The organism is Allobosea eneae (assembly GCF_042657265.1).
Taxonomy (GTDB): Bacteria; Pseudomonadota; Alphaproteobacteria; order Rhizobiales; family Beijerinckiaceae; genus Allobosea; species Allobosea eneae.
Map to the genome: position 1 here is coordinate 116,924 of NZ_JBHSLW010000029.1, position 57,316 is coordinate 174,239.

Annotated in this window: 49 protein-coding genes and 2 pseudogenes (2 of these 51 cut by a window edge); 20 read left to right on the forward strand and 31 right to left on the reverse strand. The window is 67.8% G+C overall.

Features of this window, described 5'->3' with window-relative positions; all coding sequences use genetic code 11:
* Positions 1–109: pseudogene (locus ACFPOB_RS18505) on the reverse strand (alpha/beta hydrolase) (its annotated part extends 242 nt beyond the left edge of the window); the annotation flags it as partial.
* Between the two features lies 1 nt (position 110).
* On the opposite strand from ACFPOB_RS18505, the pseudogene ACFPOB_RS18510 reads away from it, so the two are divergent.
* Positions 111–373, forward strand: a pseudogene (locus ACFPOB_RS18510) (IS21 family transposase); the annotation flags it as partial.
* A 170-nt stretch (positions 374–543) separates the two neighbouring features.
* On the opposite strand, the gene ACFPOB_RS18515 reads toward ACFPOB_RS18510, so the two are convergent.
* Positions 544–891, reverse strand: coding sequence for an STAS domain-containing protein (locus tag ACFPOB_RS18515; RefSeq protein WP_377799838.1), 348 nt, complete (start codon positions 889–891; stop codon positions 544–546).
* Positions 892–937: 46 nt separating this feature from the next.
* Entirely contained in the window at positions 938–1,390 is a 453-nt protein-coding gene (locus tag ACFPOB_RS18520; RefSeq protein ID WP_377799839.1) for an ATP-binding protein, read from the reverse strand.
* A 132-nt stretch (positions 1,391–1,522) separates the two neighbouring features.
* Between ACFPOB_RS18520 and ACFPOB_RS18525 the strand changes: the two genes are divergently transcribed.
* Together ACFPOB_RS18525 and ACFPOB_RS18530 are read left to right on the forward strand one after the other, a co-directional pair.
* Complete coding sequence (locus ACFPOB_RS18525; RefSeq protein WP_377799840.1) at positions 1,523–1,975, forward strand: hypothetical protein; 453 nt, start codon at positions 1,523–1,525, stop codon at positions 1,973–1,975.
* Positions 1,972–2,748: a MinD/ParA family ATP-binding protein gene (locus ACFPOB_RS18530; RefSeq protein WP_377799841.1), complete on the forward strand. Its 777-nt coding sequence runs from the start codon at positions 1,972–1,974 to the stop codon at positions 2,746–2,748. The genes ACFPOB_RS18525 and ACFPOB_RS18530 overlap by 4 nt, the downstream gene beginning before the upstream one ends.
* 108 nt (positions 2,749–2,856) lie before the next feature.
* Here the strand turns inward: ACFPOB_RS18530 and ACFPOB_RS18535 are convergent, their stop codons facing one another.
* From ACFPOB_RS18535 to ACFPOB_RS18655, 25 genes are all read right to left on the reverse strand, one after another.
* Positions 2,857–4,203 (reverse strand): serine/threonine-protein kinase, encoded by a 1,347-nt coding sequence (locus ACFPOB_RS18535; RefSeq protein WP_377799842.1) that lies wholly within the window; start codon positions 4,201–4,203, stop codon positions 2,857–2,859.
* Between the two features lie 27 nt (positions 4,204–4,230).
* Complete coding sequence (locus tag ACFPOB_RS18540; protein ID WP_377799843.1) at positions 4,231–5,847, reverse strand: sigma 54-interacting transcriptional regulator; 1,617 nt, start codon at positions 5,845–5,847, stop codon at positions 4,231–4,233.
* 22 nt (positions 5,848–5,869) lie between these two features.
* Positions 5,870–8,728 (reverse strand): type VI secretion system ATPase TssH, encoded by a 2,859-nt coding sequence (tssH, locus tag ACFPOB_RS18545; RefSeq protein WP_377799844.1) that lies wholly within the window; start codon positions 8,726–8,728, stop codon positions 5,870–5,872.
* 63 nt (positions 8,729–8,791) lie between these two features.
* Positions 8,792–9,310 (reverse strand): Hcp family type VI secretion system effector, encoded by a 519-nt coding sequence (locus ACFPOB_RS18550; protein ID WP_092160192.1) that lies wholly within the window; start codon positions 9,308–9,310, stop codon positions 8,792–8,794.
* Positions 9,311–9,619: 309 nt separating this feature from the next.
* Positions 9,620–9,979, reverse strand: coding sequence for a hypothetical protein (locus tag ACFPOB_RS18555; RefSeq protein WP_377799845.1), 360 nt, complete (start codon positions 9,977–9,979; stop codon positions 9,620–9,622).
* Between the two features lie 20 nt (positions 9,980–9,999).
* Entirely contained in the window at positions 10,000–11,496 is a 1,497-nt protein-coding gene (locus tag ACFPOB_RS18560; protein WP_377799846.1) for a type VI secretion system Vgr family protein, read from the reverse strand.
* Positions 11,497–11,531: 35 nt separating this feature from the next.
* Entirely contained in the window at positions 11,532–12,536 is a 1,005-nt protein-coding gene (locus ACFPOB_RS18565; protein ID WP_377799847.1) for a serine/threonine-protein kinase, read from the reverse strand.
* Positions 12,537–12,571: 35 nt separating this feature from the next.
* Positions 12,572–13,258 (reverse strand): PP2C family protein-serine/threonine phosphatase, encoded by a 687-nt coding sequence (locus ACFPOB_RS18570; RefSeq protein ID WP_377799848.1) that lies wholly within the window; start codon positions 13,256–13,258, stop codon positions 12,572–12,574.
* Positions 13,255–13,947 (reverse strand): type VI secretion system-associated protein TagF, encoded by a 693-nt coding sequence (gene tagF, locus ACFPOB_RS18575; RefSeq protein ID WP_377799849.1) that lies wholly within the window; start codon positions 13,945–13,947, stop codon positions 13,255–13,257. The genes ACFPOB_RS18570 and tagF overlap by 4 nt, the downstream gene beginning before the upstream one ends.
* The gene (gene tssM / locus ACFPOB_RS18580; protein ID WP_377799850.1) at positions 13,944–17,531 is read right to left on the reverse strand and encodes a type VI secretion system membrane subunit TssM; all 3,588 of its coding nucleotides are present in this window, start codon (positions 17,529–17,531) and stop codon (positions 13,944–13,946) included. The genes tagF and tssM overlap by 4 nt, the downstream gene beginning before the upstream one ends.
* Positions 17,528–18,541, reverse strand: coding sequence for a type IVB secretion system protein IcmH/DotU (gene icmH, locus ACFPOB_RS18585; RefSeq protein ID WP_377799851.1), 1,014 nt, complete (start codon positions 18,539–18,541; stop codon positions 17,528–17,530). The genes tssM and icmH overlap by 4 nt, the downstream gene beginning before the upstream one ends.
* Positions 18,538–19,872: a type VI secretion system baseplate subunit TssK gene (gene tssK, locus ACFPOB_RS18590; RefSeq protein ID WP_377799852.1), complete on the reverse strand. Its 1,335-nt coding sequence runs from the start codon at positions 19,870–19,872 to the stop codon at positions 18,538–18,540. The genes icmH and tssK overlap by 4 nt, the downstream gene beginning before the upstream one ends.
* A gap of 9 nt (positions 19,873–19,881) precedes the next feature.
* Positions 19,882–20,412, reverse strand: a complete 531-nt coding sequence (gene tssJ / locus ACFPOB_RS18595) for a type VI secretion system lipoprotein TssJ (protein ID WP_377799853.1) — start codon at positions 20,410–20,412, stop codon at positions 19,882–19,884.
* On the reverse strand, positions 20,409–21,782 hold the full coding sequence (gene tagH / locus ACFPOB_RS18600; RefSeq protein WP_377799854.1) for a type VI secretion system-associated FHA domain protein TagH: 1,374 nt from the start codon (positions 21,780–21,782) through the stop codon (positions 20,409–20,411). The genes tssJ and tagH overlap by 4 nt, the downstream gene beginning before the upstream one ends.
* A 113-nt stretch (positions 21,783–21,895) precedes the next feature.
* Positions 21,896–22,876, reverse strand: a complete 981-nt coding sequence (gene tssG, locus ACFPOB_RS18605) for a type VI secretion system baseplate subunit TssG (protein WP_377799855.1) — start codon at positions 22,874–22,876, stop codon at positions 21,896–21,898.
* Positions 22,840–24,588 (reverse strand): type VI secretion system baseplate subunit TssF, encoded by a 1,749-nt coding sequence (gene tssF, locus ACFPOB_RS18610; RefSeq protein WP_377799856.1) that lies wholly within the window; start codon positions 24,586–24,588, stop codon positions 22,840–22,842. The genes tssG and tssF overlap by 37 nt, the downstream gene beginning before the upstream one ends.
* 5 nt (positions 24,589–24,593) lie before the next feature.
* Entirely contained in the window at positions 24,594–25,001 is a 408-nt protein-coding gene (gene tssE, locus ACFPOB_RS18615; protein WP_377799857.1) for a type VI secretion system baseplate subunit TssE, read from the reverse strand.
* 61 nt (positions 25,002–25,062) lie between these two features.
* On the reverse strand, positions 25,063–26,547 hold the full coding sequence (gene tssC / locus ACFPOB_RS18620; RefSeq protein ID WP_092160227.1) for a type VI secretion system contractile sheath large subunit: 1,485 nt from the start codon (positions 26,545–26,547) through the stop codon (positions 25,063–25,065).
* 28 nt (positions 26,548–26,575) lie between these two features.
* Positions 26,576–27,079 (reverse strand): type VI secretion system contractile sheath small subunit, encoded by a 504-nt coding sequence (tssB, locus tag ACFPOB_RS18625; protein WP_377799858.1) that lies wholly within the window; start codon positions 27,077–27,079, stop codon positions 26,576–26,578.
* 46 nt (positions 27,080–27,125) lie between these two features.
* Positions 27,126–28,763 (reverse strand): type VI secretion system protein TssA, encoded by a 1,638-nt coding sequence (tssA, locus tag ACFPOB_RS18630; protein ID WP_377799859.1) that lies wholly within the window; start codon positions 28,761–28,763, stop codon positions 27,126–27,128.
* Between the two features lie 167 nt (positions 28,764–28,930).
* Complete coding sequence (locus ACFPOB_RS18635; RefSeq protein ID WP_377799860.1) at positions 28,931–30,592, reverse strand: SpoIIE family protein phosphatase; 1,662 nt, start codon at positions 30,590–30,592, stop codon at positions 28,931–28,933.
* Positions 30,593–30,691: 99 nt separating this feature from the next.
* On the reverse strand, positions 30,692–31,015 hold the full coding sequence (locus tag ACFPOB_RS18640) for a cupredoxin domain-containing protein (protein ID WP_377799861.1): 324 nt from the start codon (positions 31,013–31,015) through the stop codon (positions 30,692–30,694).
* A complete protein-coding gene (locus ACFPOB_RS18645) occupies positions 31,012–32,157 on the reverse strand; it encodes a cytochrome-c peroxidase (RefSeq protein ID WP_377799862.1) in 1,146 nt (381 codons plus the stop codon). Before ACFPOB_RS18645 ends, ACFPOB_RS18640 begins: the two co-directional genes overlap by 4 nt.
* 4 nt (positions 32,158–32,161) lie before the next feature.
* Positions 32,162–33,076: a hypothetical protein gene (locus ACFPOB_RS18650; protein WP_377799863.1), complete on the reverse strand. Its 915-nt coding sequence runs from the start codon at positions 33,074–33,076 to the stop codon at positions 32,162–32,164.
* 167 nt (positions 33,077–33,243) lie between these two features.
* Entirely contained in the window at positions 33,244–33,840 is a 597-nt protein-coding gene (locus ACFPOB_RS18655; RefSeq protein WP_377799864.1) for a c-type cytochrome, read from the reverse strand.
* Positions 33,841–34,050: 210 nt separating this feature from the next.
* Here ACFPOB_RS18655 and ACFPOB_RS18660 point away from each other — a divergent pair, with 210 nt between their 5' ends.
* The 8 genes from ACFPOB_RS18660 (at position 34,051) to ACFPOB_RS18695 (ending at position 43,897) form a co-directional block, all read left to right on the forward strand.
* Positions 34,051–34,662, forward strand: a complete 612-nt coding sequence (locus tag ACFPOB_RS18660) for an OmpA family protein (protein WP_377799865.1) — start codon at positions 34,051–34,053, stop codon at positions 34,660–34,662.
* A 63-nt stretch (positions 34,663–34,725) separates the two neighbouring features.
* Positions 34,726–37,668: a DUF2169 family type VI secretion system accessory protein gene (locus ACFPOB_RS18665; protein WP_377799866.1), complete on the forward strand. Its 2,943-nt coding sequence runs from the start codon at positions 34,726–34,728 to the stop codon at positions 37,666–37,668.
* Positions 37,658–38,725: a pentapeptide repeat-containing protein gene (locus ACFPOB_RS18670; RefSeq protein WP_377799867.1), complete on the forward strand. Its 1,068-nt coding sequence runs from the start codon at positions 37,658–37,660 to the stop codon at positions 38,723–38,725. Before ACFPOB_RS18665 ends, ACFPOB_RS18670 begins: the two co-directional genes overlap by 11 nt.
* A gap of 11 nt (positions 38,726–38,736) precedes the next feature.
* Positions 38,737–39,141, forward strand: coding sequence for a DUF4150 domain-containing protein (locus tag ACFPOB_RS18675; RefSeq protein ID WP_092160249.1), 405 nt, complete (start codon positions 38,737–38,739; stop codon positions 39,139–39,141).
* 37 nt (positions 39,142–39,178) lie between these two features.
* Positions 39,179–40,660, forward strand: a complete 1,482-nt coding sequence (locus ACFPOB_RS18680) for a DUF3540 domain-containing protein (protein WP_377799868.1) — start codon at positions 39,179–39,181, stop codon at positions 40,658–40,660.
* Positions 40,657–41,322, forward strand: a complete 666-nt coding sequence (locus ACFPOB_RS18685; RefSeq protein WP_377799869.1) for a DUF3540 domain-containing protein — start codon at positions 40,657–40,659, stop codon at positions 41,320–41,322. The genes ACFPOB_RS18680 and ACFPOB_RS18685 overlap by 4 nt, the downstream gene beginning before the upstream one ends.
* 50 nt (positions 41,323–41,372) lie before the next feature.
* Entirely contained in the window at positions 41,373–43,094 is a 1,722-nt protein-coding gene (locus ACFPOB_RS18690; protein ID WP_377799870.1) for a tetratricopeptide repeat protein, read from the forward strand.
* Positions 43,091–43,897: a transglutaminase-like domain-containing protein gene (locus tag ACFPOB_RS18695; protein ID WP_377799871.1), complete on the forward strand. Its 807-nt coding sequence runs from the start codon at positions 43,091–43,093 to the stop codon at positions 43,895–43,897. The genes ACFPOB_RS18690 and ACFPOB_RS18695 overlap by 4 nt, the downstream gene beginning before the upstream one ends.
* A 145-nt stretch (positions 43,898–44,042) precedes the next feature.
* Here ACFPOB_RS18695 and ACFPOB_RS18700 read toward each other — a convergent pair whose 3' ends face one another.
* The gene (locus ACFPOB_RS18700; protein ID WP_377799872.1) at positions 44,043–45,422 is read right to left on the reverse strand and encodes an L-serine ammonia-lyase; all 1,380 of its coding nucleotides are present in this window, start codon (positions 45,420–45,422) and stop codon (positions 44,043–44,045) included.
* 258 nt (positions 45,423–45,680) lie between these two features.
* Positions 45,681–45,803: a hypothetical protein gene (locus ACFPOB_RS18705; RefSeq protein WP_377799873.1), complete on the reverse strand. Its 123-nt coding sequence runs from the start codon at positions 45,801–45,803 to the stop codon at positions 45,681–45,683.
* A 538-nt stretch (positions 45,804–46,341) separates the two neighbouring features.
* On the opposite strand from ACFPOB_RS18705, the gene ACFPOB_RS18710 reads away from it, so the two are divergent.
* Together ACFPOB_RS18710 and ACFPOB_RS18715 are read left to right on the forward strand one after the other, a co-directional pair.
* The gene (locus tag ACFPOB_RS18710; protein ID WP_377799874.1) at positions 46,342–47,415 is read left to right on the forward strand and encodes a GNAT family N-acetyltransferase; all 1,074 of its coding nucleotides are present in this window, start codon (positions 46,342–46,344) and stop codon (positions 47,413–47,415) included.
* Positions 47,416–47,425: 10 nt separating this feature from the next.
* Entirely contained in the window at positions 47,426–48,424 is a 999-nt protein-coding gene (locus ACFPOB_RS18715) for a glycosyltransferase family 2 protein (protein WP_377799875.1), read from the forward strand.
* Here ACFPOB_RS18715 and ACFPOB_RS18720 read toward each other — a convergent pair.
* On the reverse strand, positions 48,408–49,646 hold the full coding sequence (locus ACFPOB_RS18720; protein ID WP_377799876.1) for a lipopolysaccharide biosynthesis protein: 1,239 nt from the start codon (positions 49,644–49,646) through the stop codon (positions 48,408–48,410). The genes ACFPOB_RS18715 and ACFPOB_RS18720 overlap by 17 nt on opposite strands.
* A gap of 414 nt (positions 49,647–50,060) precedes the next feature.
* Here ACFPOB_RS18720 and ACFPOB_RS18725 point away from each other — a divergent pair, with 414 nt between their 5' ends.
* The 7 genes in view from ACFPOB_RS18725 to ACFPOB_RS18755 are tightly spaced (each overlapping or abutting the next) and all read left to right on the forward strand, a layout consistent with a single transcriptional unit that may run on beyond the window.
* Complete coding sequence (locus ACFPOB_RS18725) at positions 50,061–51,500, forward strand: GumC family protein (protein ID WP_377799877.1); 1,440 nt, start codon at positions 50,061–50,063, stop codon at positions 51,498–51,500.
* Positions 51,497–52,822, forward strand: coding sequence for an O-antigen ligase family protein (locus ACFPOB_RS18730; protein ID WP_377799878.1), 1,326 nt, complete (start codon positions 51,497–51,499; stop codon positions 52,820–52,822). The genes ACFPOB_RS18725 and ACFPOB_RS18730 overlap by 4 nt, the downstream gene beginning before the upstream one ends.
* A complete protein-coding gene (locus tag ACFPOB_RS18735) occupies positions 52,815–53,630 on the forward strand; it encodes a polysaccharide deacetylase family protein (protein ID WP_377799879.1) in 816 nt (271 codons plus the stop codon). Before ACFPOB_RS18730 ends, ACFPOB_RS18735 begins: the two co-directional genes overlap by 8 nt.
* Positions 53,627–54,853 carry a glycosyltransferase gene (locus ACFPOB_RS18740; protein ID WP_377799880.1) on the forward strand — a complete coding sequence of 409 codons (1,227 nt, stop codon included), beginning with the start codon at positions 53,627–53,629 and terminating at the stop codon, positions 54,851–54,853. Before ACFPOB_RS18735 ends, ACFPOB_RS18740 begins: the two co-directional genes overlap by 4 nt.
* On the forward strand, positions 54,853–56,067 hold the full coding sequence (locus ACFPOB_RS18745) for a glycosyltransferase family 4 protein (protein WP_377799881.1): 1,215 nt from the start codon (positions 54,853–54,855) through the stop codon (positions 56,065–56,067). Before ACFPOB_RS18740 ends, ACFPOB_RS18745 begins: the two co-directional genes overlap by 1 nt.
* A complete protein-coding gene (locus tag ACFPOB_RS18750) occupies positions 56,067–56,972 on the forward strand; it encodes a methyltransferase domain-containing protein (RefSeq protein WP_377799882.1) in 906 nt (301 codons plus the stop codon). Before ACFPOB_RS18745 ends, ACFPOB_RS18750 begins: the two co-directional genes overlap by 1 nt.
* On the forward strand, positions 56,969–57,316 hold the 5' end (the start) of the coding sequence (locus tag ACFPOB_RS18755; RefSeq protein ID WP_377799883.1) for a glycoside hydrolase family 5 protein. It continues 897 nt past the right edge of the window; 348 of the gene's 1,245 nt are visible here — the first part of the coding sequence; the start codon lies at positions 56,969–56,971; the stop codon falls past the right edge of the window. The genes ACFPOB_RS18750 and ACFPOB_RS18755 overlap by 4 nt, the downstream gene beginning before the upstream one ends.

The window sequence follows — 57,316 nt, forward strand, 5'->3', positions numbered from 1 at the left end:
TGGGGTTGATCTGGCCGAGTCGGTCGACAGCACCACCGATGAGCCGCGACACATCGAGGGCCTTGTCGTCCTGCGACACGAACAGGGCGAGCTTTGGACGCTGTGGCCCCTGTTCCCGCCACATGCTATTCGTGCGGGCCTATCCGCGCGAGAGCCAGGAGATGGTCTTCGACGCCCATGACCGCGCCTTCGCCGTCTTCAAGGGCGCCTGCACGCGCAGCATCTACGTCAACATGAAGACAGCGGTGGAGACGATTTTCGTCGGAAGGAGCGGGCCTATAACCGCAGCTTCCAGCAGATGTGCAGCCATTGCCTGGTCGATCCCGTCGCCTGTACGCCGGCCTCGGGCTGGGAGAAGGGGCAGGTCGAGAACAATGCCCATGGACGGAATGAGGAACGGGTGGCGCGGCTCTCTGACTACGGTCTTGACGTGCCGTTCTCAGACGATCCATTCGCGCGCAGCAAGCGGCGCGCTTGGCCAGGTTGATCGCTGGCAGGTTTGGCTCCGACAGTTCAGGCCCTGCGCCGCCCTGCGCCCAGGCCCTATCGCGAGGCCTCTTGCTCGCACATTGCAAGCGCATCGTCGCGACTCTCGCAGACCGTGAGGATCTGGAGGAAGCCGCTGATCGCGAAGACCTCCTTCACCGAGGGGGCAAGGCCGGCGAGGACGACCTTGCCGCCAATCTCGCGCATGCGCTTGGCGACGACGAGGAAGACGCGCAGGCCGGCGCTGGAAACGTAAGTCAGCCCCGAACAGTCGAGCACGAGGCGCGTGGCACCGTCCTTGATCTCGGCCACGATCGCGGCCTCGGTCTCGGCCGCGTTGATGCTGTCGAGCCGTCCCGTGAGCGACAGGACGCGCATCTCGCCGATGGTCTGCGACTCCATCATGAGCCGTTGCTCTCCTGTGGCGGCGGATAAGGCCGGAAGCGTTCGTTCAGGTTTGGGCGCCGTTCGCCGTCACCGGCTCCGGCGGCAAGAGAAGCGTCAGCGTGATGACGTTGCGATCGTCGTCGCGGCGATAGTCGACCTCGTCGATCAGCGTGCGGACGAAATGGATGCCGAGGCCGCCGATCTTGCGGTCCTCCAGCGCAGCGGCCGTGTCGGGCTCGGTCACAGAGAGCGGGTCGAAGGCAGCGGCGCTGTCGATCAGCTTCACCACGACGCGGTCGTCATGGCGGCGCATCTCGATGTCGATCACACCGTCCTTCTGCTCGGCATAGCCATAGGCGATGACGTTGGTGATCAGCTCGTCCAGCGCCAGGTTGAGCTTGAAGATCATCGGCTGCGGCAGCTGCAACGAGTCGGCGAGATATTCAATCGCATCGGCGAGACGCCGGATTTCATGCGTGTCGCTGCGAAGGACGACATGGATACCGCGCGCCAGCATTCAACGCCCTTCGATCGGCGGTTGTCATTCGGCTGTGACGCTAGGGCCCGATTGCGAAACTACGTTGACACTGCCGCAAGGCAACCGCGCCTTCCTCTTTCTGTCATCGATGTCCCCTTACTGTGCCTTGCCATGGATGCCCACAGCCTCGCCTCCCCCGACCTCTTCGCCCGGCGCCTGCGCGATCTCTGCGGCGAGCTCGCGCGCGGCGACTACGACAATATCGACAGCCTGTTCGCCATGACCGCCGATGCCGATGCACCAGAGACGGTGCGCGAGCTGGCCGAGGCCTTCGGCAGCATGGCCGTGCAGATCGAGGCGCGCGAATTCCGCCTCGGTGAGATGCTGGCCGAGCTCAAGGAAGCCAATCGCCGGCTCGAGGACGCCAACCGCAACATCGCCAGCGAAAACGCCGACCTGAAGACGCAGGTGCAGCGCCTCGCCATCGAGATCGACCTGACGCGCAAGGAGCGCGAGGTCGAAGCCATCGTCGAGACCGACTATTTCAAGGCGCTGCAGGAGCGGGCCCAGGCGATGCGGCAGCGCCATGGCACCGCCGGCCCGGACCGAGGCGAGCAGGCATGACCATCATCGTCTCGACGCATTCCTACCGGGGCGGTACCGGCAAATCCAACACGACCGCCAACATCGCCGCCCAGCTGGCGTTGCGCGGGCGGCGCGTCGCCATCGTCGACACCGACATCCAGTCGCCCGGCATCCACGTCCTGTTCGGGCTGGAACCGGACCGGCTGCGCTATACGCTGAACGACTATCTCTGGGGCCGCTGCCGCATCGAGGAGGCCGCTCATGATGTCACCGGGCGGATCGCCGAGACGACCGGAGCTACGCCGGGCGGCGCCGTCATGCTGGTCCCGTCGAGCGTGCGGCCCGGCGAAATCGCCCGCGTCATCAAGGAAGGCTACGACGTCAACCTACTGAATGACGGCTTCCAGGAGCTGGCGCGGGCGCTGGCGCTCGATTACCTGCTGATCGATACCCACCCAGGCGTCAACGAGGAGACGCTGCTCTCGATCGCGATCTCCGACACGCTGCTCTTGGTGCTGCGGCCGGACCATCAGGACTATCAGGGCACCGCCGTCACCCTGGACCTCGCCCGCCGGCTCGGCGTGCCGCAGCTGCTGCTGATCGTCAACAAAGTGCTGCCCGCGCTCGACTTCCGCCAGCTCTCCGACCGGATCGCCAGCACCTATCGCGTGCCGGTCGCGGCCGTACTGCCGCTCAGCGAAGACATGGTCCGGCTCGGGAGCAGCGGGTTGTTTTCGCTGCTCGCGCCGACCTCAGCCTATGCCGACGGCATTGTCGCGATCACGGCCCTGGTCGATAGCAGCGAGCGCTAGAGCGTGTCCGCAATTCTTCGAATCGCGAAATTGCTCTAGGTCCTTGCTTTATCGCATTTTCTTCACGCGAACCGGTGTCCATTTCGCTCGAAAATGCTCTAGGACTGCTCAGCCGAAGAGCGCTTTCGCAAAGCCTGCGGCATCGGCTGGACGCTGCTCGCGCTCGAAGGCGAGCGCTGCCGCCACCGCCTGCCAGACCTTGTCCTCGACATCGATCGGTCTTGCCGGCGACAGGCTCCGTTCCCGGGCCTCGACCGCTGCCTTGCCGTCGAAGGGGTGTCTCCCCGCGAGCAATTCATAGGCGATGCAGCCGAGCGCATAGACGTCGTCATCCGTCCGGCGCTCGGCCGTTTCGATCATCTGCGGGCTAGCATAGGCCATGGTCAGCCCGCCAAGCGAGGTCGGATCGAAACCGCCGTCACGGGCTGCGCTGGCGATACCGAAATCGAGCAGCTTCACGCTGCCCGCCGCGAGGAAGACATTAGCCGGCTTTATGTCGGCATGGATGATGCCGCGGGCATGGGCGTGGCCAAGGCCGGCGCAGAGGCCTTCCAGGATCTCCCTGCCCTCCTCCCAGCCGACGGCGGTCTGGCCGGCGCGGGCGATGCGCTGGTCGAGCGGCTCGCCTTCGAGCAGTTCCATGACGATGAAGAGATGGCTGCCATCGCGTTCGAAATCATGGATCGTCACGATGTTCGGGTGGGCGAGTTCCTGCGCCCGGCGTGCCTCGGCCTCGATCGTGCGCAGCGCCTCGGGGTGGTGACGAAAATCGCCGCCGAGCAGCTTCAGCGCGACATAGGGCTGGTGGCGCATCGCTTCGAGCCGGCGCCGGTCGACGGCGCGATAGACCGTCCCCATCCCGCCGCGGCCGATCTCGGCATCGAGGATGAAGCGATCCTTCAGCATGGCGCCGATGCCGATCCGGCGCGTCTCGCGCCGTGGATCGAGCTCGAAGCGGCGGACGCGGCCGGCCTCGGCATTGCTGGCGTCGCGCCGGAAGCGCAGGCTGCGGAAATCGGCGAGGCTGGCGTCCAGCATCGGGTCAGAACGGGCTTCGCCCGTGCGGTTGCGGCCACGCAACCCGGCGAAATCGCCGATCAGCGCATTGACGACGACCTCGTCGACCTTGTCGCGGATCGTGCCGGCCGGCGGCAGGGCGACGGCCGGATCGGGCGCGGCCGGGCGCGGCGGTGCCAGCGGGACTGTCGGTGGATCGAGGCCGGCATCTTCCGGCACAGCGGCCGCCGGATGACCGCCGAGCTCGCCAGCGAGAAGCGATGCGAGATCGGACGGCAGGCGTCCTTCATTGGCCCAGCTTTCCAGCCGCGCCAGGACCGGCAGCGCGGTGCCGTCGCCCAGGACCAGGCTCTTCAGCGCCGCGACGAGCCGCTCGAACGGCATCCTGCCGGAGACGAAGGCGGCAAGGGCGCGATCGGCCTCGTCCACCTTATCCATCGCTGCATCCTCTTCGCCCTGCCCGGTTCATGGCGTCCTGATGGCATAGCGCTGCAGCTTCTCGACCAGGCTGCGGCGTGAGATCTGCAACAGGCGGGCGGCCCGACTCTGGTTCCAGCCGGCTTCGCGCAGCCGGTTCTCGATCACGATCGCCTCGTATTGCCGCACTGCCGAACGCAGGCTGGTGCCGCCCTCGGCTGCCGGCGTCTGCACGATGATATCCGGCGCGGCCTTGGCGAGATGGGCCGGCAGGTGCTTCAGGTCGATACGCTCGTCGCCATCGATCAAAAGCGCGGCGCGCTCGGCCATGTTCTTGAGTTCGCGGACATTGCCGGGATAGCGCCAGCGGCAGAGCGCATCGAGCGCGCGCGGCGTCAGCGAAAAGCCCTCGCGGCCATGCACCTGCGCGATCCGCCTGAGGAAGAAATCGATCAGCAGCGGGATGTCAGATGGGCGCTCGCGCAAGGGCGGGATCGTCACCGGGAAGACGCTGAGCCGGTAATACAAGTCCTCGCGGAAGCTGCCCTGGGCGATCTTCTGGGGCAAATCGAGATTGGTCGCGGCGATGATGCGGACATCGACCTTCTCCAGCCGCGTGTCGCCGAGGCGGCGCACCGAACCTTCCTCGAGCAGGCGCAGAATCTTGGCCTGCAGCGGCAGCGGCATGTCGCCGATCTCGTCGAGGAAGAGCGTGCCGCCATTGGCCTCGTGCACCAGCCCCTTCTTGTCGGCGAGCGCGCCCGAGAATGCGCCCTTGCGATGGCCGAAGAGCTCGCTCTCCAGCAACGTCTCGGGCAGCGCGGCGCAGTTCTGCGCGACGAAGGGCCGATCCCGGCGCTTGCCGAGGCGGTGGACCGCATTGGCGAAGACATCCTTGCCGGTGCCGGTCTCGCCGAGCATCAGCACAGCGACCGATGAGGAGGCGGCGCGGCGCGCCAGATCGAGCGCCGCCCGGAAGGCCGGGCTCTCGCCGACGACCTGCTCCTCCTGCGGGATGGCCATCACCTTGAGCCGCGAATTCTCGCGGGCGAGATCGGCATTGCGCCGGTCGAGCTGGCGGATCAGCTCGCGATTCTCCTCGAACAGACGGGCATTGGCGATCGCGACGGCGGCATGAGCCGCGAAGGAACCGACGACGCGCTCGAAGGCTTTTGGCAGCGCCCCGATCTCGCCGCCGGGGGTCAATTGCACATTGATCAATTGGAGCACACCGAGGGTGACGCCCTCGACGTTCCAGAGCGGCGCGACCACGAACGAGCGCGTGCGATAGCCGGTGCGCTCGTCCTGCTCACGCAGGCGTACGAAATCGAAACCGCTATAGTCATAGACATCGGCCAGGTTGACGATCTTGCCGGTAACTGCAGCGAAGACATTGGCGTCGCGCAGGTTGAAGGCATTGCCCTCGGCATAGACCGGGATCTCGCCGGGAAGCGCCGCGGCATCGGGCGCGACGTCGTTCTGGCCGACGAGGCCGTGCAGGTGCCGGCCGGTGCGGTCGAGCACCAGCACGCGCCCGCCCTCGGCGCGCGTCAGGCGGCGCGCCGAGTTGACGACGGCCCCAAGCAGGGCCTCGAGGCGACGCTCGGTGGCGAGCGTCGTGGTCAGCTCGATCAGCTCCTCGGCGACCGAGAGGGGGTCATGCATCGGGCGGGCTCGCGCGACACCGTCACTCGGCCGCCTGCGCCACCGGCTCGGCGCCGGGCAGCGTGAAGCGGTAGGTAAAGCTGCCCTCCGGCCCGATATCGACCGACAAGCTCTCGGGCGCATGCTCCTCGCCCATGCGGCCGATGATCTCGGTCGCGATCTCCGGCAGCAGCGTGCGGTTGACGATGTGGTCGATATTGCGGGCGCCGGTGTCGACATCGGTGCAGCGGGCGGTGATCGCCTCGACGACGGCATCCGAATAGTGGAACGCTATCTTCTGGCTTTCGCGCAGGCGCTTCCCGACCTTGTTGAGCTTCAGCCTGACGATCTCGCTCAGCACATCCGGCATCAGCGGATAGAACGGCACGATCTGCATGCGCGCCAGCAGCGCCGGCTTGAAATGCCGCGACAGGCTCGGGCGGATCGCCTCGGTCAGCTCGGCCGTCGAGGGCTTCTCGCCTTGCGTGCCCATTGCCGTGATGATGTCGGTGGCGAGATTGGAGGTGAGGATGATCACCGTGTTCTTGAAATCGATGATCCGGCCTTCGCCATCGGCGAGCGTGCCCTTGTCGAAGACCTGGTAGAACAGGTTGAGAACCTCAGGATCGGCCTTCTCGCACTCGTCGAGCAGCACCACTGAATAAGGCCGCTGGCGCACCGCCTCGGTCAGAAGCCCGCCCTCGCCATAGCCGACATAGCCGGCGGGGGCGCCAACGAGCTTGGAGACGGTGTGCTTCTCCTGGAACTCCGACATGTTGATGGTGATCAGGAAACGCTCGCCACCGAAGAGCAAATCGGCGAGCTGCGTCGCGAGCTCGGTCTTGCCGACGCCGGAGGTGCCGACGAAGAGGAATACGCCCATGGGCTGGCCGGGATTGTTGACGCCCGCCTTGGCGGCGCGCATGCCCTCGTCCAGCGCCGAGACGGCATGGTCCTGGCCCTTGATGCGCTGGCGCAGATTGGCGGCCATGCCGAGGATCGCGGCGGCCTCGTCCTTGACCATGCTGCCGACCGGAATGCCGGTCCAGTCCGAGATGACTTGGCCGACGGCGTCTGCGGTGACCTCGTAATGGATCATCGCGGTCTTGCCGCGGGTCCTGTCCAGCTCGGCGACGGCTTGCTGCAGCTCCTGCTCGGCCGCCTCACGAGACGAACCGGCTTCATCAGCCTCGTCCTCGTCGCGATCATCATCATCGTCGCCGTCGTCGTTATCGGCGGCCTTGGTTTCAAGCGCCGCGATGCCGTCAGGCCCGAGGCCCAGCTCGCGGCGCAAGGCGACGATGCGGTCGACCAGCGCCTTCTCGCGCTCCCATTGCGCGGTCGCCTCTACCTTCTGCGCCTCGATCCCGGCGATCTCCTCCTCGATCTCGGCGATGCGCGGATTCTCCTTGCCGAGGGTGGTGCGGTCGCGCTCCAGCGCTGCGAGCTCGCGGCGCAGCGTCGCGATCCGACGCTCCTGGTCGTCGATGCCGGCCGGCTTGCTGGAAAGCGAGAGCTTCACGCGGGCGCAGGCGGTGTCGAGCACGTCGACCGCCTTGTCGGGCAATTGCCGGCCCGAGATGTAGCGGGCCGAGAGCTTGGCAGCGGCGGCGACGGCATCGTCGCGGACATAGACGCCGTGGCTCTTCTCATAGGCGGCGCGCAGGCCGCGCACGATGGTGATCGCCTCCGACGGCGAGGGCTCGTCGAGCTTGACCAGCTGGAAGCGCCGCGCCAGCGCCGGATCCTTCTCGAAATATTTCTTGTACTCCGACCAGGTCGTGGCCGCGACGGTGCGCAGTTCGCCGCGAGCGAGCGCCGGCTTCAGCAGATTGGCGGCGTCACCGCCACCGGCCGACGCGCCGGCGCCGACCAGCATGTGCGCCTCGTCGATGAAGAGCACGATCGGCTTGGGCGAGGCCTTGACCTCGTCGATGATGCCCTTGAGCCGGTTCTCGAACTCGCCTTTGACGCCGGCACCGGCCTGCAGCATGCCGAGATCGAGGCTCAGCAATTCGACGTTCTTGAGGAAGTCCGGGACATCACCCTCGGCCATTTTGAGCGCGAGCCCCTCGACCACCGCGGTCTTGCCGACGCCGGGATCGCCGACGCAGATCGGGTTGTTCTTGCGGCGCCGGCCGAGGATGTCGATCATCTGCCGGATCTCGCGGTCGCGGCCGAAGACCGGGTCGATCTTGCCCTTGCGGGCCTGCTCGGTGAAGTTGATGGTGAAGCGGGCGAGCGCGCCATCGGGCGGCAGCGCCCCGTTGCCTGCCTGGGCCGGGGCTGCACCCGGCGTCGCGGCGGGAACCGTCGGCTCCTCGGCCGAGGGCGCGACGATGTCGCGGAACTTGGCCTTCAGTTCAGCGAGCGGGATCGCCCGCATCGCTTCGAACCAGTCGGCCATGGCGTAGCGGCTGGGGCTGGCGAGCAGGGCCGCGACGATCGCGCCCGAGCGGATCTGCTGCTGGCTAAGCTCGATCGAGCTGATCAGCCAGGCATCGGTCAGCAATTCGATCAGGCCCGGCGAGAAGACGGGCCGGCCGGTATTGCCGGTCTTGAGCGTCTCGGTGGCGCGCTGCAGGCCGCGCTTCAGGCCGGAGGCGTCGAGCCCGAACTGCTTCAGGATGATGCCGAGATCGCGCTGCTCGTCTTCCGACATCACCAGCAGGAGATGCTCGACTGCCACCTCGTAATGGCCGCGACCGACGCTGTGGCCGGCGGCGGTTTCCAAGGCCCGCTTGACGTAAGGGTTCAGCCGCCCGAGCAGCTGCTTGAGATCGACCTGGACCATGGTGGAACGCCCCCTGCCTGGCGCCTGGCGCCGGATGTCGCGCCGGGCTTGAGACCCGGTCTGCGCGATGGCGTAACTCAGCGCGTCGAGGTGACTGGCCGATGACATCTACGTCACCGTAGCGTTGCAAAGCCGCCGCACAGAGGCTGCGCGGCGGCCCAATTCGCGGGATCAGGCGGCCTGCCAGGAATCCTCACCCTCGGTCGAGGCCTTGGTGTGCTTCCAGGTGACCTTCTCATAAGTGAAGGACCAGTCTTCCATCGGGCGCAGATGGTCGTTCGCCTGGGCGACGGTCAGCGGCAAATAGGACTTGCCTTCGCAGAGCTTGGCGTTTTCCCACTTGAACTCGAAGAACTCTTCCGGCTCGCCGAGGCCGGCGGTGTCCGGGCGATAGAACTTGCAGACGATCTCGGTCAGGGTCTCGCCCTTGGCCAGCGCCTGCCAGAGCAGCGGCGAAGACCGGTCCATCAGCTTGGTGAAGGTGACCGGCTGGTGGACGCGGGCGCCGGAGGTGAAGCCCGATTTCGGATCGCGCGGGTTGATCACGCCGCTGGTGAAGGAGAGCACGGTGATCTCATTGCCATGCTTGTCGTACTTCGCGCCGGCGCCGGCGCTCTTGATGGTGCTGGCCTCGCTGGAGATGTCCCCCTGCTTCTGGCCCTTGATGGTCATGTAGGCGTCGAGTGCCATTGTTCTCTTCCCTGGAAATTCGTTGCCCCGGCACGAGCCGGTGTCCATTCTCGGCAAGGGCCATACCAAGCGGAAGAAAGCGGCTATCCATTTGATAGTGCTTCAATAAATCTGTTTGCGTCACTGCCGTGACTGCGCAGTTTCCTGCGCTCATTCGGCTAACTGCGCAGGCGCGCGCTCACCGCTCTCAGCCGCCATGTGGACGGGACGTAGGCGATGCCGGCCATGCAGCGGAGGTCGCCGCCCAGAATGCAGCGTCGCCACGATCTTGATTTGAACAATGGCAGTGATTTCAGCCGGGCAGCAACTTCAGCCGCGCGTCCGCCCCACGGCTTCCAGCCGGCTGTCGCAGGCGAGGACGGCGCGCGTCACCAGATCGACGATGAGATCGGCGCTGACGCGGTAGCCCATGTCGCCGGCGACCAGCTCGCCGCTGACATGGATGCCGGCACAGGCGCGGTTCTCGCGCTGCGTCTGAGCGGCCGGGCTCGCCGACAGCCTGATCCGCACCGGCAGACCATCCGGCAAGGCAGCTTCGCGCCAAGTCTCGCCCGGCACCGCAACGAGATGGAAGCCGAAGGCCTCGCCGGGAAAGACCTGGGTGCGCACCGCCTCGTGGACGAGCGCGGCAAGCGGATCGAGTTCGCGGGTCGGTGGCTGCCAGATCATCGCAGGAAATGACCCGGAGCTCAGCTCGCCGAGCCGTCGTTCATCTCGAACAGCGTGCCCGATGGCGAGCGGAAGCGATTGAGCGTGCGGTTGCGCTTGGAGACGACGTTCGGGGTCAGCGGGTTCGGCACGGCGCCGACGATGATCGGCCGGTCGATATCGCCGTTGACGCAGGAGAGCACGACCTCTGTGCCCTTCAGCAGCGGGAAATGCATGCCGGTGTCGGAGGGACCGGCATAGGGCTCGGCCTTGCGCAGGAACTCGCTGGCCTTGCCGTCGGCGCTATCGCCCTCGTCATAGCGCAGACGCACCTTGTAGCGCCCCTGCGTGTCGACCTCGGCGCGCGTGCCGTCGGCCTCGCCATCAACGAAGGCGTTGAACAGCCCCGCCGCCAGCGGGCGCGGCGTGCGCCGCTCGGGCCGGAACGGCACGGAGAGCGGGATCGCCTCGAAGCGGTTGCCATAGGGCGCGCCGGCGACGGCCTCTCCAGTGCCATAGCCGACCGGCGCCGGAGTCGAGACCTCGTGCTCGATGGAGATGACGAGGTAGCGATCGTCGAGCGAGGGATGCCCGCTCAGGCTGAAGAACATGCCGGGGCGCAACTGCGGCGCATTGCTAACGCCGCGGAAGATCTTAGCCCGGCAGGCGATCTCCTCGGCCCGGACCTTGGCGAGCTGGTCGCCCTCGTCGGGTTCGAGGAAGTGCTGACCGTATTCGATGATGGTGCCGGTCTTGCCGGCCTCGACCTCGGCGCGGGCGCGCAGCAGTAGCGCCGGCTTCTCGGGATTGTACTCGCGCAGCACGACCGATTTCGTCACCGGCCGGGCGACGAAGCCAAACGAGGTCACCGCCGCCTGAGACGTGGTGATCGCGTCATGGCCATGGCGATAGGGTAGCGATCTCGCCTCGATGAAGGCGACATTGCTGTCGCCGAACACCGCGGTCTCGCCGTCATCGCCCTGCTTGAAGAAATAGAAGATGCCGTTGCCCTCGCACCAGCGCGAGAGGAAGGACAGGTCGCTCTCATTGTACTGCACGATGAACTCCCGCTCGCGATAGCTCGCGGCGAGGTTGAGCTCGTGGTCGATGGTGATGTGGCCGTGATTGGCCGCCAGCGAGCCCTCGAGCTCCTTCTGGATGATGTCCTTGACCGAGACCTTGCTGGTCGAGCCGTAGACCTGGTTTTGGCGGCTGAGCTCGAGCATCCTGAGGCGCGGCGCGATCACGACCGCGTAGAGATGGCCCTGATCGCCGAGCGGGTCCTGCACGGCGAACTCGACGACGACACCGTGGACCGCAAGTTCGCCGGCTTCGGTGTGCAGCGTCAGCTTGGCCCGCTCGCCGACCACGTCCTCGGCACTGATCGCCTTATCCGAGCGGAACGCCACCCGGTAGGCGTAAGGCTCCGAGATCGCCTCCCGGCCGGTGACCCGCTCGACATGCAGGCCGTCCCTGATGCTGCCGCTGGCAAGCGAGAGCGCGATCGTGGTGTCGTGACTGGCGGGTCGGTCGAGCATGGCACGTCGCGTCCGGTAAGGGGAACAAGGTGACGCTAGGGCGGGGCGTTGACAGGTTTACGACGATGCAGCCGTCGAAGCAGGCTTTGTGCATTGCCGAGCAAGGCGCGGCGGTGGTCCGAAAGCCGCGGCCATAGGATGCGCCTGGCGAAATCAAGGGCGCTGCCCGGCCGCGTCCCAGCCTCCCAGTCGAAGCCGCGCCGCAGCGCGACCCAGCGGCCGCCGCGAAAGCCGGGCGGCGGGGGCGGGATCAGCCCCTCCGCCATCGCCGCCGCAGACGAGCGGCCGTCGAAGGGATGTTTCCCGGCGACCATCACATAGGTCAGCACGGCGAAGGAAAAGATATCGTCGCGCGGGTCCGGCGCCTGCCCGGCGAGCGCGGCGGGCGAGGCATAGGCCGGTGTGACCGCGCGCAATCGCTTGAGGAAGAAGCCGGTCTCGTCCTCGGATGGCCGGTGATCGGGCGGCAGCAGCGGCTGGGCCGTGCCGAAGTCGATCAGCTTCACATGGCCGTCCTGGGTGATGAAGACATTGCCCGGCTTCAGGTCGCCATGGACCATGTCGGCGGCGTGCACCGCGGCGAGCCCGGCCCCGAGCTCGGTGACGATGCGCAGCGCCAGCCGGCGCTCCAGCGCCCTGCCGTCGCGCTCCCGCATCACCTGCGCCAGCGTCTTGCCGCGCAGCAGTTCCATGACGAGGAAGTGCAGCGGCCCCTCGCGATCGAAATCGTACACCTGGACGACGTTGGGATGGCGCATAGCCAGCAGCCGCCGGCCCTCGCGATGCAGCAGGGTCGCGGCATCGTCATGGTAGCCGTCGCCGATATCGGTGACCTTGAGCGCGACCTCTGGATCGAGCGCCCGCGCCCGCCGGCGGACATGGTCGACGGCCCGGTAGACGGTGCTCATGCCGCCGCGCCCGACCACCTCGATTAGCTCGAAGCGCCCGCGCAGCAGCGTGCCGAGCGGGGCCGGCAGCGCCCGATCAGCCGATTGCGGCGGTGCGGCCGCAGGCAAGGTCGCGATTAGCGGCTCGCGCACTTCGGCAGCGTGCCGACGACGTCTGCGCCTGACCTTCACAGCCGCCTCGCGATCACGGCGGTGATGTCGTCGCGGCCGCCATTGGCGACGGCACGGGCGACGAGCCGCTCGGCGAGGCCGGCCAGCGGCTCGTCCAGCAATTCGCCGATCTCGCCGTCGGCGAGCGCCTTGTTGAGACCGTCGCTACACAGGAGCAGCGTGTCGCCGGGCAGCGTCGGCGTCACGCAGCGCGCGATCGGCAGATAGGCGGCCGAGCCGACTGCGCGCGTCAGGACATGGCCGGCGCCAGGCCCATGCCCGAGGACATGGTCTTCGGTCAGCTGAGCGAGAGCGTCGTCGCGCCGGCGATAGACGCGGCTGTCGCCGGCCCAGAGGCAAACGAGCATGCCCTCGCCGACCAGTGCCACCGCGACAGTCGAGCCGACGATGTCGCCCTCGGCCGAGCGGGCCGCGTGCTCGCGCAGCGCCTCGTTGATCGCGGCAATGCCTTCCTCGGCAAGTGCGACGCGCATGGTCAGCGCCGCCTGCGGCTCCGAGACCGCGGCGAGCATGCGGGTGATCGACTGGCTTGCGAGCTCGCCATCGGCATGGCCGCCCATGCCGTCGGCGACCGCGAACAGCCCTGCCTCCGGCAAGGCGGCATAACTGTCCTGGTTGACGTCATGGCGCGGGCCCCGCCGCGTCGCGACCGAGACCTCCCAAGCTTCGCCAGCGAGGCTCATGTGCCCTGTCGAGCGCTTGCGACGCGCCAGCCATGACGCGACCAGTCGCCGGAGAAGAAGCCGGCGCAGGCGGTAGGGTTCGGCAGCCCTGCGCAGCGCAGCGCCGTCGCCGGCCGCGCATTCCATCGGCCATGCCACCAATGGCTGGCGCCGTCCTGCGCCGGGCTGTCGGCGGCACTGAGCGACAGGCGTTCCGCTTCACTGTCGACGACGAGCCGGCCGCCGCCCGGGCCGAACGAGAGGCTGACCGCTGCGCGCTGGATCTCAAGACGGCGGCGCAGGCTCACGAGCGCTTCGGGCAGGGATCGCTCGGTCGCGATCAGGTCGAGCACCACGACCTCGAACAGGTCCAGCACGCCCTCGCTCGCAGCGAAGCCGGCGCCGTCCTCTGCCGGCAGCTCCAGCGCCAAGGTCAGCGGGTAATGGCGCCGCACGCGATCGACCGAGCTGGCGAAGACCCCGATCCAGCCCCCTCCCCCGATCAAGCCGGGCGCGAGCCGGAAGCGCCAGGGCGGGCTGAGCAGATAGGCGTCGTCCCAGCGCGCGCCGAGCGCCTCGCGGCTCGCCGTCAGCATCGCCAGCAGCCAGGCCTCCCATGGCGCGACGAAGCGACCAGGCAGCCCGTGCTGCACGAAATCGCCGGCCCAGGGGACCTTGCCGAACAAGCCGAAGGCCGGCGCTTCGCTCACAACGAATCCGGGCAGCGGAAGGCGCGCAAGGCACCGAGATTGAACGGGTTGTTCACGCTCGCCGCCCGCAATTGGTAGACGACGCGGGCATTTTCCTCGCCCGTCACGGTGATGCTGAACTGGTCGGCGCCGCCGCGCGCCGCGAGCGAAGACGAATCGACCATGCGCAGCAGCGCCCAGGCTCCCGTGCGCTCGACGCGGGTGTCCTTGCCATTGAGGTCGGTCAGCGTGACCGCGACCGTGCTGGCATCGGTCTTGGTCGGCCACTCCAGATCGTAGGCGCGCTGCGCCTCATGTCGGTAGACGATATCCTTGCCGTCGAGCGCCAGCGTCGCGCGCAGCAGCTTCGGATCGAGGAAACTCGGCCGCAGGCTGAACTTCAGCGAGGGGGCCGAGCCCGAGCCGGCGAAGAAGGCGTTGCGGATCGCCCGCGCCCGATAGAACTGCGTCAGCGCCTCACGCTTCAACGGCAGGGCCGAGCCGTCGACGGTGATCGGCGCATAGCCGTTGCGCTGCTCGGTCACGAAGGGCGCGAGGTGCTTCTGGAAGAACTCGTCGAGCAAGCCGCCGGGCCGGAACATGTCGCTGAAATCGCGCAGCGAGACCTCATCCTTGGCGTTTGCGAAGAGCGGGTAGCGCTGGTCGAGCGCCGCCTGGCATTGCGGCAGCACGTCCCGGCGCCAGGCCTGATTGACGTAGTCGAGGGAGTCGCCGACCACCGAGGAGGCGCTGAGGCTCGCGACCGCCCGCATGATGCCGCGCACCGGCTCCGGCCGCAGCGCCGAATCCGCCCGGAGCTGGCCGAGCGCGTCGGCACCGGAACTGCCGCGCCGCGCTACGGCCTGATAGGCCGCCTGGCGCGGATCGGGCGCGTTCGAGACGTTGCTGAGCGCGCCATAGGCGCCGCTGAACAGCTCGCGGATACGGCCCATCGGGGCTTGCGCACCACCTTGCGGGGCGACCAGTTCGACCAGCGGGCGGAACGGCGCTGCGATCGTCGCGCCGGGCCAGGGTCCCTCCCCGAGCGCGGCAGTGGCGGCGGCATTGGCGGCGCTGCTCGCCGCCGCGGCGATGAGCCCGCCCGCCGTACCGGCCGGCCCGGGCAAGCCGGCGGTCGTGCCCGGCGCTCCCGGCTGCGGGTCACCGGGCAGCGGCAACTCGGTATTGGTGCGGACGATGCCGATCAGCCGTTCGAGCGGCGAGTTGGCGGCGGCGAGCGCCTGCACGGCCGAGAGCGCCTGCTGCGTCTCGGCGAAGGGCACCATCCGGGCCGCCGCGAGCGCGCCCTGCCAGAAACGGATGTAATCCGCGACATAGCGGTCCATCACCTCGCGCGTGCTGGTCTGGACCACCCCCGAGCCGGCCGCCTCGCCGCCGGTGACCCAGTCGATCCCAAGCTCCTCCCGGATCAGGATCGGCAGCCGAGGCAGCACGAAATCGTAGAAGCCCTCGCGCGTGAAGGCGGCAGGGATAACCGAGACGGCGGTGTTGCCGGTACGCCCGAGGCCGAAATCGATTACGCCGGCGCCGATCGCAGTGGACAGATCGATCGGGCGCAGGCGCGGGTTCTGCGCGGCCTCGCGAAGCAAGCGAGCATAGACCTGCTCGCTGCGCGGCGTCCGCATCAAGCGCGCCCGCGTCGTGTCGATGATGCGCCGGTCGGTCGGCAGCGGCTGCGGCAACAGCGCGACGAGCTCGTCGAAATGCCGTCCGAGCTCGGCCGCCCGGCTCTGGTCGACAGGAAAGGCGAGCTGCGCCTCCTCGCGCGCGGCGCGCTGCACCACGCTGCGATCGAAGCGCTCGCTGTCGCTCAGCATCAGATAGCTGCGTAGCAGCTCGCGTACCGCCTCGTTATCGGCTCCGATCTGCGACAAGCCGGTCAGCCGCTCCGACAGGCGCGCCGCGAAGGCCGGGTAGAGCCGGCCGACGAGCAGGCGCTCGCGCAGTTCCGCCGCCGCCGGTGCGAGCGAGGGCGTGGCGCTCAGACCGAAGCCGTCGAGCCAGCCGAGGATGCCGCCCTGCCCGCTGGCATCGCGCACCGCGTCGGCCGCCTGGAGGACCGGCAGCAGTGTCGCCGGCGTTGCGCGCCCGGGCACCGCCGCCAGCCGCGTCTCGACCGGCGCCAACGCCTCATTCGTCGCGGCGATCCGGGCTTGGCTGCGGCTCGCCGCGCCCCACCAGAGCACGCTGAGCCCGATCACCAGCGCCGCCGCGACGCCGTAGCCGATGTTCTGAGCCCTTACGAGGCTGCGTTCGAGCTTGCGGTCGACGCCAACCAGCCCCTGCTCCTCGAAGATCACGTCGGTCAATAGACGGTTGACGAAGAAGGCCTTGCCCTGTCCGGAGAACGGCGCGCGCTGGGCACTGGTCAGGCCGAAGCTGCGCCCAAATGCGGCGAGCACGCGGTCGATCGGCGTGCCCTCCTGCGTGCCGCTGGTGAAGTAGACGCCGCGCAGGCGCGACTGCGTCTCGAATTTGCTCTGCTTGAAGATCTCGTGGACGAAGCTCGCGAGGTCCTTGCGCAGCCCGGCGAACTCCTTGGGAAAGAGATAGATGCGTCCGCGCCGGTTGAGGCCGCGCTCGGCGTGAGCTCGCTCGCGCATGATCTGGTCGAGACGCTCGGCGAGCTCGCGCAGGTTCTGGTCGAGCAGCTCGGTCAGGCGCGTCGCCAGATTAGCGTCGGGCGGGAAGGTCATGCCCCAGACCTGCGCCCGCCCGGTCTCGTTCAGCCCGTCGAAGAATTCGGAGAAGCCGGGGATAAGGTCGCATTTGGTAATCAGCAGATAGGTCGGCAATTCGACGCCGAAGGTCTTGGTCAATTCCTGCAGGCGGGCGCGCAGCGCCGCGACATGGCGCTTACGCTCGACCTCGTTCTGCAGGAGGATGTCGGACAGGCTGATTGCCAGGACGACGCCGTTGAGCGGCCGGCGGCCGCGATGGGTCTTGAGCAAATCGAGGAAGCCGCGCCAGGCGGCGCCGTCGACCGCGGCGTTCGATTCATGGGTGGTGTAGCGGCCGGCGGTATCGATCAGCACCGCCTGGTCGGTGAACCACCAATCGCAATGGCGGGTGCCGCCGAGGCCGGCGACGGGATCGGTCCCGAGCGTGCGCGCCAGCGGGAAGTCGAGCCCGGAATTCTTCAGGATCGTCGTCTTGCCCGAGCCGGGCGGACCTATGATGACGTACCAAGGCAATTCGAACAGATAGGCGTCGCCCTTGCGCCCGGCGAAGATCGTCTCCTTGAGGGTGGCGAGCGCCCCCTCGAAGCGCTCGCGGATAATCTCGATCTCGTCGGTGCCGCCGGAATCGGCCATGGCCGCGAGCCCGCCGGTGTCGAGCAGCGACTTGATCATCCGGGCATTGGCGCGCCGCGCCAGATAGAGGCGCAGCAGCGAGACGCCGACCAGGCTGGCGAGCAGCACGACGATCGCGCTGGTGCGCGCCTCCGCCGAAACCAGCGGCGCCCAGCCGAAGAGCGAGAGATAGGACCCGCCGGCCCAGATCACCACGCAGAGCGCGATCACGCCGAAAACGGTAACCAGCCCGCGCAGCGACAGAAAGCCGAGCAGATAAGAGCGGATCATGGCCGCACCGTTCCGGCGGCGATCGTGTTCTGGAGCGCCTGCATGCGCTCGACCACCGGCGCGACCTCGACCGCGAGGCGGTAGCGATGGAAGCTGTACATCGTCACCAACAGGAAGCCGGCGGCGGCGAAGACGATCCAGAGCGGGAAGAAGCTCCGCAGCGCCTTCTCGGCGCCGACGCCCTGCCAGTGCGGCGAGAGTTCGGAGGGCGGCGGCGGCAGATTGCGGCCGACGAGCTGGCCGACCTCGTCCCGCAGATCGGCGAGACGCTCGCGGCCATTGTCGAGCACGCGATGCATGCCCTCGAAGCCGAGCAGCAGCACGAAATCGATCAGCTTGAGCAGCGCGATGTTCTTGCGTGGATCGGTCTTCACCCGGTCGAGGATGGCGAAGACCTTCTCGCCGCCCCAGGTCTCGTTGTGGAAACGGTTGAGCAGCGAGCTGGTGCTCCAGTCGCTGGCGGCGCCCCAGGGCGTCGTCATCACCGTCTCGTCGATCAACGAGCACAGCACATAGCGCGCTGCCTGGACATCGCCGGCGGCGGCGCCGTTCCGGACCGCCGCCTCCTCGAATTTATGGATCTGCTCGATCACCTCGCTGCGCAATTGCGTGACATCGGCGAAGTCGACGGCATCGCGCAATCGTGCCACCAGCGCCAGCAGCGGATTGGCGGCCGCGACCAGCGCATCGGAGCCATCCGCGATGCCGGTGCTCGCCTGCAAGGCGGCGGGAGGAGCTTCGCGCGTCGCAGTGGATGCACTGCGACGCTGCTGCGGTTTGGCAGGCTCATTGCGGGTGATGAGCGAGGAAGCCGACGCTGACGGTGGGAAGCCGGTCGATCGGGCCGCCGGCGGGGGAACGAAAGTCGGAGCCGCGAGTGGCTGGCGCGGCGGTGCGAACGGCGTCGTCGGCGGATCGTGGATAGCCGGTCCGGCCGGCCGCGGCTGCGCCAGGCCGACCGGCCTGTGCCCGACGACGGTCGGTGGATCGAAGCTCTGATCGCTGCTCACGCGCGTTTCCCGCGAATGGCCCAGAATTCGAGGTGCAGATCGGGATAGTCGCCGCTGACATGCAGGGCGAAGGCGGCCGAGCGCGTCAGGTTGCGCCAGAGCTCGACGCTCTGGTCGAGTTCGAAATAGACGCCGCCCTGCAGGAAGGGCAGCTCGCGCGGCGCCACCGGCAGCGCCGTCAGCGGGATGCCGGGCAATTGCAGATTGACGAGATCGCGGATCTGCTCGACCGAGCCGATCTTCATCGAGATCGGCAATTGGCTGCGCAGCGTCTCGGTCGGCACGCTCGCCAGCGCAATCAGGACGAAGCGCGCATCCTGGAACAGGGTGCGATCGCTGATCGTCGAGAGGCGGATGCCATAGCCACGGTCCTGCAGCGGCAGCGCGATCGCATTGCGCTCGATCACCACCGCGAGGAGCTGACGGAGCTGGTCGAGCACAGTTGCGAAGGAGGCGTCGAGATCGAGATGGTCGTAAGGGGGAAAATCGGCGCTCCGCCGGCGCGAGACCGAGAAGGTCGAGAGCTGGCCGGCAAGCGCCAGCGCCGCGCGATAGACCTGCTCGGGATGCAGGCCCGGCGTCGCGGCGAAATGGTCGAACACCGCTTCCTGGCCGTTGACGATCGAAAGCACGACGAGGTCGACGAGCCCGCCACTCTCGGCCGCGGCCGGACCAGCGGCGGATTGGCCGGCGAGCGCCTCCGCCCGGCTGCGCAATAGCGAACGGATCTCGCTGACGATGCGCATGAGGCGCTGCGAGGCCTGGAAGTCGAGGCTGGGCGGAATGTAATTCTCGTCGAGGAGCACGGCGCCGGTCGCGTCGACCTCGCGGATCCGCGCGATCGGCAGCGTGACGAGATCGTCTTCGGCTTCCCCTTCAAGCAGGAGCCGCGCCGAGAGCCGCCCGACCCTGAGGCTGACCGAGGCGCGGTCCGGCGCAGTCGCGTCGCGCACCGCCTGCTCGGCCGCCTCGTAACGCCGGCTGCGGCCGCCATCGCCGATTTCGGCACCGTCGAGCGGGCGCAGCGCGACGGCAAGCTTAACCAGCGTGTTCTTGGTGTTGGGCGGAACCGCCCGCGCCTCGATCGCGATGCCCCCGGCGGTGTCGATCACCGTACCGTCCGGCATCACGGCAGCGACCGACTGGACGGCGATGCGCCCGAGCGGCAGCAGTTCGGCCCCAAGCGTCAGCTTGCGCAGGCCCCAGGCGAAGGCGGCGAGCGCGGTGCTGCGGCCTTCGACCACATGCTCGATCCAGCGGTCATATTGCTGGAAATGCTGCGGGCGGATCAGCATGCCCTCGGACCAGAGCGGTTTGCTCACAAGCGTCATGGGGCGACCTCAGATCAGGCCAAAATTACGGGAGGCACGCTGCAACTCGATCCTTACGGCCAGAGCGCGCACGGTGATCAGGAAGGCGTTGTCGCGGTCCGGCACGATGTCGACCAGCGCGCGCCATTGCGCGACCTCGATCTGGCGGAAGCCGGCGATCACGCCGATATGCTTGGCCTCGGCTGGCGAGTCGCGCTTGACCGAGCTCTTCTCGCCGGGCTTCACCTCGAATTCGCGCTTGGCGACGAGATCGGCGCCGAGCTTGGCGGTGTCGCTGTCGAGCAGTTCGAAGAAGCTCGCCTGCTCAAAGGCGTTCTTGGTCTTGAGCTCGTAGACGCGCAGCACGATCGGCGAGGGATCGCCATTCGCGTTGACGTTGATCTCTTGATCGGCCTCGATCCCGAATTCGAGCGAGGTCGTCTTGGCCGCCGGCGGCCCCAGGGAGCAGGCGGCGACGAGCGGTGCGCCGGCACCGACCGCCAGGCCAGCGAGGAGCGACCGACGCGTCGGCAGCAGCAGCGATCCGGTGAGCGGTCTCACGCCTTTACTCCCGGCCCACGGGCCGAGGCACGCGCCAGCTCGTCCGAGACGAGCATGCGGATCGTGCGGTCGAGATCGCCGGCGAGATCGCCGTGCATTTCAGCATAGCGCTCCCAGAGACGACTGCGATCCGGCTTGCGGCCGAGCAGGCCGGGCTCGGCCTCGGCTTCGAGCCGCGACGGCGCCAGCCGGTCGAGCAGCTCGCGGATGCCGGTCTGCACCGCCGAGGCCAGCGCGACCTCATGCGCGTGCATGTCGGCGAAACACTGCTTCACCGCCATGTCGAGCGGCAGGAAGCCGGGCGCGCCCTCGACCACGACGCGGCGCAGCGCTTCGTCGCCATGCGAGAAGAACTTGAACGGGTTGTTTTCCTGCGGCGCGAGCCGGGTTTGGTCGAGGCGAAACTCGTCCTTCATCGACTTGCGGGCCGAGAGCATCGAGACCAGCCCGCCCGCCGCCTGACGCAGCGCGCCGCCGAGTTCCTCCAGCAGACGCGCCCGCGCCTCGGGCGGAATGCGTCCGGGATCGAGCCCGATTCCGGACCAGAAGGCGGCGGCGTCGCCGGAGCCCGACGCTGATGATCCGACCGGCAGGGCGACGTCAGCCATCGGCCGAGCAGGCGGCGGCGCACCAGGCTCCTGCGGCGTCAGATCGATCGAGGCGGCCCGCGCCATGGCGCGCTGGCGCAGCAGAGCGAGCGGATCGACCGCCGCGGCGGGCGCGGGCTGAGGTGCGACTGGCGACTCAGCAGGCATTGCCATCAGGGGCGCGGGTGTTGGCATGACTGGCACCGGCATCGCGACGGCCGAAGCCGGGGCGGCTTGCGTCTGTGCCGGGGCAAGGTCGCTGAAGTCGAAATCGTCCGGGATCAGGCCGGGGACCTGCGTCGGCTGGCGCTCAGTCGCCGCCCGTATCGAGGCCGGTATGACGGGCGCTGGCGCCGCAACGGGGACCGGCTGCATCGGCAGCGGCGCAACAGGCGGCGGAGCCACGGGCGCCGGCGGTGCCATGGCGGCTGGCATGGGGATCGGCGCAGGTGCCGATTCCTCGCGCAGGATCGCGACGGAGATGATGTAGTCGGCGATATAGATCGTATCGCCATTGCTCAGCGGCGCGCTCTGCTCGCGGCCGAGTGGCGCATCGACGGCATTGAGATAGACGCCGTTGGTGCTGGTGTCGGTGATCAGGAAGCCGCGGCCATTATGCGAGATGCGCGCATGCCGGGCCGAGAGCGTGTTGCGCTCGTCGGGCAGAACCCAGTCGCAGCTGGCGCTGCGTCCGAGCGTGCCGCCAGCCTCCGCGAAGATATGCGTAGACCGGTCGCCGAGCGTGCTGCGTTGCAGCCCGAGCACGGTCAGCAGCAGTCTCATCTCACCCCCGGCCCCACATAGACGCATGCCCCGCCGACCGGTCGGGCCGGCTCTTGGCGCTGCTGGCGCAAGGTTGGGCGAGGCGAACAACAATCATGTGACGCAACTGGATCTCAGATGACGAATTCGACCGCGGCAGCCGGATCGGCGTCGAGCCAGCCCGACCAGCCGAGCCTGGTCTCGCCCAACTGGAAGGGGCGTGCCTCCCCCGGCGCCAGCAGGAAGGCGATGTCCCAGTCCAGCGGCTCGCGGATCGAGAGGCGGATCAGCTCGGTCAACGTGGCGTGATCGCGCCCGCCCGGCAGCAGCCGGTCGCATTGCGCCGCGGTCAGCGGCCCGAGGCGCAGGCGGAACTTGCCCATGACGTCGCGCATGGCTTCGCCGGCGACCGTATCGACGCCAAGCTCGATGCCGGGAGCGCCGAGGCGCCACTGCGCCTCCTCAGGGATGCGGATCTCGCGCGGCACGAATTCCTCGATCGCGCAGGGCACGCCGAAATAATGGCTCACCACGCCGGCCACCACCGAGGCCGAGCGGCTGTGCAAGGCCAGCACCCCGGCATAGGGCAGCAGCAGCGTTCGCGCCGGCCGGTCGCCCTCCTGTGCGACGCCGAACATGCCGAAGAGCGCGGCGACCGCGCCGGAGATCGGATCGGTCGCTCCCGGCTCGTAGCGGTGCTGATGGCGGTAGTGTTTCCAGATCCGGAAAAGCAGCCCGAGCAGGCGATGGTTGAAGAAGTCGGAGAAGTCGCGCAGCGCCCCGCCATCCTCGGCGAAGACGATCCGCTCGGTGAAGGCCGGCGGCAAGGGCGAGGATGGGCCGTGCAAGCCGAAGTGATTGGCGGTGACGGTGATGGGCTCGCCGGCGCGCGCCGGCAATTCGATCGCCGCGACCTCCTCGGCCGGGAAGCCGAGCGTCGGATTGGCGCGGAAGCGCACGGCCTCGCGCCGCGGCGAGCCGGACGAGCCGATGCCGCCCGGCTGCGGGAAAGCGTCTTCCAGCAGAAGACAGAGGGCGTTGAACTGGACCGTCGCAGCGTCGAGCGCCGCGACGGCGCTCAGGTCGCGCTCGTCGTGCCGGCTCGCGGCGTCCATTTGTACTCCACCTTGCTCTCGGCGCCCTGGATTGCGAAGCGGTGCAGGCTGTTGAGGCTGGCATAGACCGCAAAGAAGCGCTCCAGCACCGCTCCGAACAGGTAAAGCTCGGCCTCGCCGCCGATCTTGCTCTCGGCCACAGCCAGCCTGATCGTGCGGATGCGGACCGGCTGACCGCGCAACACGCCCTCCTCGACGCCGCTCTCGAATGTCTCCAGGCCCTCGAGCAGCAGCTCCAGCCGGCGGCGCGCCTGCGCGTCGTGCACGGCGCGGAAATCGTAGCTCGCGATCAGCGTGCGCAGCGCCCCGACATCGACGAGCGAGCCGTAATTGCGCGACAGGTTCGAGATCAGCCGCCAAAGCAGGTTCTCGCCGATCGGCGGCGGCGTATGCGGCGTCACGCCCATGACGTTGGTGAAGCTGACGGTCGCCGGCGTCTCAGAGGTCGGCTGGTCGATCGCGCCGACAGGCAGCCGCTCGGCGAGAGCGCCGTTCGAGCAGGTCAGGCCGATCGAGATCACCTCGGCCGGCGGGGCCGAGGTCCTCTCCAGCCGCGAGACGAAGGAGAGGTAATGATCGACGCCGCGGCCGACCACGGCCGGACGCAGGCGCTCGCGATAGTACAGCTTGTTCTCGGCCTCGCCCGGCAGATCGTGGCGGAAGGCTTCGAAGGGTTCGTAGACGATGCGCTCCGCCCGGCCCTGCAGATAGCCGGTGACCTTGTCGATCGCGTAGATCGCAGCCCCGGCCCGGCCACCGGCGACGATGCGATATTCGCTGCGCGAGCGGTCGATGCGCAGAGGGTGCGCCTCATGGGCGAAGAGGTTGACCACAGGCGTGCAGTTCAGCCGGACATGGCCCTCCGCCACCCTGACCTGATCGGGGAAGGGCCGCGAGAACTCGAAGGCGAAGGTCGCAGCCTTGCCCGACAAGCCCGCCAGAGCCTCCAGTCCGGTCACGTCGACGAACAGGAACTTGGCCGGGAAGGCGAGATATTCCTGCAGGTGGCGGAAGCCGATGAAGGCGTTCGACGGATAGGGCAGCACGCCCTCCCCGTCCTCGAAGCCGACAGGGCGGATCGCGCCCGCCGGGAGGGCGACGCTCTCGCCGGCATCGCTGGTCACGGTGATCGAGCGCAGATGGCGCGAGAGCCAGAGCAGGAGCGTGCGCCCGACCTGCGGCTCGCGCTCGGTGTTGAAGAACAGGCGCAGGCGCCCACCTTGCAGCCCCTGCAGCGTGCCGCGCCCCGCCGCCTGCAAGGTCAGTGCGAGACGCGCCGTGGTCGGCCGGTTCTCGCTCTCGGTGCGCGTGATCGAGAACGGCAGCACCTCGACCGGATAGCAGGTGCGGAAACGGCAGGAGACGCCGTCGATCGGCCGCGAGGCCAGCGCGACGCCCGCCGGAACGCGGGTGACGCCCGCTCCGCCGCCGGCGGCCGCTTCGAAGGCGACGACGCTCATCGGTGGGATCGGGCGCAGATAATGCGGCCAGACCAGCCGGATCAGCCCGTGCACGAGCTCCGGCATCTCGTCTTCGAGCTTCTGGCGCAGGCGCGCCACGGTGAAGGCGAAGCCTTCCAGCAGGCGCTCGACATCCGGGTCGCTCGCCTCGCGCGACAAGAAGCCGGCGAGCTTGGGATTGGCCCGGGCGAACTCCTGGCCGAGCTCGCGCAGATAGGAGAGTTCGTCCTCGTAATGCGCGTTCAACGACATCGGCTCTAGCTCCGCAGCCGCATCTGCCGGTCGTTGCCGAGCACGGTGTCGAAACGCATCGCCTCGCCGTTCTCGCCGTCGATCAGGATGGCGCTGACTGAGAAGGCGAATTCGCCGGGCGCCTCGGTCGGCATCGGCTTGACCAGCACCTCGCGCAGGCGCGGCTCGAAGGTCTCGAGCTGGGCCTTCACCGTCCGCGCGATCGCCGGAATGGTCTCCGAAGCCTCACGCGAGATGTCGTTGAGATCGGGCATGCCGAAATCCGGCCGCGTCTCGCAGCAGCCCTGGCGCGCATTGAGGATGCGCCTGACATTCGCCAGCACGCTGTCGGACAGGCTCAAGGCCGGCGCTATCTCCGGCGAGCCGGCGCCGGGCTCGCGCGCGGTTTCCAATCGTTCGAACAGGCTCGCCACGGATGTCTCGTCGATAGCAGCCGCCCCGCCTCCGATCGGAAGCGGGGCGGAGCAGAATGCGTCACTGCTTGTCGAGCTTGCCCTTCAGCGAGAGCGTGAAGTCGGCGCCCATGTACTTGAAGTGCGGCACCACCGACATGGCGACGCGGTACCAGCCCGGCTCGCCCTCGACGTCCTCGACCCGGATTTCGGCCTTGCGCAGCGGCCGGCGCGCCCGGACCTCCGGCGAAGGATTGTCCTGGTCGGCGACATACTGGCTGATCCACTTGCCGAGCTCTTCCTGGAGCTCTTCGCGGCTCTTCCAGGAGCCGATGTTCTCGCGCTGCAGCACTTTGATGTAGTGCGCCAGGCGGTTGATCATGAACATGTAGGGGAGCTGCGTGCCGAGCTTGTAGTTGAGCTCCGCCTGCTTGGCCTCCGGCGTGTTGCCGAAATATTTCGGCTTCTGCACCGAGTTCGCCGAGAAGAAGGCGGCGTTGTCGCTGCCCTTGCGCATGGTCAGCGCGATGAAGCCCTGCTCGGCCAGCTCGTATTCGCGCCGGTCGGTCACCAGCACCTCGGTCGGGACCTTGGACTGGAGCTGGCCCATCGACTCGAAGTTATGGACCGGCAGATTCTCGACCGCGCCGCCCGATTGCGGGCCGATGATATTCGGGCACCAGCGATACTGCGCGAAGGACTCGGTCAGGCGCGTCGCGAAGGTGTAGGCGGCGTTGCCCCACAGATAATTGTCGGTCTCGCCGGCGCTCTTTTCCTCGTAGTTGAAGGCCTTCACCGGGACCGTGTCCGCGCCGTAAGGAATACGCAGCAGAAAGCGCGGCACCGTCAGGCCGAGATAGCGGGCGTCCTCGCTCTCGCGGAAGGCGTTCCACTTGGCATAGCGCGGGCCCTCGAAGATCGATTCGAGATCCTTGAGGTTGGCGATGTCCTCGTATTTCTCAACGCCGAACATCTGCGGCCCGGCCGAGGCAATGATCGGCGCATGCGAGATCGCGCCGACGCTCGACATGAACTGCATCAGCTTCACGTCCTGCGGGCCGGCGGAGAACTCGTAATTGGAGATCACCGCGCCATAGGGCTTGCCGCCGAACTGGCCGAACTCGGCCGAGTAGATATGCTTGTAGAGGCCAGACTTGACGACTTCCGGGCTGTCCTCGAAATCGGCCAGGAGCTCGTCCTTCGAGCAGTTGAGCAGCTCGATGCGGATATTCTGGCGGAAATCGGTGCGGTCGACGACGAATTTCAGGCCGCGCCAGGCCGATTCCAGCTTCTGGAACGACTCGTCGTGCAGGATCTCGTCGAGCTGGGCCGAGAGCTTTCCGTCGATCGCGGCGATCATCTGGTCGATGACGGCGTTGTTGACCTTCTCGTCCTTGCGCGCCGGCAGCATCAGTTCCGAGATGAAGGCGGCGACGCCGCGGCGGGCGACGTCATAACCCTCGTCGTTCGGCTGGATCTTGGTCTCGCCGAGAATCTGATCGAGCAGCGACAATTCGGTCGTGACGACCGAAGCATCCTGGGCGACCTCGAGTTGCTGATTGCTCATGGTTGCGGGTCCTGTCGTGCTGACTTGATCAGGGGGTCTTGCCGTCGACGGAGCCGGTCAGCTCGCGCAGCAGCTTCTCGCGGGCGGCATCGTCCTCGAGCACGCCCTGGATCGCCTTGCGGAAGGCCGGGACGTTGCCGAGCGGGCCCTTCATCGCGACCAGCGCCTCGCGCAGCTCCATCAGCTTGCGCAATTCCGGCACCTGGCGCGCGACCGCATCCGGCTCGAAATCCTTCAGCTTGTTGAAGGAGAGCGAGGCGCGGACATCGGGCGCATCGGCGGCTTCGTCGAGCTTGTTGGCGACGGCGAGGTCGAGCTTGAGCTCATGGCCCTTCAGCACGTCGTCGAAATTGTCCTTGTTGATGTCGGCAAGCGAGCGCTCCTCGACCGGGCGGTCGTCGGCGCGGCCGGTGAAGTCGCCGACCATCAGCAGCTTCAGCGGCAGCTCGACCTCTTCCTTCACATTGCCGGTAGCAGGTTTGAACTTGATGTTGACGCGCTCCTTCGGAGCGACCGAGACTTCCTTCGACATGACTTGCTCCCCAGCGTGGTGAAACTTGGTCTTCGGATGGAGCCGGTCACCGGAACAGGCGCGCGGCGGTGGCAAGGTCGAGCCGGACGAGGCGCTGGCGCGTCTCGTCGAGGCCGATGCGGCGCCGGTCCTCGGCGACGAGGCGGGCGGCGTCGGCATGGGTCAGCGCCCGGAAGCGCAGTTCCGCCACCTGAGCGGCGAGCTGCGGCTCCCAGTTCTCGAGGTCGTGCGTCTTGAGCAGATTCTCGAGATGGTCGAGCAACGGCAGGGCCGCGGCGATCAGACCGGCATCGAGGCAGAAGCGCGCCTGGGCGATCTGGCGCAGGACGCGATTGCGCCCGCCGATCTCGCCGCGGGTCAGTGCGGCCAAGAGATCGACCGCTTCCGGCGCCTTGCCGGCGGCGGTCAGCATCCGCGCCTCGCCGAGCGCCCGGTCGAGCCCGTCGGCATCGCCTGAAGCAGTGCCACCTCCGCCGCCACTCTCCTCGATCCAGTCGCGAGTCGCCGGATCGACGAAAGGCTTGCCGTCGCCGAAGCTGAAATTCATCAGATCGGGGAAGCGCCGGAACAACATGTTCATCGCCCCGCCGACGGCAGCGGCCGCATCGGCGTGATCCGGGCCCATGCCCTTCAGGATTTCGGCGGTGATGCGGTGCCCCTCGAACCAGAACGGGGCGCTCCAAACCAGCTCGTTCAGCGCGCGCAGAGCCTCTTGGTTCTGGCCCGCCTGACGCTGCGCCTGAGCGGCCGCCGCCTCCTCCACTGGTGGCATGGCGCCGGTTCGACCGCCCTCGTTCGGCGGCACTTGCCGGATGCGCCACCAGGAGGCGACGCGCGACAGAAGATAGGCGCGCGCATCCGCGCTGCTGCGGCCAATCAGCCCCGCCGAGAGAGAGCGCAGCGTCTCGGGCAGGGTGTCGATCGTCGAGAGGTCGAGCGCCGGCATCGCAGCGGGTGTCGGCGCCGCGGCTGGTGTCGGGGTGGGAGATGCCGGCGCAGCGGCCGGAGTCGCGGTGGGCGCTTCGGCCGCGCGCGCGGCGGCCTGCGCCTCCTGCTCGGCCCGCACGGCAGCTTCCGCCTCGGCGTCCTTCCGCTTCTGCTCGGCTTCCGCCAGAGCGCGGCGGGCGGCGTCGCGATGCGGTCGCAGCGCACGCACGAGATCGCCGAGCGCGACCTGCTCCTTGCGCAATTTCTCGCCGGCGAGCGTGTCGATCTCGGTCAGCGCGTCATAGGCGTACAGCACCGCCGGCCATTCGCCCTCCCCGGTCTCGCCTTCGCAGAGCGGGGCGGTGCGGCCGACCAGCCACTCCAGGGCGCCGACACGAGCCCGCTCGCGGGCGGCTGGCGGCTGCATGTCGTCCCAATGGGCGGCGATCATCCCGCGCAGGATGCCGAGCCCGACGGCGAGGCCGTGATAGCGCTCCTCGCGGCAGAGCGCATGCGCCAGCCAGGCGCCAACAAGGAGATCCTTGCCTCGCGTCTCCAGCACGGCCGTCGACAGCCGTGTGACCTCGCGCCAGTTCACGGCAAGTGGCCCATCGGTTTCGAGCTTGCGGACCTCGCTCTCCAGCTCCTCGAATTCGGCCGAGCTGCGCGGCTCCGAGCCGGCAGGCGCCGCCTCGGACACGGGCGATGCGCCGCTCGCGATCCGCGGATCGAAAAAGATGGAACTGGACTCTGACATCGACGCTCGCAGCGGCGACCATTGTGTATTTGGCCCCGCTGACGTTGATGACGCCGGTTATTGAAGCTTCGATGACTTTGATATGACCGAGCGACTATGGCGCTTGAAACCGATCAGCCGGCCATCACGACTTGCCTGAATGCAGAAAAGACAAAGCCGGCTTAAGGTTAGACGGTTTTCAGCGCCCATGGCGTGCCGGCATCTTCGACCCGCTTTATCGTTTCGAGCTCGATCGGCTCCGGGGGGCCCTTATAGCGGACGACAAGATAGGTAATGTCGTCATGCTGAGGGGCATCGCCGACGAAACGGCTGACGGCGTCGGTGACGTTGGAGACGACGATGTCGAGCGACTGGCGATGGCTCTCGCTCAGCGAGGCGACCAGGCGATCGACCGTGAACTCGCGGCCCTCGGTGTCCATCGCCTCGGAGATGCCGTCGGTATAGAGGAAGAGCGTGTCGCCCTTGTCCAGCTTGAGGCTGCCCTGATCATAAGAGAAGCCGGGCATGATGCCCATGGCGATGCCGCCGGTGACGGGTAGTTCGGCAACCTCGCCGCTCTCGCGCACGATGATCGGCGGGTTGTGCCCGCCATTGGCATAGCTCAGCTCGCCGGTGCGCAGGTTGAGGATGCCATAGAAGACGGTGACGAACATATCGAGCGGGTTCTGCTCGCACAGGATCGAATTGGTCTCGGCAAGGCAATCGCCGGCGGAGCGGCCCTCGCGGGCGCTCGACTGAAGCACCGTGCGCGAGATCGCCATGAAGAACGCCGCCGGCACGCCCTTGCCGGAGACGTCGGCGATCACGAGCCCGATCTCGTCCTCACCGATCACGAAGAAATCGTAAAAGTCGCCGCCAAGCTCGCGCGCCGGCCGCATGATCGCCCGGCCGGAATAGCTCGGATGCTTCGGCATGCGCTGCGGCAGCATCGCGCCCTGCAAGGAGCGGGCGATGTCGAGCTCGGTCTCCATTCGCTTGTGCTGCCTTTCCAGCAGTTCGTTCTTGGTTTCGAGATCGCGTGTGCGCTCGTGGACGAGCCCTTCGAGCTCCTCCTCGCGCCGCTGCACGTCGACCGCCATCTTCTGGAAGACGCGGGCGAGCGAGCCGAGCTCGTTGCGCTGGCCGGCGACGGCCTCGATCGAGCTCGGCTCGAACTTGCGGCGTTCGACATCGCGCGCCGCGAAGGTCAGCGCCGCGATCGGCATCGCGATCTGGCGCGCGACCAGGAAGGCGATGACGATCAGGAACGGCACCGCCGCCGCAACCGCGATGGCGACCAGCGTTGTCGTGCGCTGCGTCTCCTCCAGGGCGTTCAGCTCCTCGTCGGCGAGCCGGTCGAGGAAGGCGGTCAATGTCGACAGAGACTCGCGCATTGCCGCTTCGTTGCGGCCGTCCTCATCGTAGAGCCGGGCCGCCCTTTCCGCGTCGCCGGCCTTCCAGGATTCGAAGATCTCGGTCGCGACCCGGCGTGACTGGTCGAGCGCAGCGATGAAGGAAGTGACCGCCTCGCGGACGCCCTCATTGGTGATCGAGCGGAACACGTCGATACTGGTGTCGGCGAGCTTCTGGTCGATGACGTTGAAGGCGGCGTCGGCCCTGGCGATCTCGTCCTTGCTGGTACTGGCGCTGATGCCGCGCACGAAGGTCCGGCTCTGCTCGAACAGCACGACCAGGGTCGAGACATTCTTGTTGACGAGCAGCGCATTGTTGAAGATCGAATGGCTGGCGCTCGACATGGCCGCAACGCCGTAGACCGCCGCCGCGGCGACGATCGCCGCGATCAGGATGCCGAGCGCGGCGAGCCCGTAAAGTTTGCGTTTGACGGTCATCTTCAACGCTCGGGCCTCATGCCGCTCGCCGGGGCGCAGCGAGACGACGCATCGGAGCATGGGCATGTGACAGTTGCGCGCCAGCCGCGGGCGGCAGGGCTACTCGACCTCGATCGTCATCCGCATCGAAGGATGGATGGCACAGCGGACATCGACCCTGCCGGCTTTCGGAAAGGCGACCCGTGTGCTCGCTCCCGGGCGTTGAGCCTTGAGATCGAAGCTGTTCGCAGCGCTCTCGGAGAAGACATTGTGCGTGCCGGTGTCGTCGTTGACGAAGACGACCTCATCGCCGGCCTTGATCGTCAGCACGCGCGGATTGAACTGCTGGCCTTTCTGGGTGATCCGGAATTCTGTCGCCTCTGCCAGGGTCGACACGGCACCGGCGCAAGCCAGCGCGAGAAGGATGACGGGGACGTGCTTCATTGGGGCATAGCCTCCGGATCGGCTTGGTGGGCGGACGTCGCGGGGCCCGAGAGCGAGCGCATGAAGGCGACGAGATCGCTCTTTTCCTGCGCGGCGAGCCCAAGCGGGAACATGTCGGGCGACAGGCTCGGCCGGCGCACGCCGCCGCGATCGTAATGGTCGATCACGGCCTCCAGCGTGGCGATCGAGCCGTCATGCATATAGGGCGCGCGCTCGGCGACGCCACGCAGGGTCGGCGTCTTGAAGGCGAAGGCCAGGCTCTCGATCTGCGGCTTGATCCGGCCGCGACCGCGATCGCCGGTGTCTTTCAGGCCGATATCGCGAAAACCCTCGTCGGTGAAACGCCAGCCAGAATGGCAGGCGACGCAATTGGCCTTGCCGTTGAACAGCTTGAAACCGCGCAATTCCGCCGGCGTCAGCGCCCGCTCATCGCCCTTGACCCAGCGGTCGAAGCGGGTCGCCGGCGAGCGCAGCGTGTTCATATAGCCGGCCAGCGCGTCGGAGACCGTCTCCGGCGTCGGCCCGACGCCCGCATAGACGCGCTCGAAATCGGCCGAGAACTCCGGTGAGAAAGCGAGGCGCTGCACCATCGCATCGAGCGACAGGCCCATGATGTCGGGCGAGGCGATCGGCCCGCTCACCATTCCAGCGAGGGAATCCTGCCGGCCGTCCCAGAGGAAGGCACTCGCCCAGGCCATGTCGTAGAGTGTCTGCGAGCGCCGCGCCATCGGCCGGCCATTGTCGGCGATCGGCTTGGCCTTGCGATCGGCCCAGGCGGCATTCGGCAGATGGCAGGTGACGCAGGCGATGCGACGATTGCCGGACAATTCGGTGCTGTGAAAGAGCTTGTGGCCGAGCGCGACCACCGGCCCGGAGGCGCGTGCGCCATCGGGCAATTCGGCTGGCCGCCGATATTTGGCGCGCAAGCTCACATGGTCGAGCGGGCGCGCGGCTGCCCTTGCCTTCTGCTCTGCCTGCTCGCTCGTCAGAGCGCCGCCTTCACCATCGAGGCTCGCCGGGCTCTCGATCAGCGGCTCGATGGTCGAGCAGCCCGCTAGCAGCACCATCCCGACGCCGGCCAGCAGCCGCCAGCCGCGCAGGCGCGAACAGGGCTCCTCCCTGCCGGCACCCGGTCGCGCCATTGACCTATGCCAGACTGCCATAGGCCAGACCGTGTGCGCCGTAGTACATCAGGAAGAAGAGCAGGAGGACGCCGACATAGGTCGCTGCCTGCTCCAGCCCGCCGATACGATAGGAGCGGATGCCGCTTTGAACCGCGCGGTTGACCAGCGTGTTGCCCTCGATCACGGCGACGCCGAGCGAAGCGATGATCATCAGATGGCCGACGGCATCGACCTTGCCGAAGTCGATGATGGCGGCGACGAAGATGCCGAGGAGCATTGCGGCGACCAGGCGCTGGCTGAGCATGCCGAACAGGAGCAGGAAGGCGGCGACGAACTCTACGAAACCCGCCAGCATGACATAGATGTGATGGTTGATGCCGAGCGTGATGCGCTCGTGCTGGGCGAGCAGCGGCAGCGTCCACGACGCATAGGCCCATTTTTCCACCGACGCCCAGAGCAGGGTCTGCGCCATGGCGGCATAGAGAATCGACAGGGCGTAGGGCTGGAGCCGCGCCAGCCGCAGCGAATGGATGATCAGATAGGCGGCGATGCCGAGAAAGAGCGGATAGTCCATCAGGTGGAAGCCGCCATATTGCGCGACCGCCAGAATGTAGAGCGCGACGATCCCGAAGCCGGCGATGAAGACCGTCCGCCACCAGAGCGTGCAGATGGCGAGGAGCAGCTGGAACCAGGAAACGGCCTGGCTCTCGGTCTTCAATTCGGGGGTGAGCAGAATGCCTCCGAGCAGCCAGAGGCAGAGCAGGAAGGCGCCGAGGCTGACGCGCATGATGTCGGGGCCCGTGCCCTTCAGGGGCTCGAACACGGCATCGACGGCATCCTCGACCCCTCCGGCACTCATCGCGCGATCGGCCACGAAGACGAGCGCGATAAGCAGGATCGACAGCGACAGGGCGATCACGAAAGGGACCGAGAACACGTCCCAGAGCGCGGCGGGCGGGACGGCGACGTTGTAGGGCGCGAACCATTTGACATGCGCCTGCGCGGTCCCCGTCGATAAGCAGAGGGCAGCGGACGCGACAAGATGCGCGAGCCGGGCCCTTCGTCGCCGGAGCCAGGCGCCTGTCGCTGGAGAAGAGGGTCGCGTCAAAGCCCGGCCTTCGCGGAAATCTGCGCTTCGGCCGGCGTGCACACGGCTTGGAAGGTCCAGTCGGCACCGGCCCGCCGCTTGAGCTCTTCATCCGGCCACCAGGACATGACATAGGCCAGCACGGCGACGATCTCCTGTTCCGACAGGGTGCCGCGGAAGGCCGGCATGGCGATGCGGCCATCGGCCCTGCGCGCTCCGGCCGAGACGCGGAAGAACAGATCGGCGTCGCTGTGATTGGTCGCGTGGCCGCTCTCGTTCAGCGCCGGTGCCGCCTCCGGATCGCTGCGCCATCCGGCCGCACCGCTGAGAAAGGCGCCGTGGCAGCCCGCGCAATTGGCGCGATAGAGCGCAAAGCCCGCCTCCCGCTCGGCATGGCTGGCGGGCTGGGCGATGCGGAACTCCGCAGGGCGAAGCCCTTGCCGCAGCAGCAGCGAGCCGGCCGCGAACAGGCAGACGACGCCTGCGATGAGGAAGACCGCAGGCAGCACCGACGAGAAGGCCACAGCACCTGCCGCAGACGGCTCGGCGATCGGAGACGCCGTGGCCTCTCCGTTCAAGCGCACAGGCGTCTCATCGCCCAGGACCTTCGTCACGGACGGTCTCTCGTCAGCGGCCGGGAAATCACCCCGGCACGTGTAGAGCGGAATTCTGACAGTATTGTTTCAATATGTCGGCTAATTACTTCGCTATACATCTTTTCAAATATAGGTCGATTCAGTGCCGCTGCGTCCTCACAATAACCGGGCCGTCATCGTCCTGTCGTCACCGGCATCGTGTTCTGTCGCCTCAGCTCGGGGGGAGCGATGGCGGCGAGCACGCAGGTCAGATCGAAATTCGTCCAGATCGGCCTCTACAGCGCCGCGATCATCGCCGTTCTGGCGGTGCTCGCCATGTTGCTGCCATGGCTGCTGCCTGCGCCCAAGCCCGCCCAGCCAGTCGTGGCGCAGCCCGCTCCCGCCCCTGCTCCACGCCCCGGCCAGCTCGAACGCATCCGGGCGGCGCTGGCCGAGGAGATCAAGGCCGGCTCGATCACGGTCGATCCGTTCGGCGGCTGGATCGCGATCAGGGTCGGCAACCTCATCACCTTCGCCTCGGGACAGGCGACCGCCCTGCCCGGCTTCGTGCCGGTGGCGCGCCGCATCGCCGGCGTGATCGACGGCGAGAACGGCCCGGTGCGCATCGTGGGCCATACCGACGACCAGGCGGTCACGGCCGGCGGCCCCTTCCGCGACAACCAGGCGCTCTCGATCGCGCGGGCGGAGGCGGTCGCGGCCCTGATCCGGCCAGCCCTGCGCCAAGGCGGGCGTCTTGCCGTCGATGGCCGAGGCTCGTCCGAGGCGATCGCCGACAATGGCAGCATCGAGGGCCGGGCCCGCAACCGACGCGTCGAGATCCTGATCACCCGCGAGCCCTGAACAGCGTCGTCAGCCTGTCGTCTACCCACCCTAGCGTCACCTGCGGGCCACCAAGACAGCTTCATGCCGACGATCATCAAACCACGAAAGCTCGGCATCCTGACCAAGGTCGAGCGCCGCGGCAGTTCGGCGACGCTCGTCGTCTCGGCGCTCGGACTGTTCTCGCTGCTCGAGCCCGGCGATTTCGAGCCCGACACCGCGCTCTGGCCGATGGCGATGGAGCAGATGCCGGCCGGCACGATCTTCGACGCCGCGATGCCCAAGCCCTGCGGCGAGGTCCTCGTCGCCGGCTTCGCCAGAGCTCCGGGAGGAGACCCGGTACCGGCGCTGACTCTCGACATCACTCTCGGCGCGGTACGTAAGCGCCTTACCGTCTTCGGCGACCGCGTCTGGCGCCAAACCGCTGGCGGGCCAGTCTTCGAGCAGCCCAGGCCGTTCATCGAGATGCCGCTCGTCCCGGCGCGCTGCTTCGGCGGCCCGAACCATTCGGACAATCCGCTCGGGCGCGGAGCGGAGGCGGCCCGCCGCGTCGATGCCGGCGAGATCGTCCTGTTGCCGAACATCGAGCGCGCCGACCGGCTGATCCGCACGGCCGAGGACGCACCCGAGCCGATACGCCTCGGGCCGATCGACCCCGCGCACCCGTCCCGCCGCGCGCTGGCCGGCACCTATGACGATCGCTGGCTGAAGCACGGCTTTCCGGGACTCGCCGCCGACGCCGATCCGCGCCTGTTCTGCGTCGCGACGCCGGACCAGCGCATCGAAGGCTACTTTTCCGGGCAGGAGCCTTACCGGCTCGTCGGCTTCTCGGCAGAGCATCCAGTGATCGAGGGCGCCCTGCCGAGCATGCGGGTCCGCACTTTCATCGCGCGCGTCGATGGGCTCTTCGAATTACCGAACGTCCTCGATACCGCCTGGCTCTTCCCCAGCGCTCATAAGGGCGTGCTGATCTACCGCGGCGCCTGCCCGGTCGCCGATATCGACGGCGACGACGTCAGCCATGTCATGCTCGCCTATGAGCGCCTCGCCGACGAGCCGCGCCCGGCCGAGCACTATGCCGAGGCCTTCCGGCTGCGCAGCGATCCGGCCGAGAAGCTGAAATACGCGCTCGCCGACGGCGCCCTCTCGCCTCTTCCGGATTCCGCCGCGGTCGAGCGGCGCCGGATTGCCCGCATGGCCCATCATGAACGCCAGCGCGAGCGGACCGAGAAGGCGCAGCGGCTCGTCCTGCGCGACGCACTCGACAAGGCCGGACTGCCCGCCGCCTTCATGCCGGACCTGCCGCCCGCAGAGCCGCCTCCCGCCTGGATGCCCTCGCCGGAGGAGATCGCCAGCGGTGAGATCGATTTCGCCGCGCTGTTCGAAGGCACGCAGCAGCTCCAGGCGCAGATGGACGAACGCGGCCGCGCGCTGGGAGCCCAGGCCCATGCCGCGGCGAACCGTGGCGATCGCTTCCGCCAGACCGGAGATCTCGGCGAACTCGACGCGCTACTGGCCGAGCTCGACCTGCCGGAGCAGCCCAACCTCGCCGCGACCGCGTTGCCGCCGGACTTCAAACTGCGAGCGAGCACGGTCGACCCGGAAGCGGCCCTGCGCGATGCGCTGCAGCGCTTCCAAAGCGGGCCAGGTGCAACACTGCTCGCTCCTGCGCGCGGTGGTCTTGCCGGTGCGCAGGCGGCTCAGCGCGACGATGTCGTCCCGGATGCCGCGACCATCAGCAAAATGGAGCGGCAGACGATCTCGTTGCCTGCCGAGGCTGACGCCGCCGGCGACAAGCTGAGGCGAGCCTTCCCTGAGCTTGCACCGCCGGGGCAATCGCTCGACGATCTCCTCGGCTCGCTGCTGGCGGGCGACATCCTGCCGGACGCCAAAGAGCCGGCCGATGCGAAGACGCAGCTCGCCCGCGCGAGTGCACAGCTCGACCAGCTCGAGCCGCGGCTCGGCGAGGCCATGGCGACGATGCGCCGGCTCGCCCCGGAGCCGATTCACCCGATCGCGCCATTGCCGCCGGAGTCGGCGCAGCGTTTCGGCCAGGCGATCATGGCAGCGAAAGCGGACGGCCTCGCCGGCCGAGACATGGCCGGCGCTGATCTCTCCGGGCAGGACTTCAGTGGGCTCGACCTGAGCGGCGCCTTCTTCGAGCAGTGCGATCTGCGCGGTGCGCGCTTCCACGGCGCCAATTGCGCCGGCGCGGTCTTCGCCGGCGCCGATCTGCGCGGAGCGGATTTCTCGCAGGCCAATCTGCTGGAGGCCAATCTCGGCGCTGGCGACGCCCGCGGCGCCCGCTTCGCCGGAGCGGACCTGCGCCGGGCGCAATGGCTGAAGAGCAAGATCGCGCAATGCGACTTCGCCGGCGCGACGCTCGAAGAGGCCAATTTCATCGAAGCCGATCTGTCGGACGTCTCCTTCGCCGGTGCCAAGCTCGACCGGGTCACGATCCTGCGCTCCGACATGACGCGGGTCGTCCTCGCCGATGCGATCATGGAGAGCTGCGCGCTGATTGAGGTCAAGGCGGAGAGCCTCGATGCCCGCAGGCTCAAGGCGTTCAAGCTCTCGGCGGTTAAACTGGAGGCGCCCGGCGCCGATTTTTCCGGGGCGCATCTGCAGCAGAGCGGCTTCCATGCCGGCTGCGATCTCGCCGGCGCGCGTTTCAACGGCGCCGTCGGCATGAACGGCTCCTTCCGCGGTGCCAGGCTGATCCGTGCCAGCTTCGCACGGGCGAGCTTCAACCGGGTCGATTTCGGCGAGGCCGATCTGAGCGAGGCCGATCTTGCCCTCGCCTCGCTCAAGCAGGCCTCGCTTGGCAAGGCAATCCTGCTGCGGGCCGATCTCTTCGGCGCCAATCTGTTCAATGCCCAGGCGCGCCGCGCCCATCTCGACGGCGCCCGGCTGCTGCGGGCCAATCTCTATGGTTGCGATCTCTCGGATGCCTCGCTCGTCGGCGCCGACCTGACCCAGGCGCTGCTCGACAAGACCCTGTTCGGGATGCCCGCCGATGCGCCCTGAGGATCTGCTTGAGCGCGTCGAACTCGGCCTGCCGGTCGAGGGCGCCTCCTTCGCCGGAGCGGATTTCGGCGGCATAACGCTGGATGGCGCGATCCTTATCGGCTGCGACTTCTCCGGTGCCCGTTTTCGCGAGGCGCAGCTGAAGCGATGCCAGCTCGTCCAGTGCCGTTTCGAGCGCGCGGATTTCAGCGGCGCGGACTTCGACACGGTGCAATGGCCTCGCACCGGGCTGATCGCTGCATCCTTCGCCCGCGCGACGCTGCTTCATTGCCAGTTTGCCGAAACTGACGCGACCGAGGCCGATTTCACCGGCGCGAAACTCGCAAGCACGAGCTTCGCGCGGGTCGATCTCTCCCGATCCTGCTTCGCCGGGGTCGAATTGACGACGGTCGCGCTGGTCAAATGCACGCTCGCGAGCGTCGACCTATCGGATGCGACGATCCGCGGCCTCACGCTGGTCAGGGGCGATCTGCGGACCGCCATTCTCGATGGCGCCGACATCGACACAATGTTCGCCATGGAGGCGGATCTGTCGGGTCGTGACCTGCGCAAGATCAGGCTGTCGCGCCTCAATCTGATGAAGGCGCGCCTCTCCGGCTGCAATCTCGCCGGCATCGACCTCTCCCAGAGCCTCTTCCTGGAAGCCGATCTCTCGGGCGCAGACCTCTCCGGGGCGAGGCTGCCGATGGCGCTGATGGTCGGCGCCGATCTCACCGCGGCGAAGCTGGTCGGAGCCGATCTCACCAGCGCGAATTTCAGCGAGGCGAAGCTCGCCGGCGCCGATCTTTCCGACGCAAGGCTGAGCAACGCCCTGTTCGAACGCGCCGACTGCAGCGCCGCCCGCTTCGAGCGCGCCTTGCTCGACCATGCGCAGTTCCCCTACGCCCGGCTCGACGGCGCCTCCTTCATCGCGGCGCGCTTTCATCGCACCAGCCTTCACGCCGTCTCGGCCGAGGGCGCGCTGTTTCAGCATGCGACGGGCTCGACCCTTCCGACCGACCCACAGCGCGCCGTCGCCGATCTCTACGATCCCGCGCGTGTTGCAGCCCTGGCCTGAGGAGAGGCGCGATGGTCTTCGTCAACTCCTCCGGGCCGATCCCCGCCCCGGACTTCGCTTTCCCGGATGTCTGCCTGACTCCAGCCGTCGTACCGATCCCGGTGCCCTACCCCAACATCGCGCTGGCGCCGACGGCGATCCCGACGCAGCTCACCACTTTCCTGACCTGCATGCCTGCGCACAACCTGCTGACCACCAAGCCGCTGAGCCTCGGCGACCAGCCCGGCGTCCTGCTCGGCGTCGCCTCCGGCTTCGTCATGGGCCCGGTTAGGCATGCGATGGGCTCGGTGACGATGTTCCTCGGCGGCCCGCCCGCCACGAAGATGCTCAACCCGACCATGCAGAACGGCATGAGCCCGAACATCGTCGGCGTGACGCTCGCCCCCAGCCAGGTCACGACGATCTGTCTGTCCTGACCACCGGCCGCATTTCTGATCCCACGGGAGAGCACCGATGATGCCCGCCGCGACCACCTCGATCCCGCCCTCCGGCGTCATGCCGGCTTTGCGCCCGGCGACCGTGGTCGCCCGCGCCGGCGACCAGCTGCTTCTGCGCACGGAGACCGGCGAGGCCGCCGCCTGTGTCGCCCTGTCCTGCCCGCTCGCTCCACAGGTCGGCGACCAGGTTCTCGCCTGGGCTGGCGGCGAGGAATGGCACATCCTCGCCGTATTGGGTCGCGAGGCGCGTCCGGCGCGGGCTGCAGAATCTGTCGAGATCGACGACGAGCCGAGGCCCTTGCCGCCGGTGCCACACTACGAAGATGCCTCGGTCACCGAAGGCGAGGCTTCGGCCGGCCGGCCCTATACCCGCATTGACGTGCCGCTGAAGCCAGACGAATTCGGCAGCGGGACCTATCTGCGCCTCGGTGCCTATGTCGAGGGCGAGGAGGGCACGATGATGCCCGAGCTCACGCTGTCGAAAAGCACCGCCTCCAACACGACCAAGACCGAACCGAGCCCGGACCTGTCGCTGGCCTCCCTGCTCAGCGGCAAGAACCCCTATGTCGCCGTCGCCGAGACGGCCAATGCCGCCAAAGAGAGCGACGCGACCAATGCCGATGGCAGCGTCAAGCAGGGCTATCTGAAGCGCGGCGACAAGTTCGTGAAGAACAAGGCCGGCCAGATGGAACTGATGACCATCTCGACCAAGGCGACGACGACGACCTCTTCCGGCGACGGCTTCCTCGGCAAGACCGACTCGGACGTCAACCTCAGCGTCGGTGGCGGCATGCTGGTCGACATCGTCAAGGGCCAGACCACCAACGTCTCGGACGGCGACATCAAGTTCACTGCGCCCGCCGGCGTCTTCGCCGTCAACGCGCTCTCCGGCGTCTCGATCACCGCCGGCACGCCGGACGCGCCGGCCAACATCTCCCTGCTCGCCTACGGCTATGTGAAGAACGAAGCCAAGGGGCCGCTGTCGGAATGGCTTTATTCGACCTCCGAGAAGAAGACGTACGGCACCGCCAAGGAATGGTTCTACGGCGAGAAATACACGGAGTTCCACGGCTACGAGGAGAAGAAGTTTTTTGGTGTGTCGACCAGCTATTTCCTCGGCGACCAAACTTCGACCAACCTGGCCGCGCGCATCAACCTGACCATGGCGGCAACGCTGACCCTCGCGCTGGGCACCGAGTTCCGCCTCAACGCTGCGATCGACCTCAAGATCAATCTCGCCATCGACATGAACATCATCATCGGCGTCGCCTTCAAGGCCGTGGTCGGCTTCGACACGAAGGCGGTGCTCGGCTCTGACTTCAAGTACGTCAACGGCCTCGACTTCAAATGGGTCGGCATCGACGGCAAGAAGTTCGGTCTGGAAGTGAAGAACGCCGATATGAACGCCTATCTCAAGGCGGTCGTGCTGGGGAAAAGCACAGTCGAGATCGGCGGCAAGGACGTCGATGTCAAAACCGGACTGCTTTTTCGGTCATGAGCCGAGCCTCGCACAGCCCCTTCGCCATCGTCGAGGCGTCCGCCGGCGCGAGTTCCGCACCTTTCCAGGAGGCGGATCGACTGACTTCTGCTCGCGTGCTCGCGGTCACCGGAGAACGCTGCCTGGTGCAGGACGAGACGGGGACGCGCGAAGCCTCGCGCGCCGTGTCGTGCCTGATCCAGCCGCAGCCCGAGGACGAGGTGCTCATCGTCGTCTCCGGCCGGCGTGTCTTCATCCTGGCCGTATTGACCCGCACTGGCCTGGGCGATGCGACGCTCGCCTTGCCGGACCGGGCTGCCAATCTGGCCATCGCGGCGCCGAGCATCGCTTTCAACGCCACGGCCCGGCTCGGACTCGACGCGCCGGAAGTGGCCGTGACCAGCCGGCGGTTCCACCTGGTCACGGATGTCTTGACGCAAATCTCGCGGCTGGCGTCCATCGTCGGTGAGGCCCTGACCACAGTCGTCGGCCGCCAATCGACCGTGGCGCAGCGCATCGAGGTGACCTCGCAGGAGCGCAACACCGCGATCGCCGGCATCGACAGCGAGCGTATCGGCACGCATGTCTCGCAGACCGAGCTCACCACGGTCAGCGCCGCCGTCGAGACGCATCTGGCCCGTGATGATATCCGCCTCGACGCCAAGCGCGTAACGATCGGATGAGCGCGCCTGCAGCCGCCACCAGCCATGCAACCAGAGTGCGGGCTGGGCTGATGCGCCTGTCCGAAGGCCGCACCGACGAGGCCGAGGCGATCCTGCGCGAGGCGCTCGCGGCCCGGCCGGACGATCCCTGGGTGCTGAACGGGCTCGGCGGCGTCGCCTTGCTGCGACGTGACACGGCAGCGGCGGAAAAGCTGATCGGCGCGGCGGCGAGACTACTGCCCGGCGAGCCCGAAATCCTCGCCAATCTCGCTGCGCTGCACACCGAATGTGACCGCATCGACGACGCCGAGCTCTGCCTCGACGAGGCGATCCGCCTCGCCCCTCGCCATGCCGGCATCAGGGAACGCCGGGCCGAGCTTTTCCTGTCACAGCGGCGCCCCTCGGAAGCGGCCAATGAGGCCCAGTGGGCGCTGGAATGCGATTCCGAACGGCCGCGCGCCTGGCTGCTGCGCGGCCTTTGCGCACTCGCCGCCTCGGACCGGCCGCTGGCCGTCGCCTGCTTCGAGGAGGCCGTCGCCCTGGACGAAACCTGCGTCGAGGCCTGGCACAACCTCGCGGAAGCCCATGCCTCGCTCGGCGACGAAGCTGCGGCGCTCGACTGCGCCGAGCGCGCCTATCTCTGCATGCCGTCGGATCCGGTGCACATCACCACCCTGGCGCGGCTCCTCGTCGCCCGCGATCCCGGACGTTCGGGCGAGTTGCTGCGGCGGGCGCTGGCCCTCGCACCCGGCCATCTGCCTGCGCTGGAGCTGCAGGCGCTGATCGCGACGGACGCTGCAACCGTCCGGCAAGCCTTCGCCGCGCTGGCTGCGGCTGCCCGAGACCCCGGGAACGGCCCGGCTCTACTCGCCTTGGCGCGGACGCTCGCCGGCGCAGGACGCTTCGGCGATGCGCTGCTGGCGAGCGAGCGCGCCGCGGCGCTGCAGCTTCCCGAGGCTCGCCCGTTGCGGCACGCCTGCCTGTTCGCCCTCGGCCGCTTCGGCGAAGCCTACAGCAACCTGCCGGAGCCTCGCCCTGGAATCGACGCTGTGCTGATTCCACCGGACATGTCCCTCGGCGAGGTCGTCTTCGCGCTTCGTCTGCTGCCTGAGCTGGCAGCGCGGGCCGGCCGCGAGCTACCGCTGCTGGCGCCGCCGGCCCTCCATCGTCTGCTGGCGCCGCTCGCACCCGCTCTTTCGGAAGCGGGTCGAGCCGGCGCCGTGCAGCCGCTCGTTCTCGCCGAGGCGATGGCGCATCTGCGCGCCGATGCCGACATGCTCACGATGGCGGCGCCCTACATCACCCTCGCGCCCGGCCTCGCCAGTCGTTGGAAGGATGCGGTCGCGGCGCTGCTGGGCCCGCGCATCGGGATCGTCTGGTCGGCGCATCTCCCGGGAAGAGGGCTCAATGACCTTCTGGCAGTCGCCAGACCGCTCGGCACGGTGGTGAGCCTGGCGACGGGCGCGGCGCGGAACGCGCTCGCCCATGCGCCTGACGTCATCGATGCCGGCCATCGCATCGCCGGCCCTGAGGACCTTGCCGCCGTCATCGCCGCGCTCGACCTCGTGCTGGCCCCGGATTGTCTTGCTTTGCATCTTGCCGGCGCGCTCGGCCGCCGCGGCATCGCGCTCCTGCCGCGCGCGCCACACTGGATCTGGCAGGAAGAGGACGGGCGAACGCGGTTCTATCCGTCGCTGATGGCCTGGCGAGCGAAACAAGCACCGGATGCGACCGCATCGCGCGCGGAACTCGAGCATCTCGTGCGCATGCATCTTGCCGCGGCGGATGCATGACGTCGGAAACTCGCCGGCCAGCCGAGCGGGCGCAACTGACCCTCGATCTCGCCTACGCCTTCGATCAGCCCGCGCATGATCTCGATATCGAGCTTCGGGTGCGGCCACTGCGCGCGACCGACACGGGGCTGCCGTCCATCCGTCTCGCCAGCGAGCCGGAGGGCCGCTTCGATCCGCCAGTGGTCAATGGGAACGGCGGCGTCGTCGACAGGCTGAGGCTCGCCGGGCCGGCCCTGCGCCTACGCCTCAATGCCAGCTTCGACCACCCGGTCGACCCCGACGCGGCCTTGCCGGCCCTCGCGCCGACCCCCGCAGACCTTGTCTTGGAAGGGTTGTTGGATCCGACGCGCTCCACGCCGTGGCCCCAGGCCTTGGCCGACCTCCGCCAGTCCTGGCGCTACAGCGACGAACCGCGTTACCAGCGGCAAGCCTTGCAGGAGATCGCGCAGCGACGGGTAGGTTCCTGCGAAGCGATCGCGCGCCTCGCCATCGAGATCATCCGCGCTCGGAACATCCCGGCTCGCTTCGTCGGCGGCTACCGCCTCGCCGGCCCATCAGGCGATACGCGCCCGGTTCGGCGTCACGCCTGGATCGCGATCTGGGAGGGGTCGCAATGGCGCATGCTCGATCCGCTCGCCCCATCAGCAGCAGGACAGTGCCTGATCCCCACGGCATTCGCGAGCCGGCTGCCGGAGATTGCGACCATCCAAGGGTCCTTCAAGGGTGCCGGCACGGCCCGGCTGACTGTTTCAGCCCATGCCCAGCGATACAGAGCGTCGGTCGAGCGTGGTCATTCGCCATGATCTCACGACCGTCCGGTCTGGGCTACCTGCCAGTATCCGCTCTTGCCGCATCACAAGAGCGACAGTGTCGCGGATGCGGCACCCATTGGCCGCGCCAGCGTCCTTGAGGGTTCGCTGGGAGGCTATCGTACACAGCACGTCAGGCTCAGCACTCCGGCAGATTGACCGCGAGGCCACCAAGGCTGGTTTCCTTGAAGCGCTCGTTCATCGCTTCGCCGGTCTGGCGCATAGCTTCGATGCAGTTGTCGAGCGGCATGAAATGCGAGCCGTCGCCGCGCAAAGCAAGCGATGCGGCCGCGACCGCCTTGATCGCGCCGATGCCGTTGCGCTCGATGCAAGGTACCTGGACGAGACCTGCCGCGGGATCGCAGGTCATACCGAGATGGTGTTCCAAGGCGATCTCGGCGGCGTTCTCGACCTGCTCGGGCGAGCCACCCAGCACCGCGCAGAGCCCGGCCGCAGCCATCGCGGCGGCCGAGCCGACCTCGCCCTGGCAGCCGGCCTCGGCACCTGAGATCGAGGCATTGTGCTTGATCAGGCCGCCGATCGCCGCGGCCGTCAGCAGGAAATCGGCGACTTTCTCGGGCTCCGCCCCGATGCAATGGTCGAGATAATAGCGCAGCACCGCAGGCACCACACCGGCAGCCCCGTTTGTCGGCGAGGTCACCACCCGGCCGCCGGCGGCGTTCTCCTCGTTCACCGCCATGGCGTAGACGCTGAGCCAGTCCGTCGAGGCGTGCGGTTGGGAGCGATTGGCCAGCCGCTCGGCCTCGAGCTGGCGATGGATCGTCGCCGCCCGGCGGCGCACGCGTAAACCGCCGGGCAATTCGCCCTCCTGGCCTAGGCCGCGCTCGATGCAGCCGTTCATCACCGACCAAAGACGGGCCAGACCGCGATCAACCTCGTCCGGCGATTGGCGGTGGACTTCGTTGGCGCGCTTCATCTGCGCGATCGACAGTCCGCTCTCACGCGCCATGCGCAGCATCGTCGCCGCAGTCGCGAACGGATAGGGCCAGGACGACGCCGCGGCGGCGGCCGGCGGCGCCTCGCGCTCCTGCGCCGTCACCACGAAGCCGCCTCCGATCGAATAGTAGGTCTCCGACAGGAGCTCCGCGCCGGTAGCACCGCGGGCGCAGAAGACGAGGCCGTTGGCGTGGCCCGACAGGGGCGGCCCATAGTCGAAGACGATATCGGTGGTGGGATCAAAGGCGAGCGGCGGCAGTCCGTCGAGCCGAAGCAGATGCGTCGTCCCGAGCGCATCGAGCTGGCGTTCGGCCTCGTCGGGATCGAGCTCGGCCGGCGTCCAGCCGAGCAGCCCGAGCGCCACGGCGCGATCCGTGGCATGGCCCTTACCGGTGAAGGCGAGCGAGCCGTAAAGGGTCGCGCCGACCGCTGCCGCCTCATGACTGGACGGATGCTGGCGCAGCAGGTCCAGGAAATGCCCTGCAGCCGTCATCGGCCCCATTGTATGCGATGATGACGGGCCAATACCGATCTTGAAGACGTCGAACACGCTCAGGAACATCAAACGTCCCCAGCCAGCCGCGATCCTACACGCTCGGCCAACACCGACTACCCCCGCGACGGCGCCCGAGCCTCAAATATTCGGCTGATCGAAGATATTTCTGCGAGCGGGATCGCTGTCAGGTGCGTGTAGAGAGCCTTTGCCAAATGAAATCCGGCTCGCAAGCCTGACTGCATCGTTGCCCGACAGATCGACATGCTCCTGAGTGAGGCCGACGCCGGCCCTGCCGAGAGGCTGGCGCCCGTTTCAACGCCCTGTTCAAGCCGCTTCGAGATGGCCGACACCGTCGACCAGCATGTCGCAGCCGCGGCTGGCGAGGCCCCATTGACGGGTCAGGACACTCGCCGCAGTGGTCAGAGCGCCGCCGGTCGTCAGGGCCATGCCGAGAACCTTCCGGCCGATACCTGCGCCGGCAACGGGGTCGAGTTCGGCATCGGTCAGGGCAATGGTGGTCTAGCGAGCGGTGTCGAAGGCGTTGGTGTTTGTCATCGTCCGATTCCTCTTGCTGCCGGCCGGTGGCTTGTTCGTCCGGCCTGATGAGAAGGCATATGCGACCCGAGCTTACACACGCCTTCCAGCTTGGCGGCCGCGCAACACATCCTGTCGCGCCGGGCCGAAGGACCGCCGATCGGCCTGTGCCAGACTGGCCAGAACGACCTATCCTATTTTTACAGATCGATTACGAATTGACCGTATAGGTTGCATAACACGGCACGAAACGCTCGGCTGGATGCCCTTCGCCATCCTACGAGCGCCGGCGTGCCGGCCCCAGGACGAGGTGGGCGAAGATGCCTGGTTACCGCATTCCCCTCCCGAGCCCGCTCCGCGACGCAAGCCTGGCGAGCGCCCTTTGATGCGGCCGATCGAGCCGCAGACCGCAATCGGAGCGCGCGTTTCACGCAAGGGTTCGGTCAGGCCCATGCGCCCCGCCGATGTGCCGGCAGTCGCGCAGCTGTTCCTGAAAATCTTCAGGGGGGCCGACAGGCCGGCGGATATGGAGCTTCAGCACTATCTGGGAGGCCTGACCCTGGCGTCTCCAGCCTATGACGAGACGATGGGCACGCAGGTCTACCAGCAGCAGGACGGACGCATCCGAAGCGCGCTGCTGGCCGTGCCGATGCGGTTCGTCGCCTGCGGAACGAGCTTGCCGGGCAGGCTGCTCGGCGTCTTCATGAGCGACGCCGACAAGGAGGCTGCCGGCGCGGCACAACTGATCCTCGCCTTGCGCCCCAGACGTGCCGATTTCGCCTTCTGCGACAGCGCCTCGCCCATCAGCCGAAGCCATCTCCTCGCCATCGGCGGCAAGCCGGTTCCCGTGCAGAACCTCGAATGGACGCGCAGCTTCCGCCCCGTCGGGGCCTTGACGCAACGCTTCGCCGAGCGGTTCCTGCGCGGCAGGTCTTTCGGCCTCCCTATCGTCGCGCGCCCGTTCGACAGTCTGCTGCGGCAGCTTCGGCCTGACCAGGATGCGCCGGAAGCCGCCGTAGCGAGCGTCACGGACATGTCCATTCCGAATTTCCTGGACCATGCCCCCAGGCTCATCGCCCACTACAGCGTGCGGCCGCTCTGGGCGCGGGAGGAGCTCTCCTGGCTGGTGTCGCTGGCGGCGCAGAACACCCGGCTCGGCGCCTTCACGATCCGCGCCGTCGTCGACCACCCAGGGACGATCATCGGCTGCTTCGTCTACTATGCCGCGCCGGGGCGAACCGCGCGTGTCCTCAACGTCCTGTCGCTACCCGGCCGCGAGACTGTCGTGCTCGACGCGATGTTCCGCCATCTCGACGAGACCGGCCATGTCGCGGCGCGCGGTCGAGCGCAGCTCGCCCTGATGGCCGGACTCTCGCTGCAGCGCTGGCTCGTCTTCCGGCACCGGGCGTTCGCCATGGCTCTGACGCGGGTTCCCGAGATCAACGACGCGGTCGCGCGCGGCGACGTCTATCTCGGCGGCCTCGCCGGCGAGGATTGGAGCCGGCTCCTCGACGATTTCCACTGAGGCGGATACGATGGCGGTCTCGGTCATCCTCAAGACGTTGAACGAGGAGGCGAGGGTCGGCGCGGCGATCGAGAGCGTGCTGACGGCGCTTGAAGGCATCGGCGGCGAGATCATCGTCGCCGATGGCGGCTCGCGCGACCGCACGCTCGCCATCGCCGCGCGCTACCCCGTCCGTGTCGTCCAGCTCGAACCGGCCATCCGCCCAAGCTGCGGCATCGGCCCCCAGCTCGGCTTCCAGTACAGCCGCGAGCCGTTCATCTGCCTGATGGACGGCGACATGCTGCTCGATCCCGATTTCCTGCCCGAGGCCCTCGCCTATCTCGACAGCAATCCCCGCGTTGCCGGCGTGACCGGCCATGTCGAGGAGATGAACGACACCAGCCTCGAATACATCAGGCGCGGACGCCGGGTCTCACCCGAGCGCCGCACCGGCGCGATCGACCGGATGAACGGCGGCGGCCTCTATCGCAGAAGCGCGGTCGAGCAGGCCGGCTATCTCTCGGACCGCAATCTGCACGGCTATGAGGAGTTCGACCTCGGCCTGCGCCTGCGGGCGCGGGGCTGGAGCCTGCACCGTCTCGACCGCCGCTTCGTCCGTCATTTCGGGCATGCGATCAACGCCTATAGCCTGCTGCTGCGGCGCTGGAAATCGGGCTATCTGCGTGGGATCGGCGAATTACTGCGCGCCGCGCTCGGCAAGCCGCAATGGCGGCGATTGATCGAGGACCTGCCCGAGCTGAAGCTCTGGGCCGGTGTCTATCTCTGGCTGATCGCGATGATCGCGCTTCCATTCGCCTTGCCGAGCCCGGCCATGGGGCTCGCGTTGGACGCCATCCTGACCGCCGGGATCGTCGGCGCGATGAGCCTGCGGCAGCGGAGCCTGTCGCTCGGCCTGTATGCGGTCGTCGCCTGGGTGTTCCACGCCGCCGCCTTGCCGCTCGGCTTCTTCCAGTCACGGAAGGCTCCGGAAGCCTGGATCGAGAGCCGCATCGTCAAGGACCTGTCATGACGGGGCTTGCCCGCGCATGCTCGGCCGCATGCGAGCGGCTGCGCCGTGCGAGCCGAAGCAGCGCGAGCCACGCTGCCAAGACGATGGCCCCGTCGACCGCATAGAGCGCGATGAAGGTGCCGATCGGCGCCGCCTGCGAGGTCGCCGCCGCGATGACCACGCTGCCCAGCAGATTGGCGCCGTTCAAGATCCCGGCCCGCACATCCTGCCGACCAGAGGCGCCGAGCAGGTCGATCGCAGCCGCCCAGGCAGCGATCAGGACGATGCTGCCGGACAGGCAGCGCACAAAGAACGGCAGATCGAGATAGTCGCGGCCGAACAGGGCTGGAAGGGTGGACGACAGCAGGAACAGGGTGAGGCCCGTCAGCACACCGAGGGCGAGCGCGGCGATCAGGGCCCGCTTGGCGATCGGCAAAGCATGGTGCAGGCCGTTACGGCTCTCACGTGCCAGCCGCGGATAGAGCAGCCGGTTGAGCGCGTCGATCGCAAGGTAGCTGCTGTCGATGATCCGCCTGGCGACCCCGTAGCTGCCGACCGTTTCGATCGAGGTGAACAAGCCGATCGCCAGCAGGTCGATATTCGAGCGGACGGCTCGGCCCACGAATTGCGAGCAGAACAACAATCCGGAGCGCAACTCCGCGCGCAGAATGGCGAAGCGGGGCCGGCCGAGAGGCGAGAGCCAGATGGCTCCGACCAGGGCGTAGAGAAGATTCCCGCCGCATTGCCAGAGCGCCCAATCCGCCAGGCTCGAGACCCGGAACACCAGGCAGCCCAAAGCCGCGGCGACCATGCGCCCAAGCGCGAAGCCGACGACGGCGCGATTGGCCGCCTGAACCCGGCCGAGGCCGAGGAACACCGTTTCGACGAGAAGGATCACCCGCACGAGAACGACATTGCCGAGGAACAGCAGCGCCAGGGTCGTCATGTCGACCGAGGGGCCGGAGCCGATGCGAGACCATGACGACATCGCCGCGACGCCGCCAATGACGAGTACGCCCCCGCTGAAACCGATCAGGAGAAGATTGTGACCGAGCAGAAGGGCATAACTGCCGGGATCTCGCGATAGGCCACGGAGCAGGCAGTCGGACGCGCCGAGGCCGCAGAGCTGAATCGCGACCGCCGTTACAGCCGAAATCTGCACGAACAAGCCGAATTCGGCCGGCCCGAGCGAGCGAGCCAGGATGGCGAAGGTCACCAACTGCGACAATGCGGCGGACGCCAAGGCCCCACCCGACAGCAAGTAGCTGAAGAGAATTGGGCGACTACGCCGAATTCTGTCGCCGATGTCCTTCAAGCATTCGTCCAATAGCAGCTCCCTGCGGATGTCCGTTCCGTATTGGGCGAGATGCGTGGCCCCGCTCGGTAAGGTTAACGTTTAATTAAATAAACCACCATAGGTTGCATAATTGCAGAAGAACGCGGCAATCTCAACCAGTAATTGCAGTCCTCGAAAGACTAGCGGATACGGGGAGAGCCATGGCCACGATTGCAACCGCCAGCCTTGCGCCGATTTTCGGTGCGTCGGGCCATGCAGCTTCGCCAGCGAAGGCGCGCATCGTCCGCCCCACCCGCCTCGCCGAACCAGAACGGCCTGGCGTCTCGGGTCTCGGGCTTTCCCGCTGACGCAGGCCCCGCCATGTATCTCATGACCGACACCAGCAAGACGCGGCCCGGAGATGAGTTTCCCTATCGACAGACCGTCGAGCAGGGACCTGCGTCCGCCCGCTCGATCAATGCCGTCCAGGCCCTCGGGTGGCTGCGGCGCGGCTGGCTCTGGGTCATGATCGCCGCGCTGGTCGGCGCCGTTGCCGCCGTCGGCGCCACACGTCTCCTGACCCCGCGCTTCACAGCGACGACGGAGCTGACGATCGCGCCGTCAAACCTGCTGATCGCTCCCAACGACCTCTACGCGGCGAATATCCAGAGCGACAGCCAGATCCTGGATGTCGAGAGCAAGATGAGGATGATCACCTCGGGCAACGTCCTGCGCCGTGTCGTCGACGTGCTCGCCCTGAAGAGCGATCCCGAGTTCGCAGGTAAGCCGCCGCTGCTCGGCCTCCTGGGCATTTTCGATCAATCCCAGCCTTCCAGCAGCGGAGCCGATGTCGCCGCGGCCTTGGCCAAGCGCATCACCGTCACCCGGCAGGAACGCTCTTATGTCGTCTCCCTGTCGGTCTGGGCGAGCGAAGCGGCGCTGGCGGCCAGGCTCGCGAACGCCGTCGCAGACACCTTCCGCGAGGAGGTCGTTCGGGCCGATGCGGAGCGGGTCGGCCGTGCCGCGCAAGGGCTGACCGCCAGACTCGCCGAGATCAAAGCCGCCGCGACCGAGGCCGAGGACCGGGTCGAGGCCTTCCGCCGCGACCATGGCCTACAACAGAACACATCGCGGCAGGCGCTGAGCGCGGAAGCCCTGGAGCGGATGAGCGGCAAGCTGACCGATGCCAAGGCGCGCCTCGCCGAGGCGCAGGCACGCTATGCCGAGGTCTCGCGGGCCGTGTCGCAGCATGGTGCGCAAGGCGGCGGCGTCCAGTCACAGACCCTGGCCGGGTTGCTCGCCGACGAGGCGGCCCTGCGCCGGCAAGTCGCCGTGCTCTCCAAGACCCTGGGGCCACGCCATCCCTCGCTGACGAGCGTGCTGACCGAGGCCGATGCCCTGGCCAAGGCGATCAGATCCGAGACCGAACGTCTGCGGCGCACGGCCCGGATCGAGGTCGATCAGGCCAGCAAGGCGCTCGATGCGCTGACCGGCGAGACACGCCTGCTGCGCGGCAGCGTTGCGATCGACGACCAGGCCCAGGTGAAGCTGCGCGAGCTCGAGCGCGAGGCCAGCGCCAAGAGCGCGCTCTACCAAACCTTTCTGACCCGGGCGGGGGAGGCCGCCCAGCGGCAGCAGATCGACGCGACGGATGTCCGCGTGATCACGGCCGCGGCGGCCCCGTCGCGCGCAACCTGGCCGCCTCGCCCGATCGTCGCGGCAGCGGTGGGCATGCTTCTGGGCCTGCTGCTGTCGGCGAGCGCACTCCTGGCTCTCGGCTATCTCGGCGAATTCCGGTCCGGCGGGAGCACAGCTCGATGACCCAGACGAATGATAGGCGCGAGACCGCGACCGCGGGCACCTTGGGCGCCCTGCTCTTCACGGCGACATTGCTGTTCTACCTGGTCACGCTGACTCCCTTCGTCGACCTGTCGGCGGCCAGCACGAGCGACGCCGCGACGGCCAAGTCGAGCACGATCAATCAGTTGATCTATCTTAGCCTGACCGCGGCCCTGTGGCTGACCGTCTTCAACTCGCCCAGGCGCCATCTGGTGGCGCGCCCGCGCGGCCTGCTGATCGTACTGTTGTTCTGGTTCGCGGTCGTCTCGGCGTTTTCGGCACAGCCCGATCTGGCCCTGAAACGCGTCTTCCTGGCGATGCTCACCATCATCAACGGCAGCATCCTTCTGCTGCTGCCACGTTCGGAGCGCCAGTTCGCCGGCATGCTGACGCTCTGCTGCCTCGGCGCGCTGGGGCTCGCTTATCTCGGCGTGGTGCTGATGCCCCAGCTCGCCATCCATCAGGCCAGCGAGGTCCGCGAACCGATGAATGCCGGGCTCTGGCGCGGCCATTTCGCCCACAAGAACGTCGCGGCCGCGGCCATGGTGATCATCAGTTTCGCCGGGCTTTACCTGTTCGGCACCGGCCGCCGGCTCCTCGGTGGGGCGATCGTGCTGCTGGCGGTCGTGTTCCTCACCCGCACCGGCGGAAAATCCGCCGCCATGGCCCTGCCCGGCATTCTCGCCATCGCCTGGGTTTTCGAGCGCTGGCGCACGATGCGCACTCCGATGGTCGTCATCGGCATTGCCGCGGTCAACATTCTGACGATCGGCTGCTCGGTGTCTCCGGCCATGCGCGGCCTGGTCGCCCAGCTCGGCATCGATCCGAGCTTCACCAACCGCACCGACATCTGGAAGATCGGCGCCGGCGCCGCGCTGGACAATCCGCTGACCGGCTACGGCTTCCAGCTCTTCTGGCAGACCGACGCGATGGTCCACAAGGGCGGGGCCGCAGCGAGCTGGGCGTTCGCCGCCTTCAACGGCCACAATGCCTATCTCGACATGGCGATCACCACGGGCCTTCCCGGCCTCGCCTTGACGCTGATCCTGCTGGTCTGGCTGCCGCTGCGCGACATTGGTCGCGCCGAGGCCACCACGAACGACCCCGCCCTGACGCGCTTCTTCGTGCGGATCTGGCTCTACGGGGTCCTGGTCGCCTGCGTCGAGAGCCTATTCTTCCAGTCGGGCAGCCTGATCTGGTTCATGCTGGTCGTCGCGATCTTCGGCCTGCACCTCCAGGCGAACGCACATGAGATCAAAGAGCCGGCTCATCATCGCCGCAGCATCGAGCCGGCCCATGTCTAGCGCAGCCACGTTTCCACCGTCACCCAAACGCCTGTCGCGTCTGCCGACCCTGATCGACCGCTTCGCCGGGCGCCTGGAGAACCGGCTGCTCCGGGTCGCGCCATGGCAAGTCATGCAGGTTCCGACAGACGAACCGATCGTCTCCTTCAGCTTCGACGACGTGCCTGCTTCCGCCCTCGAAGTGGGCGCGTCGATCCTCGAAGCCGACGGCGTGCGTGGCACCTTCTACATTTCCGGTGGGCTGCAGGGGCGCATCGAGCCCGGCCGTACCCTGATCGACCAGACCGGCTGCAGGGAGCTCGCGGCTCGTGGTCATGAGATCGGCTGCCACAGCCATGCCCATCGCGACCTACGACACGTCGACGGCGATGCCCTGGTCGCGGACCTCGCCCGCAACGCCCGTTACCTGGACGCGATCGATCCCAAGCCGGGCCGGCGCAATTTCGCCTATCCCTACAACAGCGGCTCCTTCGGGAAGCGGGCGATCCTCGCGAACACCTTCCGCAGCTGCCGTGCCGGGGGCGAAGGGATCAATCGCGGCCCGACGGATCCGACCTTCCTGCGGGCGGTCGAGATCCGCCAGCCACAGCAGCATGTATTGGGGCTGGCCCGCTGGATCGATGCGCTGGTCGCCGATCCCGGCTGGCTGATCTTCTTTACGCACGACATCTCGCCGCGGCCCACGCCCCATGGCTGCACGGCTCCCGGCTTCCGGCTGCTGGTCGGCTACGCGCTTGCGCGCGGCTGCCGGGTCCTGACCGTCGACGCGGCGCTCGACCGCATGGGGCTGCGGGAGCAGGCGAAATGACACGCGCCCGGCGGCTCCTGGCCATCAACAACTACTTCTATCGACGCGGCGGTGCAGAGAGCGTCTTCCTCGACCATATCGAGCTGTTCGCCGCGGCCGGCTGGGAGGTCGTGCCCTTTGCGATGCGGCATCCCGCCAACCTGCCGAGCCGCTGGTCCGACTACTTCGTTTCCGAAATCGAATATGGCGGGGCCGGCGGACCGCTCACCAAGGCCAAGCAGGCCGCCAAGATCATCTTCTCGCTGGAGGCCCGCCGACACATCCGCGCCCTGATCGGGCGGGCGCCGCCGACGATCGCGCATGCCCACAACGTCTATCATCACATCTCGCCGTCGATCTTCGGCGCCCTCAAGGCGCAGGGCGTGCCGCTGGTGATGACGGCACATGACCTGAAGATCGCCTGCCCGGCCTACAAGATGCTGAGCCAGGGCCGCGTCTGCGAGCGCTGCCAGGGCGGACGCATCCACAACGTCTTGCTTCATCGCTGCGTCAAGGATTCGGCGCTGGTGAGCGGGCTCGTCCTCCTGGAGACCCTGGTTCATCGCAGTTTCGGCCTCTATCGCGACACGATCGACCGTTTGGTCGCCCCGAGCCGCTTCTACCGCGACAAGCTGGTCGAATGGGGCTGGGATGCCGGGCGCATCGCCTACATCCCCAACTGCATCGATGCGGACGCGTATTCGCCGGCACGCGATGAAGGCGACTATATCGTCTACGCCGGCCGGCTCGCGCCCGAGAAGGGGCTGGCGACGCTGGTGCGCGCCACGGCCCTGTCACGCCAGCGGCTGGTGCTGGCCGGCAGCGGCCCCGAAGAGTTTGCCCTTCGCAAGCTCGCACAGGAGCAGGGCGCCGAGGTCGCCTTCACCGGCCATCTCGACAAGCCGGCACTGAAACGGCTGATCGGCGAGGCGCGCGCGCTGGTCCTCCCCTCCGAATGGTACGAGAACGCGCCGATCAGCGTCCTCGAAGCCTATGCACTCGGGCGCCCGGTCATCGGCACGCGGATCGGCGGCATTCCCGAACTGGTCGCCGACGGGCAGACGGGCCGCCTGGTCGAGCCGGGCAATGCTGTGATGCTGGCCGATGCGCTCGCCGCCCTTGCAGATCTCACTCCCGCCGCCCGCGCCGCCTTGGGCGGCGCCGGTCGCGACTGGGTGCTCCAGGAGTTCTCGCCCGGAAGATACCGCGACCGCACCATGGCTCTCTACGAGGCGCTCGGCTGATGTACACCCTGATCCCACCAATCAGTGCCACTCCGCCTGAGCGAACCGTGATCTTCGTCGGCCTGCGCGGCATTCCGGAGATCCAGGGCGGGGTCGAAACCCATGTCGCGGCGATCTCCGCACGCCTGGCCGAGCGGGGCTGGCGCGTCGAGGTTCTCGGCCGGACCCCGTATCTACCCTCGCAACGGCCCTATACCTGGAAGGGCGTCACGGTCACGCCGGTCTGGGCGCCGCGCTCGCGCAGCTTCGAGGCGCTGGCGCATACGGCGCTCGGCCTGATCGTCGCGGCCGGGCGCAACCCGGACCTCGTCCATATCCATGCGATCGGGCCGGCCCTGCTCACGCCGTTCGCGCGCCTGCTCGGCCTCCATGTCGTGGTGACGCATCACGGCTTCGACTATGAGCGCCAGAAATGGGGGCGTCTCGCCAAGTCGATTCTGCGGGCCGGCGAAGCCATGGGCATGCTGTTCTCCCATGCCAATATCGGCGTGTCGAAGGTGATCGTCGACAGCGTCCGCCGCAGATTCAGCGTCGGCGCGACCTTCATCCCGAACGGCGTCGAGAACCCGTTTCCACAGCAAGATACCTCCTATCTCGACCGGATCGCGGTCACGCCGCGCCGCTATGTCCTCAGCGTCGGCAGGATCGTCGAGGAGAAGCGGCATCTCGATCTGATCCGCGCTTTCGCCCGCCTCGGCGATCCCGGCCTCAAGCTCGTCATCGCCGGCACGGCCGACCATGCCGGACGCTACCAGCGCGAGGTCGAAGCGGCGGCCGCGGCGACGCCCGGCGTGGTGATGGCGGGCTTCCAGCGCGGCGAGGCCCTGTCCCAGCTCTACCGGCATGCCGGGCTGTTCGTCCTCCCCTCAAGCCATGAGGGCATGCCGATGGTGCTGCTCGAAGCCCTCAGCTACGGGGCGCCCTGCCTGGCGAGCGACATCGATGCCAACCTCGCGCTCGATCTCGGCGCAGACAGCTATTTTCCGTTGGGCGACATCGCTGCGCTCGCCGAGGCTCTGCGCGCGAAACTCGCCGCTCCCAACCCGACCGAAGGCGCCGAGCGCGCCGCCCGGGTCCTCGACTCCTTCGGCTGGGGCGCGATCGTCGATCGCACAATGGAGGTCTACGAGAGCGCGCTTCTGGGCTGGAAGGCCAGCAGCCCGCGCCGCGGCAGGGCAGGCCTCGGGAGACGGGTCGAATTCGGGGGGCGTTGATGACACCCACACTGCGCAATCTAGAAATGACGATCCTCGGCCTCGGCTTCCTCGGCCTTGCCTGGGGCAAGAGCAAGCTCAACGGCTACACCACGCCGAACCGCGTGGCGAAATCGGACGAGGAGGGGAAGATCGACTATCTCCTCGACATCTTCGCCTCGCTGCGCCGCTTCCTGCCGCCGAAATTCGACCTGCGCGGCCGCGACGTGCTGGAGCTGAGCCCCGGCGCCTCGCGCGGCAACGGTGTGCTCTTCCTCGGGCTCGGGGCACACTCCTATCACGCCATCGATGCGTTCGACCTCGCGGGCGACGAAGCGCCCGCCTTCTACGACAAGCTGCTCCACCGCTTTGCCGAAGGCCGCGCGGCCGATCGGGACCGCGCCGGGTCCATCGCGCGTAGCGCCGGCGCACGCGAATTCGGCTATGCAGTCGGGCGCGACTTCGACATCCCGCGCCTAGCGCAAGGACGCAGCTTCGACCTGATCGTCAGCTGCGCCGCCTTCGAGCACTACGACAATCCGGCAGCGGCGATCGCCGGCCTGACGCAGGTCGCACGGCCGGGCTGCCGAACCGTCCACATCATCGATTTGCAGACGCATACGCGCTGGATCCGCGAGCACGACCCGAACAACATCTATCGCTATCCCGAGGCCATCTACCGGCTCTTCCGCTTTCCCGGCCAGCCGAACCGGCAGCGCCCTGCCGACTATGTCCGGAACTTTTCGGCCGAGGGCTGGAGCGATGTCTGCTTCATGCCGTCGCGCTTGATTGCTCCCCCGCTTCGCGAGGCCTCGCTGCGCGGCCTCGCCGCGCCCTTCACGGGGCGGGGCGACATGCTCGTTCTCGATGGCGCGCTGACGGCGCGCTATCCCGGACCGGGCGGCGATCGGGGGATTGCGTCATGACGAGCCGCCGCTCCGTCCTCGGCGGCCTTACCGGGATGGCTGCGCTTGCCGCGTTCCCGGGCATGCAAGCCACAAGAGCAGCCAGCGACGACATCCCGCTGTTCCGCCGCGGCATCGGCGTCTCGCATGCGCTGGGCTGGGCCGAGGTCGAGGCCGACGGCTCCTATGTGGCCGCGCCGTTCTCAGGCCCGCGTTTCCGCTTCGATCTGGCGCAGCGGCAAGCGATCCGGGCGGCCGGCTTCGACTTCGTGCGCCTGGCCGTTGACCCCGGTCCCTTCCTGGCCTTCACCGGAGCCGCGCGCGATCAGGTCGACGCTCTCCTGATTGGCATAGTCCGTGGCCTC

Excerpts from the sequence above, each read along its gene's own strand:
- ACFPOB_RS18515 (WP_377799838.1), bottom strand. The coding sequence starts at position 891 with ATGATGGAGTCGCAGACCATCGGCGAGATGCGCGTCCTGTCGCTCACG.
- ACFPOB_RS18520 (WP_377799839.1), bottom strand. The coding sequence starts at position 1,390 with ATGCTGGCGCGCGGTATCCATGTCGTCCTTCGCAGCGACACGCATGAA.
- ACFPOB_RS18525 (WP_377799840.1), top strand. The coding sequence starts at position 1,523 with ATGGATGCCCACAGCCTCGCCTCCCCCGACCTCTTCGCCCGGCGCCTG.
- ACFPOB_RS18530 (WP_377799841.1), top strand. The coding sequence starts at position 1,972 with ATGACCATCATCGTCTCGACGCATTCCTACCGGGGCGGTACCGGCAAA.
- ACFPOB_RS18535 (WP_377799842.1), bottom strand. The coding sequence starts at position 4,203 with ATGGATAAGGTGGACGAGGCCGATCGCGCCCTTGCCGCCTTCGTCTCC.
- ACFPOB_RS18540 (WP_377799843.1), bottom strand. The coding sequence starts at position 5,847 with ATGCATGACCCCCTCTCGGTCGCCGAGGAGCTGATCGAGCTGACCACG.
- tssH (WP_377799844.1), bottom strand. The coding sequence starts at position 8,728 with ATGTCATCGGCCAGTCACCTCGACGCGCTGAGTTACGCCATCGCGCAG.
- ACFPOB_RS18550 (WP_092160192.1), bottom strand. The coding sequence starts at position 9,310 with ATGGCACTCGACGCCTACATGACCATCAAGGGCCAGAAGCAGGGGGAC.
- ACFPOB_RS18555 (WP_377799845.1), bottom strand. The coding sequence starts at position 9,979 with ATGATCTGGCAGCCACCGACCCGCGAACTCGATCCGCTTGCCGCGCTC.
- ACFPOB_RS18560 (WP_377799846.1), bottom strand. The coding sequence starts at position 11,496 with ATGCTCGACCGACCCGCCAGTCACGACACCACGATCGCGCTCTCGCTT.
- ACFPOB_RS18570 (WP_377799848.1), bottom strand. The coding sequence starts at position 13,258 with ATGAGCCTCGCTGGCGAAGCTTGGGAGGTCTCGGTCGCGACGCGGCGG.
- tssM (WP_377799850.1), bottom strand. The coding sequence starts at position 17,531 with ATGATCCGCTCTTATCTGCTCGGCTTTCTGTCGCTGCGCGGGCTGGTT.
- tssK (WP_377799852.1), bottom strand. The coding sequence starts at position 19,872 with ATGACGCTTGTGAGCAAACCGCTCTGGTCCGAGGGCATGCTGATCCGC.
- tagH (WP_377799854.1), bottom strand. The coding sequence starts at position 21,782 with ATGAGACTGCTGCTGACCGTGCTCGGGCTGCAACGCAGCACGCTCGGC.
- tssG (WP_377799855.1), bottom strand. The coding sequence starts at position 22,876 with ATGGACGCCGCGAGCCGGCACGACGAGCGCGACCTGAGCGCCGTCGCG.
- tssF (WP_377799856.1), bottom strand. The coding sequence starts at position 24,588 with ATGTCGTTGAACGCGCATTACGAGGACGAACTCTCCTATCTGCGCGAG.
- tssC (WP_092160227.1), bottom strand. The coding sequence starts at position 26,547 with ATGAGCAATCAGCAACTCGAGGTCGCCCAGGATGCTTCGGTCGTCACG.
- tssB (WP_377799858.1), bottom strand. The coding sequence starts at position 27,079 with ATGTCGAAGGAAGTCTCGGTCGCTCCGAAGGAGCGCGTCAACATCAAG.
- tssA (WP_377799859.1), bottom strand. The coding sequence starts at position 28,763 with ATGTCAGAGTCCAGTTCCATCTTTTTCGATCCGCGGATCGCGAGCGGC.
- ACFPOB_RS18635 (WP_377799860.1), bottom strand. The coding sequence starts at position 30,592 with ATGACCGTCAAACGCAAACTTTACGGGCTCGCCGCGCTCGGCATCCTG.
- ACFPOB_RS18640 (WP_377799861.1), bottom strand. The coding sequence starts at position 31,015 with ATGAAGCACGTCCCCGTCATCCTTCTCGCGCTGGCTTGCGCCGGTGCC.
- ACFPOB_RS18645 (WP_377799862.1), bottom strand. The coding sequence starts at position 32,157 with ATGGCGCGACCGGGTGCCGGCAGGGAGGAGCCCTGTTCGCGCCTGCGC.
- ACFPOB_RS18660 (WP_377799865.1), top strand. The coding sequence starts at position 34,051 with ATGGCGGCGAGCACGCAGGTCAGATCGAAATTCGTCCAGATCGGCCTC.
- ACFPOB_RS18665 (WP_377799866.1), top strand. The coding sequence starts at position 34,726 with ATGCCGACGATCATCAAACCACGAAAGCTCGGCATCCTGACCAAGGTC.
- ACFPOB_RS18670 (WP_377799867.1), top strand. The coding sequence starts at position 37,658 with ATGCGCCCTGAGGATCTGCTTGAGCGCGTCGAACTCGGCCTGCCGGTC.
- ACFPOB_RS18675 (WP_092160249.1), top strand. The coding sequence starts at position 38,737 with ATGGTCTTCGTCAACTCCTCCGGGCCGATCCCCGCCCCGGACTTCGCT.
- ACFPOB_RS18680 (WP_377799868.1), top strand. The coding sequence starts at position 39,179 with ATGATGCCCGCCGCGACCACCTCGATCCCGCCCTCCGGCGTCATGCCG.
- ACFPOB_RS18685 (WP_377799869.1), top strand. The coding sequence starts at position 40,657 with ATGAGCCGAGCCTCGCACAGCCCCTTCGCCATCGTCGAGGCGTCCGCC.
- ACFPOB_RS18690 (WP_377799870.1), top strand. The coding sequence starts at position 41,373 with ATGCGCCTGTCCGAAGGCCGCACCGACGAGGCCGAGGCGATCCTGCGC.
- ACFPOB_RS18695 (WP_377799871.1), top strand. The coding sequence starts at position 43,091 with ATGACGTCGGAAACTCGCCGGCCAGCCGAGCGGGCGCAACTGACCCTC.
- ACFPOB_RS18700 (WP_377799872.1), bottom strand. The coding sequence starts at position 45,422 with ATGTTCCTGAGCGTGTTCGACGTCTTCAAGATCGGTATTGGCCCGTCA.
- ACFPOB_RS18705 (WP_377799873.1), bottom strand. The coding sequence starts at position 45,803 with ATGGCCCTGACGACCGGCGGCGCTCTGACCACTGCGGCGAGTGTCCTG.
- ACFPOB_RS18710 (WP_377799874.1), top strand. The coding sequence starts at position 46,342 with ATGCGCCCCGCCGATGTGCCGGCAGTCGCGCAGCTGTTCCTGAAAATC.
- ACFPOB_RS18715 (WP_377799875.1), top strand. The coding sequence starts at position 47,426 with ATGGCGGTCTCGGTCATCCTCAAGACGTTGAACGAGGAGGCGAGGGTC.
- ACFPOB_RS18725 (WP_377799877.1), top strand. The coding sequence starts at position 50,061 with ATGTATCTCATGACCGACACCAGCAAGACGCGGCCCGGAGATGAGTTT.
- ACFPOB_RS18730 (WP_377799878.1), top strand. The coding sequence starts at position 51,497 with ATGACCCAGACGAATGATAGGCGCGAGACCGCGACCGCGGGCACCTTG.
- ACFPOB_RS18735 (WP_377799879.1), top strand. The coding sequence starts at position 52,815 with ATGTCTAGCGCAGCCACGTTTCCACCGTCACCCAAACGCCTGTCGCGT.
- ACFPOB_RS18740 (WP_377799880.1), top strand. The coding sequence starts at position 53,627 with ATGACACGCGCCCGGCGGCTCCTGGCCATCAACAACTACTTCTATCGA.
- ACFPOB_RS18745 (WP_377799881.1), top strand. The coding sequence starts at position 54,853 with ATGTACACCCTGATCCCACCAATCAGTGCCACTCCGCCTGAGCGAACC.
- ACFPOB_RS18750 (WP_377799882.1), top strand. The coding sequence starts at position 56,067 with ATGACACCCACACTGCGCAATCTAGAAATGACGATCCTCGGCCTCGGC.